The 57,671-nt window shown below is 69.6% G+C and carries 36 protein-coding genes and 2 tRNA genes (2 of these 38 running past the window's edge); 18 read left to right on the top strand and 20 right to left on the bottom strand.

From position 1 onward, the window contains the following. The 4 genes from OG917_RS17495 to OG917_RS17480 all read right to left on the bottom strand — a co-directional run. Positions 1-117 carry the start of a non-ribosomal peptide synthetase gene (locus OG917_RS17495; protein WP_328318527.1) on the bottom strand. Its footprint begins 2,418 nt before the window's first position, so the window shows 117 of its 2,535 coding nt (coding positions 1-117); it begins with the start codon at positions 115-117; the stop codon falls past the left edge of the window. A 214-nt stretch (positions 118-331) separates the two neighbouring features. Next, positions 332-5,956, bottom strand: a complete 5,625-nt coding sequence (locus tag OG917_RS17490) for a non-ribosomal peptide synthetase (protein WP_328318526.1) — start codon at positions 5,954-5,956, stop codon at positions 332-334. Continuing rightward, positions 5,953-13,677, bottom strand: a complete 7,725-nt coding sequence (locus OG917_RS17485) for a non-ribosomal peptide synthetase (RefSeq protein ID WP_328318525.1) — start codon at positions 13,675-13,677, stop codon at positions 5,953-5,955. The genes OG917_RS17490 and OG917_RS17485 overlap by 4 nt, the downstream gene beginning before the upstream one ends. Next, positions 13,674-21,887: a non-ribosomal peptide synthetase gene (locus OG917_RS17480; RefSeq protein WP_328318524.1), complete on the bottom strand. Its 8,214-nt coding sequence runs from the start codon at positions 21,885-21,887 to the stop codon at positions 13,674-13,676. The genes OG917_RS17485 and OG917_RS17480 overlap by 4 nt, the downstream gene beginning before the upstream one ends. 187 nt (positions 21,888-22,074) lie before the next feature. Between OG917_RS17480 and OG917_RS17475 the strand changes: the two genes are divergently transcribed. The 6 genes from OG917_RS17475 (at position 22,075) to OG917_RS17450 (ending at position 27,780) form a co-directional block, all read left to right on the top strand. Then, positions 22,075-23,148: an ATP-binding cassette domain-containing protein gene (locus OG917_RS17475; protein WP_328318523.1), complete on the top strand. Its 1,074-nt coding sequence runs from the start codon at positions 22,075-22,077 to the stop codon at positions 23,146-23,148. After that, complete coding sequence (locus OG917_RS17470; protein ID WP_328318522.1) at positions 23,145-23,975, top strand: ABC transporter permease; 831 nt, start codon at positions 23,145-23,147, stop codon at positions 23,973-23,975. The genes OG917_RS17475 and OG917_RS17470 overlap by 4 nt, the downstream gene beginning before the upstream one ends. Next, the gene (locus OG917_RS17465; protein ID WP_328318521.1) at positions 23,972-24,898 is read left to right on the top strand and encodes a thioesterase II family protein; all 927 of its coding nucleotides are present in this window, start codon (positions 23,972-23,974) and stop codon (positions 24,896-24,898) included. Before OG917_RS17470 ends, OG917_RS17465 begins: the two co-directional genes overlap by 4 nt. A 61-nt stretch (positions 24,899-24,959) precedes the next feature. Then, positions 24,960-25,904: an ABC transporter ATP-binding protein gene (locus OG917_RS17460; protein ID WP_328318520.1), complete on the top strand. Its 945-nt coding sequence runs from the start codon at positions 24,960-24,962 to the stop codon at positions 25,902-25,904. Next, a complete protein-coding gene (locus OG917_RS17455) occupies positions 25,901-26,752 on the top strand; it encodes an ABC transporter permease (protein ID WP_328318519.1) in 852 nt (283 codons plus the stop codon). Before OG917_RS17460 ends, OG917_RS17455 begins: the two co-directional genes overlap by 4 nt. A 284-nt stretch (positions 26,753-27,036) precedes the next feature. Then, complete coding sequence (locus tag OG917_RS17450) at positions 27,037-27,780, top strand: GNAT family N-acetyltransferase (protein WP_328318518.1); 744 nt, start codon at positions 27,037-27,039, stop codon at positions 27,778-27,780. 33 nt (positions 27,781-27,813) lie between these two features. Here the strand turns inward: OG917_RS17450 and OG917_RS17445 are convergent, their stop codons facing one another. Both OG917_RS17445 and OG917_RS17440 read right to left on the bottom strand, forming a co-directional pair. Further along, the gene (locus tag OG917_RS17445; RefSeq protein WP_328318517.1) at positions 27,814-28,035 is read right to left on the bottom strand and encodes a hypothetical protein; all 222 of its coding nucleotides are present in this window, start codon (positions 28,033-28,035) and stop codon (positions 27,814-27,816) included. A gap of 156 nt (positions 28,036-28,191) precedes the next feature. After that, complete coding sequence (locus tag OG917_RS17440; RefSeq protein ID WP_328318516.1) at positions 28,192-31,245, bottom strand: AfsR/SARP family transcriptional regulator; 3,054 nt, start codon at positions 31,243-31,245, stop codon at positions 28,192-28,194. 267 nt (positions 31,246-31,512) lie between these two features. On the opposite strand from OG917_RS17440, the gene OG917_RS17435 reads away from it, so the two are divergent. Continuing rightward, positions 31,513-31,767 (top strand): RipA family octameric membrane protein, encoded by a 255-nt coding sequence (locus OG917_RS17435; protein WP_443059085.1) that lies wholly within the window; start codon positions 31,513-31,515, stop codon positions 31,765-31,767. A 488-nt stretch (positions 31,768-32,255) separates the two neighbouring features. Here OG917_RS17435 and OG917_RS17430 read toward each other — a convergent pair. Then, a tRNA-Ala gene (locus OG917_RS17430) sits at positions 32,256-32,328 on the bottom strand. Positions 32,329-32,478: 150 nt separating this feature from the next. On the opposite strand from OG917_RS17430, the gene OG917_RS17425 reads away from it, so the two are divergent. Then, positions 32,479-33,027 carry a helix-turn-helix domain-containing protein gene (locus OG917_RS17425; protein WP_328318514.1) on the top strand — a complete coding sequence of 183 codons (549 nt, stop codon included), beginning with the start codon at positions 32,479-32,481 and terminating at the stop codon, positions 33,025-33,027. A gap of 39 nt (positions 33,028-33,066) precedes the next feature. Beyond that, positions 33,067-34,551, top strand: a complete 1,485-nt coding sequence (locus OG917_RS17420) for a protein kinase domain-containing protein (protein ID WP_328318513.1) — start codon at positions 33,067-33,069, stop codon at positions 34,549-34,551. A gap of 102 nt (positions 34,552-34,653) precedes the next feature. On the opposite strand, the gene OG917_RS17415 is transcribed toward OG917_RS17420, so the two are convergent. The 11 genes from OG917_RS17415 to dnaA form a co-directional block, all read right to left on the bottom strand. Next, the gene (locus OG917_RS17415; protein WP_328321973.1) at positions 34,654-35,922 is read right to left on the bottom strand and encodes a hypothetical protein; all 1,269 of its coding nucleotides are present in this window, start codon (positions 35,920-35,922) and stop codon (positions 34,654-34,656) included. 503 nt (positions 35,923-36,425) lie between these two features. Further along, on the bottom strand, positions 36,426-36,560 hold the full coding sequence (locus tag OG917_RS17410) for a DLW-39 family protein (RefSeq protein ID WP_003958712.1): 135 nt from the start codon (positions 36,558-36,560) through the stop codon (positions 36,426-36,428). A 149-nt stretch (positions 36,561-36,709) separates the two neighbouring features. After that, a tRNA-Ile gene (locus OG917_RS17405) sits at positions 36,710-36,783 on the bottom strand. A 59-nt stretch (positions 36,784-36,842) separates the two neighbouring features. Continuing rightward, complete coding sequence (locus OG917_RS17400; protein WP_328318512.1) at positions 36,843-37,373, bottom strand: DUF3566 domain-containing protein; 531 nt, start codon at positions 37,371-37,373, stop codon at positions 36,843-36,845. A gap of 93 nt (positions 37,374-37,466) precedes the next feature. Then, positions 37,467-40,097, bottom strand: coding sequence for a DNA gyrase subunit A (gene gyrA, locus OG917_RS17395; RefSeq protein ID WP_328318511.1), 2,631 nt, complete (start codon positions 40,095-40,097; stop codon positions 37,467-37,469). Between the two features lie 41 nt (positions 40,098-40,138). Continuing rightward, positions 40,139-42,202: a DNA topoisomerase (ATP-hydrolyzing) subunit B gene (gyrB, locus tag OG917_RS17390; protein ID WP_328318510.1), complete on the bottom strand. Its 2,064-nt coding sequence runs from the start codon at positions 42,200-42,202 to the stop codon at positions 40,139-40,141. A 366-nt stretch (positions 42,203-42,568) separates the two neighbouring features. Further along, entirely contained in the window at positions 42,569-43,174 is a 606-nt protein-coding gene (locus OG917_RS17385; protein ID WP_328318509.1) for a DUF721 domain-containing protein, read from the bottom strand. After that, complete coding sequence (gene recF / locus OG917_RS17380) at positions 43,171-44,301, bottom strand: DNA replication/repair protein RecF (RefSeq protein WP_328318508.1); 1,131 nt, start codon at positions 44,299-44,301, stop codon at positions 43,171-43,173. Before recF ends, OG917_RS17385 begins: the two co-directional genes overlap by 4 nt. A 30-nt stretch (positions 44,302-44,331) precedes the next feature. Then, entirely contained in the window at positions 44,332-45,210 is an 879-nt protein-coding gene (gene gnd / locus OG917_RS17375) for a phosphogluconate dehydrogenase (NAD(+)-dependent, decarboxylating) (protein ID WP_328318507.1), read from the bottom strand. 111 nt (positions 45,211-45,321) lie between these two features. Continuing rightward, a complete protein-coding gene (gene dnaN / locus OG917_RS17370; protein WP_328318506.1) occupies positions 45,322-46,452 on the bottom strand; it encodes a DNA polymerase III subunit beta in 1,131 nt (376 codons plus the stop codon). An 826-nt stretch (positions 46,453-47,278) separates the two neighbouring features. Beyond that, the gene (dnaA, locus tag OG917_RS17365; protein WP_328318505.1) at positions 47,279-49,033 is read right to left on the bottom strand and encodes a chromosomal replication initiator protein DnaA; all 1,755 of its coding nucleotides are present in this window, start codon (positions 49,031-49,033) and stop codon (positions 47,279-47,281) included. Between the two features lie 363 nt (positions 49,034-49,396). Here dnaA and rpmH point away from each other — a divergent pair, with 363 nt between their 5' ends. The 9 genes from rpmH (at position 49,397) to OG917_RS17320 (ending at position 56,274) form a co-directional block, all read left to right on the top strand. Next, positions 49,397-49,534, top strand: a complete 138-nt coding sequence (gene rpmH, locus OG917_RS17360) for a 50S ribosomal protein L34 (RefSeq protein WP_030990579.1) — start codon at positions 49,397-49,399, stop codon at positions 49,532-49,534. An 18-nt stretch (positions 49,535-49,552) separates the two neighbouring features. Beyond that, on the top strand, positions 49,553-49,924 hold the full coding sequence (gene rnpA / locus OG917_RS17355; protein ID WP_328318504.1) for a ribonuclease P protein component: 372 nt from the start codon (positions 49,553-49,555) through the stop codon (positions 49,922-49,924). Next, positions 49,921-50,250, top strand: coding sequence for a membrane protein insertion efficiency factor YidD (gene yidD, locus OG917_RS17350; protein WP_328318503.1), 330 nt, complete (start codon positions 49,921-49,923; stop codon positions 50,248-50,250). Before rnpA ends, yidD begins: the two co-directional genes overlap by 4 nt. A gap of 3 nt (positions 50,251-50,253) precedes the next feature. Continuing rightward, on the top strand, positions 50,254-51,582 hold the full coding sequence (yidC, locus tag OG917_RS17345) for a membrane protein insertase YidC (RefSeq protein WP_328318502.1): 1,329 nt from the start codon (positions 50,254-50,256) through the stop codon (positions 51,580-51,582). A 15-nt stretch (positions 51,583-51,597) separates the two neighbouring features. After that, positions 51,598-52,110, top strand: a complete 513-nt coding sequence (locus OG917_RS17340; protein ID WP_328318501.1) for a Jag family protein — start codon at positions 51,598-51,600, stop codon at positions 52,108-52,110. Positions 52,111-52,216: 106 nt separating this feature from the next. Beyond that, complete coding sequence (gene rsmG, locus OG917_RS17335; RefSeq protein ID WP_328318500.1) at positions 52,217-52,933, top strand: 16S rRNA (guanine(527)-N(7))-methyltransferase RsmG; 717 nt, start codon at positions 52,217-52,219, stop codon at positions 52,931-52,933. Positions 52,934-53,180: 247 nt separating this feature from the next. Further along, the gene (locus tag OG917_RS17330) at positions 53,181-54,257 is read left to right on the top strand and encodes an AAA family ATPase (protein ID WP_328321971.1); all 1,077 of its coding nucleotides are present in this window, start codon (positions 53,181-53,183) and stop codon (positions 54,255-54,257) included. After that, the gene (locus OG917_RS17325; protein WP_328318498.1) at positions 54,254-55,360 is read left to right on the top strand and encodes a ParB/RepB/Spo0J family partition protein; all 1,107 of its coding nucleotides are present in this window, start codon (positions 54,254-54,256) and stop codon (positions 55,358-55,360) included. Before OG917_RS17330 ends, OG917_RS17325 begins: the two co-directional genes overlap by 4 nt. A 296-nt stretch (positions 55,361-55,656) precedes the next feature. Then, positions 55,657-56,274 carry a GNAT family N-acetyltransferase gene (locus tag OG917_RS17320; RefSeq protein WP_328318497.1) on the top strand — a complete coding sequence of 206 codons (618 nt, stop codon included), beginning with the start codon at positions 55,657-55,659 and terminating at the stop codon, positions 56,272-56,274. Positions 56,275-56,359: 85 nt separating this feature from the next. Here OG917_RS17320 and trxA read toward each other — a convergent pair whose 3' ends face one another. Both trxA and trxB read right to left on the bottom strand, forming a co-directional pair. Further along, positions 56,360-56,707 carry a thioredoxin gene (gene trxA / locus OG917_RS17315; RefSeq protein ID WP_328318496.1) on the bottom strand — a complete coding sequence of 116 codons (348 nt, stop codon included), beginning with the start codon at positions 56,705-56,707 and terminating at the stop codon, positions 56,360-56,362. Between the two features lie 47 nt (positions 56,708-56,754). Next, positions 56,755-57,671: the 3' portion of a thioredoxin-disulfide reductase gene (gene trxB, locus OG917_RS17310; RefSeq protein WP_328318495.1), read on the bottom strand. 58 nt of this gene lie beyond the right edge of the window; the window shows 917 of its 975 coding nt (coding positions 59-975); the start codon falls outside the window, past its right edge — the gene reads right to left on this strand; its stop codon occupies positions 56,755-56,757.

Raw genomic sequence — 57,671 nt, 5'->3', positions numbered from 1 at the left:
GTGCGCGCCGGCGCCCGTCGGTGTCCAGCGCGGCAGCGGCGTACGGCCGCCCGCGCCCAGGACCTGGTCCCAGTAGCTCCGTCCGGCCACGGCGCCGTATTCCCCTGCGTCGTCCATCACGAGTGCCGCCTCCACGGAAGGTCAGTCAGTGCCGTGAGCCTCAGCCGACTTCACGTCTTCGCGGACGACAGTAAGCAGCCGTCTTATCGACGGAATATCGCTTTCCTTCTCGCACCGGAACAGCCGGAACAAGACAGCGGAACGCGGTGCGGGCGGCCCCCGAAAGGACCGCCCGCACCGCCTGTTTCCGCTGTTGGTCAGCGTATTTCCGTTACAGCTGCCGGGAAAGGATCCGGCCGATTTCCGCGGCGGGCCCGGGGGTCAGCATCGCCTCGTGCGTGGTGGCCAGTTCGTACCGTTCGAAGGCCCCCGCGAGATAGGGCTGCCAGTCCTGCGGCCTGGCCCATTCCCGGACGTTCTCGGTAGCCGCGACCAGCAGCACCCGGCCCTTGAACGGGGCGGGTTCCACCGGCGACACCAGCCGCACATTGCCGACGAGCACATCGAGGACCGCCCCGCGCTGCTCATCGCTCAGATACCGGGATTCGCTCTCGCCGCGCCCCATGTACGCCACGATGCGCTCGCGGGTCCCGGCACGGTCCAGGGCCTGCGGGGCGTCGTCGCCGTGCAGCCGGGCGTACGCCTGCACCATGTCGGTCATGATCTGCTCCTCCTTCGTCTCGACCCGGCGCTCCTCCTCCACCGGGTACGAGTCGAGCAGCACCAGCGACGCCACCTCGTCGCCCTGCTGCTGGAGTTCGGCGGCGAGGGCCTGGGCGAGCGAGCCGCCGAGCGACCAGCCGAGCAGGTGGTACGGGCCGGTGGGCTGGACGCTGCGGATGTGGGCGGCGTAGTCGGCGAGCATCGCTTCGAGCGATGCGGCCGGCGGCTCGGTGCCGTCGACGCCGCGCGACTGGAGGCCGTAGACGGGGCGTTCGGGGTCGAGGGTGCGCAGCAGCGCCGAGTAGCACCAGCTGAGACCGCCCACGGGGTGCACGCAGAACAGCGGCTCCTTGGCGCCGGTGGTGCGCAGCGGCAGCAGCACGTCGAAGCCGCCGGACGATCCGCCACCGTCGAGCCTGCGCAGCAGGGTGGCGGGGGTGGGCGCCTCGAAGACCGTGCGGACGGTCATCGTGGTGCCGAGCACCTGGCTGACGAGCCCGGCGAGCCGGGAGGCCAGCAGCGAATGCCCGCCCCGCTCGAAGAAGTTGTCGTCGACGCCGACCCGTTCGACGCCCAGCACCTCGGCGAAGAGCCCGCACAGCGCCGCCTCGCGGGCGGAGCGGGGCGGCCTGTGCGCGGTGGCCCCACCGTCGGCGGGGGCGGGCAGGGCGCGCTGGTCGAGTTTCCCGTTCGGGGTCAGGGGCAGCTCCTCCAGGGCCACGACCGCGGAAGGCACCATGTGATCCGGGAGCTCCCCGGCCAGCGATGCCCGCAGTTCGCCCAGGTCCACGCCGTCCTGGGCGGGCACCACGTAGGCGACGAGCCTGCGGTCGCCCGGCCGGTCCTCGCGTACGGTCACGGCGACCGCTGCGACCTCGGGCCGCTGTGCGAAGGCCGCCTCGATCTCGGCAGGCTCGATCCGGAAGCCGCGCAGTTTGACCTGGTCGTCGGTGCGGCCCGCGAAGTCGAGGCGGCCGTCCCTGCGCCGCTTCCCGAGGTCTCCCGTGCGGTACATCCGGGTGCCGGGGGCGCCGAAGGGGTCGGCGACGAACCGGGCGGCGGTCAGGCCCGGCCGGCGCAGATAGCCGCGCGCCACTCCCTCGCCCGCCAGGTAGATCTCCCCCGCCACACCCGGCGGCACCTGCTGGAGCGAAGCGTCCAGGACATAGACCCGGACGCCCGGCTTGGGGCGGCCGATGGACTGCGGACCGGTGGTGTGCGCCGGGTCGTTGACCCCGTGAGTCGCCTCGACGGTCGCCTCGGTGGGGCCGTAGCCGTTGATCATGCGCCGGCCCGGGGCCCAGCGCCCGACGAGCTGCGGTGTGCACGCCTCGCCGCCGGTGATGAGCGTACGGAGCCGGGGCAGCGGGGTCTCCGGCACACCGGCGAGTACGGCCGGGGGCAGCAGGGCGTGGGTGATCTCCTCGTCCGCGAGGAACGCGGCGAGTTCGGCGCCGACCGGCGGCCGCTCGGGCACGACCAGGGTGGCGCCGGTGAGCAGCGCCATGCACAGCTCGGACACCGAGACGTCGAAGCTGGGCGACATGAACTGGAGCACCCTGCTGCCCTCGCCCGCGCCGTGTTCGGCGCGGTGCGTCTCCACGAGCCCGGCGAGACCGCGGTGCGGGACGACGACACCCTTGGGGGTCCCGGTGGACCCTGAGGTGTAGATGACGTACGCCGGGTGGTCGGGCAGCAGCGGCACCCGCGGGGCGCCGGCGCTCCGGGCCCGCACCGCCGCGGCCGTTTCCGGGTCGTCGAGGACGATCAGCGGGGCGTCGGCCCCGGGCAGCCGGTCCGCGGTGGCCGTGTCCGTGAGGACACAGACGGGCCCGGCGTCGGCGAGCATCAGGGCCAGCCGCTGAGCGGGGTAGTCGGGGTCCAGCGGCAGATAGGCCGCGCCCGCCTTGAGCACCGCGAGTACGGCGGTGATCTGCTGCGCCGAGCGGGGCAGCGCGATGGCGACGAACCGCTCGGGTCCTGCCCCTGCGGCGACGAGGTGCTGCGCCAACCGGTTGGCACGGGCGTCGAGTTCGCGGTAGTCGAGCCGCTGCTCGCGGTACCTGACGGCCTCGGCGTGCGGGGTGCGGGCGGCCTGCCGCGCGAACATCGCGGGGAAGGTGGCTGCCTGCTCCCGCGGGGCGGCGCCCTGCCATCGTTCCCGCAGGCCCTGCTGCTCGTCGTCGGAGAGGAGGCCGAGTCCGCTCAGCGGCCTGGCCGGGTCGGCGGCGGCCGAGGCGAGCAGCCGGGCGAAGCGCTCGGCCATGGACGAAGCTGTCTCCGGGTCGAAGAGCGCGGTCGCGTACTCGACCACACCCCTGAGCCCGGCGGGCGCGCCTTCCGCGGTGTGCGTCTCGGCGATGCTGAAGGACAGGTCGAACTTGGCGACTCCGGCGCCGAGCCCCTCGAACCCGACCTCGATGCCGGGCAGCCGCAGCTGCGGCCGGTCGCTGTTCTGGAAGGCCAGCATCACCTGGAACAGCGGGTGCGCGGCAGCGGACCGTACCGGGTTGAGCGCCTCGACCAGCCGCTCGAACGGCACGTCCTGGTGCGAGTACGCGGCCAGGTCCGTGTCCCTGACGCGCTGGAGCAGCGCACGGAACGACGGGTCGCCCGAGGTGTCGGTCCGCAGCACCAGGGTGTTGACGAAGAATCCGGCCAGCTCGTCGAGTGCCGGGTCGCCGCGCCCGGCGACCGCGGTGCCGAGCGGGATGTCGTGGCCCGCTCCGAGTCTGCTCAGCAGCGCCGCGAGTCCGGCCTGCACCACCATGAACAGCGTGCAGTCGGCGGCCCTGGCCAGCGCGGTCAGCCGGGTGTGCGCCCCCGCGTCCAGCGCGAACCCGACGGTGGCGCCCCGGTGGTCGGCCACCGCGGGCCGGCTCCGGTCCACGGGCAGCTCCAGCTGCGCGGGTATCCCGTCGAGCGCCTCCCGCCAGTGCGCGAGCTGCCGGGAGAGCAGGCTCGACGCGTCGTCCTCTTCGCCCAGGAGCGCCCGCTGCCACAGCGTGTAGTCGGCGTACTGGACGGGGAGCGCGGCCCGGTCGGGTGCGTGCCCGCCGAGCCGGGCCGTGTACGCCTCGGCGAGATCACGCAGCATCGGTGCGAGAGAGCCCCCGTCGCCCGCGATGTGGTGCACCACGATCAGCAGGATGTGCTCCCGCTCGGACAGCCGCAGCACGGTGGCGCGCAGCGGGATCTGGGTGGCCAGGTCGAAGGGCTCCCTGGCCGCCTCCAGCAGCAGCCGGTCCACCGTCGCCTCGTCGGCCCCGACGACGGCCGGCACCGGCCGGGTCACCTCCAGCGCGGGATCGAGCACCTGCTGGTACGGGACGGCGCCGGCCTCGGGGAAGACGGTGCGCAGGCTCTCGTGGCGCGCGGTGAGATCACCCAGCGCGGCGGTGAGAGCGGCGATGTCCAGCGCACCGGTCAGGCGCAGCGGCATGGGGATGTTGTAGGTGGCGCCCGGCCCCTCCAGACGGTCCATGAACCAGAGCCGCTGCTGGGCGAAGGAGAGCGGCACCCGCTCCGGCCTGTCGACCGGGGCGAGCGCGGGGCGCTGCGGCTGGTCCGCCCGGCCGGCCGATGCCAGCACAGCGGCGAGCCCGGCCACCGTCGGCGACTCGAAGAGTGTCCGTACGGGGAGCGGCACGCCGAAGGCGGCGCGTACCCGTCCCAGCAGCTTGAGCGCGGACAGCGAATGGCCGCCGAGTTCGAAGAAGTTGTCGTCCACGCCGACCGACTGCCGGCCCAGCACCTCGGCGAAGAGTCCGCTCAGGATCTCCTCGCGCGGCCCGGACCCGGCGGCGCGCGGCGCCGGTTCGGCGGAGTGCGGCTCCGGCCCTGCGGACGTACGCTCCGCCCTCCCGAGTTGCTCGTCCGGCCGGGCCTGCGGGGCCGCGGGCAGCGCCGCGCGCTGTTCCGGGGAGAGCGCGGGCAGCCGGTCCACCCGGACCGACAGGTCCTGCCCGACCGCTTCGAGGAGCGCCGTCACATGGCCGAGCAGCAGATCGGCGGCGTCCTGCCGGTACAGGTCGGGCCGGTGCTCAAGGCGCAGCAGCAGCCGGTCCCCGGCCAGCCCGGCGATCAGCCGCAGCGGATAGTGCGCGGCGTCCTTGCCGGAGACGGCGGCGACCCTGAGCCCGCCGTACGAAGGCGGGCGAGTCCCCCCGCCCGGGTAGTTCTCCACGGTCAGCGCGGTGTCGAAGAGGTCGCCCGCGCCGACGAGCCGCTGGAGGTCGCCGAGGCGCGACTGCTGGTGGTCCAGGAGCAGCGCCTGCTCGTCCTGGAGCCTGGCCAGGTTGTCGGCGAACGACCGCTCCCCGTCGAGCCGTACCCGCACCGGAACGGTGTTGATGAAGAGGCCGACCATCGTCTCGATGCCGGGCAGCTCCGGCGGGCGCCCCGACACCACCGAGCCGAAGACGGTGTCGGCCGTCCCGGTCAGCTCGCCGAGGACCCGCCCCCACACCCCTTGCAGGACGGTGTTGACGGTCAGCCCGCGGGCTCTGGCCGCACCGGTCAGCGCGGCGGTCAGCCCGGCGGACAGCTCGGTGGAGCGGTACTCGGGCAGGACCGGGGCCCGCTCGGGATCGGGTGCCGCGACCAGGGTCGGCCCGGCCAGACCCGCCAGCGCGCGCTTCCACGCGGCGTCGGCGGCCCCGCCGTCCTGCTCTGCAAGCCAGGCCAGATAGGTGCGGTAGGGGGTGACCGGGGGGAGTGCGGCAGGGTCGCCGTGGTCCGCGTACAGGGTGAAGAGTTCGCGCTGGAGCACAGGGGCCGACCAGCCGTCGATCAGGATGTGGTGGTTGGTCAGTACGAGCGTGTGCTGCTCCGCACCGAGCCGTACGAGCGTGAACCGCAGCGCGGGGGCGGCTGCCAGGTCGAAGCGGCGCGCACGGTCCGCGTCGAGGAGCGCGTCCAGGGCCTGCTGCCGCTCGGGCCCGGCCTGCGCCGACAGGTCGGTGCGGGTCCACGGCAGTGGCACATCGCGGTGCACGACCTGGAGGGGGTGTCCGTTGGCGCGCTGGCGGAAGGCGGTACGCAGGTTCGCGTGCCGGCGCAGCAGCGCGGCGGCAGCGGTCCGCATCCGTTCCTCGTCAAGCGGTCCTTCGACGGTGAGGACCAGCTGGGTGTTGTAGACGTCGGTGTCGTCGTCGCCGGACAGCGCGTGGAAGAGCAGTCCCTCCTGCAGCGGCGAGAGCGGCAGGATGTCCTCTATGCCGGAAGTCTTCATGCGATGCTCCTCAGTTCTGCTTCGAGGTCGTCTATTTCGTCCTGGCTCAGCGAGACCAGGGAGAGATCCGACGGGGTGTAGCCGCCCGCGTCCGGCGTATCGGCGTGGGCGACCAGCTCCCGCAGCATCCGCGCCCACCCGTCGGCGAGCCGCTGGACGCCGTCCTCGGTGAACAGGGCCTGCGGCCAGGTCCAGGTGGCGGTCAGCTCGGGGCCCGTGGGCAGGTCCTGGGTGATGGCGTTGATCTCCAGTGCGTGTCCGACCGGCATCCCCGGGTCGCGCGGCAGCGGTCCGCGCACGCCGGGCACGGTGGCCCAGTCCGCGGTGCCCGCCGGTCCTCCCGAGGTGAAGCGGCCCAGGTAGTTGAAGCCGATCTGGGGTGCGGGGCGGCCGGCGAGGCCGCCGGCCGTAGCCGGGTCGAGGTGACGGAGCAGGCCATAGCCGATTCCGTGGTCGGGGAGGGTCCGCAGCTGTTCCTTGATCAGCTTCAGCGCCCGCCCGAAGACGGCGGGTCCGGCGTCCGGACCGTCACCGGGGTCCAGCCTGGCCGGGTACAGCGAGGTGAACCACCCGACGGTGCGCGAGAGTTCGGCGCCGGGGACGATCTCCTCCCGCCCGTGCCCCTCCAGGTCGATGAGGACCGCGGTCCCCTGCTCACCACGCGCACGGCGGTGCTCGACGACGGCGAGCGCGAGCCCTGTCAGGAGCACGTCGTTCACTCCGGCGTGGAAGGCCGCGGGGAGGCTGGTCAGCAGCGGCCCCGTCACCTCGGCGGGCAGCCGCACAGTGACGGAGCGCGTCGTGCCCGCCACATCGCGCGCGGGGTCCGGCGCACAATCCCCGAGCAGCGGGTCCGGGGTGTCCAGCACGTCCTGCCACACCGGGAGTTCAGCGGTGCGGGCGTCCTCCGACGCCGCCTCGGTGAGCCGCATGGACCAGCGGCGGAACGAGGTCGGTACGGGGTCGGGCGCACCGCCCGGCCAGACGGCGGCCAGATCGGCGAGCAGGATGCGCCAGGACACACCGTCCACCACGAGGTGGTGGGCGACGATCAACAGCACACCAGGGCGGGCCGGCCCGTGGTCGAACCAGACGAATTCCACCATCGCCCCGGTCTCGGGGTCGAGCCGCAGCCTGGCCTGCTCACCCTCGGCCGCGACGACCGCGTCCACGGTCTCCTGCGCCGCCCCGGTGAGCTCCACCCGGCGCAGGGCCACGGCGGTGTCGGCGGGTCCTGGCACGGTCAGCCGCCAGCCGGTGTCCGACGGCGACGCGCGCATCCGCAGCACGTCGTGCCGGGTGAGCAGGGACCGCAGGGCGGCCGTCAGCCGGTCCGGGTCGGCGTCCGCGGGCACCTGGACCGCCATGGACTGGTTGAACCCCTTCCAGGGGCCGCCGAGTTCACGCAGCCAGTGCATGATCGGGGTGGCCGTGACCTCTCCGCTCCCGTCGTCGGCGGCCGTGCGTGCCCCGGTGTCCTGGACGACCTCTTCGGCGACCAGGGCGAGGGCGGCGGGCGACTGGTGCCGGAAGACCTCGCGGGCACTGAACCGGAGCCCGGCCTTACGGGCCCGGCTCACCAGCTGGATGGCGAGGATGCTGTCGCCGCCGATCTCGAAGAAGTTGTCGTCGACACCGGCCGCTTCCAGGCCCAGGACATCGGTGAACAGCCCGCAGAGGACCGACTCCCGCTCGTTGGCGGGCATCCGGCCCGTGGTGCGCCTGGCGGTGTCCGGTGCGGGAAGAGCCTTGTGGTCGAGCTTCCCGTTCGGGGTCAGCGGCAGGGCGTCCAGCGCGACGAACGCCGAGGGGACCATGTACTCGGGCAGTCGCCCTGTCACATGAGCCCGCAGCACCGTCGCATCCGCGTCGCCGACCGTATAGGCGGTCAGACGCCGGTCACCCGGACGGTCCTCACGGACGACCACCGCAGCCTGCCGGACAGCGGGGTGGGACATGAGGCCGGCTTCGATCTCACCGAGCTCGATGCGGTATCCCCGCACCTTCACCTGGTGGTCCGTCCGCCCCAGGTACTCCAGCTGACCGTCCGCCCGCCACCGCACCAGGTCACCCGTCCGGTACATCCGGACACCGGCAGGACCGAACGGACACGCGACGAAACGACCCGCCGTCAGACCAGGACGCCCCAGATAACCCCGCGCCAGACCAGGACCACTCACATACAGCTCACCCGCGACACCCACCGGAACCGGTTCAAGACCCGCATCCAGCACAAACACCCGGGTATTCACCAGCGGAGAACCGATCGGCGGAACCACCGCACCCGACAACGGACCGCTCATCGTCGCGCACACCGTCGTCTCCGTCGGACCATACGCATTGATCATGCGCCGGCCCCGCGACCACTCCTCCACCACCGCCGGCGGACACGCCTCACCCGCCACCACCAACGTCATCCCCGCAGGCAGACCCCCCGCCGGCAACACCGCCAGCGCCGCAGGCGGCAACGTCGCATGCGTCACCCCATGACGCCGAACCGTCCGCACCAGACCCTCACCCGGCAACAACTCCTCCGCACCCGCCATCACCAACCGCGCCCCCGACAACAACGCCATACACACCTCGGAGGCGGCGGCGTCGAAACTCGGCGAGGCGAACTGGAGCACCCGGCTGTCAGGGGTGATGCCGAACGCCTCGATCTGGCCGGTGGCGAGACCGGCGATTCCGGCGTGCGTGACGACGACGCCCTTGGGGCGGCCGGTCGAACCGGACGTGTAGATCACATAGGCCGGCGTACGGGGATCCAGCAGGAGCCCCAGATCGTCGCGGGGGATCTCATCCAGCGGCAGGTCATTGAGGATCAGCGGCTCGGGGATCCCGTCCAGGCCGTCGAGGACCGACACCGTCCGGGCATCGGTCAGAACCTGCACCGGGCAGGCGTCACCGAGCATGTAAGCGATCCGCTCCGCCGGATACTCCGGATCAACCGGCAGATACGCACCCCCCGCCTTCATCACCGCAAGCACCGCAACCAGCCACTCCACCGAACGCGGCAGCACCACAGCCACCAACCGCTCAGCCCCCACACCCCGGCCCACCAGCACCCGCGCCAACCGGTTCGCCCACTCGTTCAGCTCCCGATACGACAGCGACACCACCCCGAACTCCACCGCCACCGCATCCGGAACCGCCCGCACCCGAGCCTCGAACAACTCAGGGAAAGCACCCCCCGGCACCACAGCCGCCGAATCGTTCCACTCCTCCAGCACCCGCACCCGCTCCCACGGCGCCAGCACCTCCAACCCACCCACCCGCACATCCGGATCAGCCACCGCACCCGCCAGCAACCGCACCAGACGCGACACCAACACCTCGACCGTCCCCCGGTCGAACACATCCGTCGCAAAGACGGCGCTTCCCGCGATCCCGGCAGGGCGCCCTTCGCTGTCGTGCTGTTCGCGCAGGCTGAAGGCGAGGTCGAACTTGGCAGCCGAGGTGTCCAGGCCGGTCGCCACCACATCGAGACCGGGCAGTCCGACCGTCCCGGCCTCCTGGTTCTGGAGGGTGAGCATGACCTGGAAGAGAGGGTGGTGGGCCAGTGACCTCACCGGGTTGACCGTCTCCACGACCTGCTCGAACGGCACATCCTGATGAGCGAAAGCAGCCAGATCCGACTCCCGCACCCGGCCCACGAGTTCACGGAAAGTCGGGTCACCCGAAGTATCCGTCCGCAGCACCAGCGTGTTCACGAAGAACCCGACCAGCTCCTCCAACGCCTCATCCGAACGCCCCGCCACCGCAGTACCCAAAGGAATGTCACTACCCGCACCCAGCCGCGACAACAACACGGCAACAGCCGCCTGCAACACCATGAACGGGGTGGCACCCGTCGTCCGCGCGAGCGTCGTCAGTGCGCGGTGCGCGTCGGCCGGTATCCGGATATCGACGTCGTCGCCCTGGTGGGTGGCGGTGGCCGGGCGGGGCCGGTCCAGCGGCAGCTCCACCAGCTCCGGCATCCCCGCCAGACGCTCACCCCAATAAGCAGACTGAGCCGACATCAGCGAACCAGGATCATCCACCTCACCCAGCAACTCCTGCTGCCACAACGCATAATCCGCGTACTGCACCGGCAACGGCTCCCACCCAGGAACCCCACCGGAAAGCCTCGCCCCATACGCCACCGACAGATCCCGCAACAACGGACCAGCCGACCACCCATCCGCCACCATGTGATGCATCAACACCAACAACACATGCCGCTCCACACCCACCCGGAACAACGTCGTCCGCACCGGCACCTCATCACCGAGCAGCAGCACCTCCGATGCGGCGGACCGCAGCGCCGACTCCAGCTCGTCCTCCCGGACCTCGCGGACCGTGAGCTCCGGAGCCCCTTCCCCGGGCGACCGCACCTGCTGCCGGGGCACGCCGTCCGTCTCGGGAAACACTGTGCGCAGACTCTCGTGCCGGCCGGTCACATCGGCCAGTGCGGCTTCGAGCGCAGCCACGTCGAGCGTGCCCGAGAGGTGCAGCGCCAGCGGCACGTTGTACGTCGCGTCCGCGCCCTGGACCTGCGACAGCACCCAGAGGCGACGCTGCGCGAAGGAGAGCGGCACGGCCTCGGGGCGGGTGCGCCGGGCCGGTGACGTACGCGCCCGGTCCGCACCAGCGAGCCGTCCGGCCAGGGCGGAGACGGACGGAGCCTCGAAGAGCGCCCGGATCGGCAGCTCCATCCCGAATGCCTTGCGGATGCCGCTGATCAGCCGGGTGGCCAGCAGCGAATGCCCGCCGATCTCGAAGAAGTTGTCGTCGACACCGACGGATTCCAGGCCCAGGACATCGGCGAACAGCCCGCAGAGAAGGATCTCCCGCTCACTGCCAGGAGCCCGCCCGCCGGCCTGCTTGGCGGTGTCCGGTGCGGGAAGTGCCTTGTGGTCGAGCTTCCCGTTCGGGGTCAGCGGCAGGGCGTCCAGCGCGACGAACGCCGAGGGGACCATGTACTCGGGCAGCCGCCCTGTCACATGAGCCCGCAGCACCGTCGTATCCGCGTCGCCGACCGTATAGGCGGTCAGACGCCGGTCACCCGGCCGGTCCTCACGGACGACCACAGCAGCCTGCCGGACACCCGGATGCGAGACCAGCACCGCCTCGATCTCACCGAGCTCGATACGGAAACCCCGCACCTTCACCTGGTGATCCGTCCGCCCCAGGTACTCCAGCTGACCGTCCGCCCGCCCCCGCACCAGGTCACCCGTCCGGTACATCCGGACACCGGCAGGACCGAACGGACACGCGACGAAACGACCCGCCGTCAGACCAGGACGCCCCAGATAACCCCGCGCCAGACCAGGACCACTCACATACAGCTCACCCGCGACACCCACCGGAACCGGCTCAAGACCCGCATCCAGCACAAACACCCGGGTATTCACCAGCGGAGAACCGATCGGCGGAACCACCGCACCCGACAACGGACCGCTCATCGTCGCGCACACCGTCGTCTCCGTCGGACCATACGCATTGATCATGCGCCGGCCCCGCGACCACTCCTCCACCACCACCGGCGGACACGCCTCACCCGCCACCACCAACGTCATCCCCGCAGGCAGACCCCCCGCCGGCAACACCGCCAGCGCCGCAGGCGGCAACGTCGCATGCGTCACCCCATGACGCCGAACCGTCCGCACCAGACCCTCACCCGGCAACAACTCCTCCGCACCCGCCATCACCAACCGCGCCCCCGACAACAACGCCATACACACCTCCCACGAGGCAGCGTCGAAGCTCGGGGACGCGAACTGGAGCACGCGGCTCCGCTCGGTCACCTGGAAGGAATCGATCTGCGAGCGGGACAGGCTCGCGATCCCGGCGTGCGTGACGACGACGCCCTTGGGGCGGCCGGTCGAACCGGACGTGTAGATCACATAGGCCGGCGAGCCGGGATCGAGATCCAGTTCCAGGTCGTCGGAGGGCGTCGCGTCGAGGGAGAGCTCGTTGAGGATCAGCGGCTCGGGGATCCCGTCCAGGCCGTCGAGGACCGACACCGTCCGGGCATCGGTCAGAACCTGCACCGGACGAGCATCGCCGAGCATGTAGGCGATCCGCTCCGCCGGATACTCCGGATCAACCGGCAGATACGCACCCCCCGCCTTCATCACCGCAAGCACCGCAACCAGCCACTCCACCGAACGCGGCAGCACCACAGCCACCAACCGCTCAGCCCCCACACCCCGGCCCACCAGCACCCGCGCCAACCGGTTCGCCCACTCGTTCAGCTCCCGATACGACAGCGACACCACCCCGAACTCCACCGCCACCGCATCCGGAACCGCCCGCACCCGAGCCTCGAACAACTCAGGGAAAGCACCCCCCGGCACCACAGCCGCCGAATCGTTCCACTCCTCCAGCACCCGCACCCGCTCCCACGGCGCCAGCACCTCCAACCCACCCACCCGCACATCCGGATCAGCCACCGCACCCGCCAGCAACCGCACCAGACGCGACACCAACACCTCGACCGTCCCCCGGTCGAACACATCCGTCGCAAAGGTCAGACCACCGCCGATGCCGTCGGGCGTGCCGTCGGGCGCGTGGCGCTCGTGGAGGCTGAAGGTCAGATCGAACTTGGCGGTGCCCGCGCTCAGGTCCTCGGTCTCGGTGGTGAGCCCGGGGAGTGTGAGCTTGCCCGCCGCGTTGTTCTGCAGGACGAGCATGACCTGGAAGAGAGGGTGGTGGGCGAGTGACCTCACCGGGTTGACCGTCTCCACGACCTGCTCGAACGGCACATCCTGATGAGCGAAAGCAGCCAGATCCGATTCCCGCACCCGGCCGACGAGTTCACGGAAAGTCGGGTCACCCGAAGTGTCCGTCCGCAGCACCAGCGTGTTCACGAAGAACCCGACCAGCTCCTCCAACGCCTCATCCGAACGCCCCGCCACCGCAGTACCCAAAGGAATGTCACTACCCGCACCCAGCCGCGACAACAACACGGCAACAGCCGCCTGCAACACCATGAAGAGGGTGGACCCGGTGGAGCGGGCCAGTGCGTCCAGCTTCCGGTGGGTCTCGGCACCGATCCGCACCTCGACCGACTGGCCCTGGTGGGTGGCGGTGGCCGGGCGGGGCCGGTCCAGCGGCAGCTCCACCAGCTCCGGCATCCCCGCCAGACGCTCACCCCAATAAGCAGACTGAGCCGACATCAGCGAACCAGGATCATCCACCTCACCCAGCAACTCCTGCTGCCACAACGCATAATCCGCGTACTGCACCGGCAACGGCTCCCACCCAGGAACCCCACCGGAAAGCCTCGCCCCATACGCCACCGACAGATCCCGCAACAACGGACCAGCCGACCACCCATCCGCCACCATGTGATGCATCAACACCAACAACACATGCCGCTCCACACCCACCCGGAACAACGTCGTCCGCACCGGCACCTCATCACCGAGCACGAAGCTGTGCGTGGCGGCAGCCCGCAGCGCCTCCGGCAGTGCGGCCTCGGTCACCTCCGTGACCACCAGGCCCGGCACCCCGTCCGCCGGGGACAGGACACGCTGCCGGGGCACACCGTCCGTCTCGGGGAACACCGTGCGCAGGCTCTCGTGCCGGCCGATGACGTCCGCCAGGGCGGCTTCCAGGGCGGCCTCGTCGAGCCGGCCGGCGAGGCGCAGCACGAGCGGCACGTTGTACGTCGCGCTGGGGCCCTCCAGCTGGTGCAGGAACCACAGGCGGCGCTGGGTGTAAGAGAGCGGGATCATGACGTCTCCTCGGACCTTCTCATCGGCCGCAGGGCGGGCCGGGCTCTGTCGGCGACCGCGAGGCGGCCGGCCAGGGTCTCCACCGTCGGGTTCTCGAACAGGGTGCGGATGGGCAGTTCGGCGCCGAGCGCCGTCCTGGTCCGGCTGATCAGCCGGGACGCGAGCAGGGAGTGGCCGCCCAGCTCGAAGAAGTTGTCGTCGACACCGACCGCTTCCAGGCCGAGCACCTCGGCGAACAGCCCGCAGAGGAGCTTTTCGCGCTCGGTGGCGGGAGCACGGCCCGCCGGGCGGTTGGTCGTGTCCGGTGCGGGAAGCGCCTTGTGGTCGAGCTTCCCGTTCGGGGTCAGCGGCAGGGCGTCCAGCGGGACGAACGCCGAGGGGACCATGAAGGCCGGCAGGGTCCGGGCCGCGGCGGCACGCGCCGCCGCCGCATCGAATCCGCCGTCGGCGGGCACCACGTGGGCGACGATCCGCCGGTCGCCCGGACGGTCCTCGCGGACCGTCACCACCACCTGCGCCACGGTGGGCTCGGCGGCCAGCACGGCCTCGATCTCCCCGAGTTCGATACGGAAGCCCCGCACCTTGACCTGGTGGTCGGCGCGGCCCACGAACTCGATGTGGCCGTCGCTGTTCCAGCGCACGAGGTCGCCCGTCCGGTAGATCCGGGCCCCGGCGGGACCGTAGGGATCCGCGACGAACCGGCCCGCCGTGAGGCCGGGGCGGCCCAGATAGCCGCGCGCCAGACCCGCGCCCCCGAGGTACAGCTCGCCGGTGACCCCGACGGGCACCGGCCGGAGCCGGCCGTCCAGGACATAGGCGGTGGTGTTCGCCAGCGGGGCCCCGATGGGCGGGGCGCCCTGGTAGTCGTACGGGGTACGGATCCGGTGGGCGGTGGCGAAGGTGGTCGCCTCGGTGGGCCCGTACACATGGGTGATGACGGTCTCCGGGAACCGCTCGGCCGCCCGGCGCATCGCGGCCGGCGAGCACGCCTCGCCGCCCGTCCATATCTCGCGCAGTCCCGCCTGCGGGCTGTCGTCCCCCTCGGTGAGCAGGTTGAACAGCGCGGTGGTGAAGAACGCGGCCGTGACACGGCCTGCCCTCAGCACGTCCCGCAGGACCGCCGCATCGGCCTCGCCCGGAGGGGCGATGACGACCTCACCGCCGGAGAGCAGCGGCACCCACAGCTCGTAGGTCGACGCGTCGAAGGCGAGCGGTGAGTGCAGCAGCACCCTTCGGTGCGGCGCACCCGCGAAGGCGGGATCGGCGGCGAGCGCGACGACGGCCCGGTGGCTGACGGCCACCCCCTTGGGCACCCCGGTCGAACCGGAGGTGAACATCGTGTACGCCAGCCGGTCGGGGTGGACGGGGAGCTGCGGATCGGTGTCCGGCAGGCCGGCCCCGTCCGCGACCCGGAGGACCGTCATGTCCTGCGGGAAGCCGACCGCGGCGAGTCCGGGCCGGTCGGTGATGACGCGCTGGGCGCGGGACTGCTCCAGGATCACCCGGATCCGGTCCGCCGGGTAGCGGGTGTCGAGCGGTACGTACACCGCCCCCGCCTTGAGGACGGCGAGGATGGCGACGACCGCGTCGAAGGACGGCTCCAGGTGGAGCACCACCCGGCTCTCGGGCCCGGCCCCGTCGGCGATGAGCCGGTGAGCGAGCCGGTTGGCCCGCTGGTTGAGCCCGCCGTACGTCAGGACCTCGGCGCCGCAGCGCAGGGCGACCTCGCCGGGGGTGCGGGCGGCCTGCTCCTCGAAGCGGGCCGGCAGTGAGCCCGCGGGCACCGGGGCCCGCGTGGCGTTCCAGTCGCGCAGGATCAGCTCGCGCTCGGCGTCCGGCAGCAGGGGCAGGTCCCCGATGGGCCGTGCGGGGTCGGCGACGGCGGCCTCGATGATCCGTACCAGCCGGCCGGCGAGGGTCCGGGCGGTGCCGGGGTCGAAGAGGTCGGCCGCGTACCCGAGTGTGCCGGTGATCGAGTCGGGGTGTTCCTCGACGCTGACGGTGAGGTCGAACTTGGCGGCTCCGGCGCTCAAGTCCTCCACCCGGGCGGAGAGTCCGGGGAAGCCGGCGGCGTCCGCCGCCGTGTCCTGGCCGACGAGCATTACCTGGAACAGCGGGTGGTGGGCGAGCGACCTGACCGGGTTGACGATCTCCACGACCCGGTCGAACGGAACGTCCTGGTGGCTGTGGGCGGCCAGGTCCGTCTCCCGTACCCGGGCGAGGAGTTCACGGAACGTCGGGTCGCCCGAGGTGTCCGTCCGCAGCACCAGCGTGTTCACGAAGAACCCGACCAGTCCCTCCAGTTCCTCGTCGGAGCGGCCCGCGACCGCCGTCCCCACGGGGATGTCGGTGCCCGCCCCCAGCCGGGTGAGGAGCGCCGCGACGGCGGCGTGCAGCGCCATGAAGACGGTGGTCCCGGTGGACCGGGCGAGCTCGGCGAGCGCGCCCCGGGTTTCCGGGCCGAGCCGGAAAGGGACACGTCCGCCGCGGTGCGAGGCGACGGCGGGACGGGGCCTGTCCAGCGGGAGTTCGAGCAGCTCGGGGCTTCCGGCGAGCCGCTCCGCCCAGTACGCGCCCTGGCGGGCGAGCGGGCTGTCCGGGTCGTCGGCGGAGCCGAGCTGTTCACGCTGCCACAGCGCGTAGTCCGCGTACGCCAGCGGCAGCGGCTCCCAGCCGGGGGTCCGGCCCTGGGTGCGGGCGGCGTAGGCGGCGGACAGGTCGCGCAGCAGGGGCCCGGTGGACGAGCCGTCCGCCGCGATGTGGTGGATCAGCACCACCAGGACATGGCTGCGGGGTCCGGTGCGGAGCAGGGTGACCCGCACCGGGAGCGCGGTGTCCAGCGCGAAGACGTGCCGGGCGGCGTCGGTGAGCGCACCCGGCAGCTCCGCGTCGGTGACGTCCAGGACAGCGAGCCCGGGGACACCGTCCGCCGCCGGAAGCACCCGCTGGTACGGCTCGCCCCGGAACTCCGGGTACACCGTGCGCAGCGTCTCGTGGCGGGCGCTGAGGTCGGCGAACGCGGCCTCCAGGGCGGGGACGTCGAGCGGGCCGCTGAGCCGCACGGCGAGCGGCACGTTGTAGGTGGTGGCGTCGGTGTGCAGACGGCTCAGGAACCACAGGCCGCGCTGGGCGTGCGAGAGCGGTGTCCGCTCCGGGCGCGGGCGTGGTCCCGGCCGGGAGGCGGCAGCGCCCGCGGTGCCGAGCCTGGCGGCCAGTTCGCGGACCGTGGGCGCCTCGAACAGGACACGTATCGAAAGGTCGGCGCCGAACACCGGGCGCATCCGCCCGATCAGCCGGGTCGCGAGGAGCGAGTGTCCGCCGAGGTCGAAGAAGTTGTCGTCGGGGCCCGCCTCCTCGATGCCCAGCACCTCGGCGAAGAGTCCGCAGAGGATCTCCTCGGCCGCTGTACGCGGGGCCCGTCCGCCCGCCGCGGCCCGGACCTCGGGCAGGGGCAGGGCAGCGCGGTCCAGCTTGCGGTTGGCGGTCAGCGGGAGCCGGTCGAGCAGCACCACTGCGGCGGGGACCATGTAATCGGGCAGCCGCCCCGCGGCATGGGCCTTCAGCTCGTCGGCGGTCACCGGGCCGGTGCCGGACGGTCCCTCCGTACCGGTCGCCGGGTCAGCGGGGGCCGGTACCGCGTAGGCGACGATCCGCTTGTCGCCCGGCCGGTCCTCGCGGACGATGACGGCCGCCTGGAGGACGCCGGGGTGGGAGCCGAGCACCGACTCGATCTCGCCGGGCTCGATACGGAAGCCGCGCACCTTCACCTGGTGGTCGACCCGGCTGATGAACTCCAGGCGGCCGGCGCGGTTCCAGCGGGCCAGGTCGCCCGAGCGGTACATCCGGGCGCCGGGCGGCCCGAACGGGTCGGCCACGAATCGCCCTGCGGTCAGGGCCGGGCGGGCCGCGTAGCCGCGGGTGACCAGGCCGCCCGCGATGTACAGCTCGCCGGGGACACCGGGCGGCGCCGGCCGGAGCCGCGCGTCGAGGACGTACATCCGGGTGTTCCAGATGGGCGTGCCGATGGTGATGACCCCGGTGGGCACCGTCTCACCTGGCGCGATGCGGTACTCGGTGCAGCCCACCGTCGTCTCGGTCGGGCCGTACTCGTTGATGACGGTGGCGCCCGGGTGCCTGTCGCGCCACTCCTGGAGCACCTCCCCCATCAGCGATTCGCCGCCCAGGACCAGTTGGCCGCTGGGCGAGAAGGTGTCGGGCAGTCCGGTCAGCAGCGGCAGATGGCTGGGGGTGGCCTTCACGAAGGACGGCTGCCGGGTGACGGCGCCCGCCGGGGCGGTGCCGTCCAGCTCCACCAGCTGGATGCTGCCGCCCGAGGTGAGCGGGGCGAACAGGCCGGTGACGGTGAGGTCGAAGGAGACCGGCGAGTGCACCAGGGCGCGGCCGGCGACCTGGTCGTACGCCTGCCGGGTCCAGGCCAGGTAGAGGTTGAGGGACCGGTGCTCGACCACCACTCCCTTGGGGCGGCCGGTGGAGCCTGAGGTGAAGATGGAGAAGACGGGGTGGGCCGTCAGCAGGGGTGCGAGGCGATCGGCGTCCGTGAGATCCGTATCCGCGCAGCCGCCGGATCCGGTGAGGGCTCCGGCCGTCTCCGGTGCGTCGAGCTCCAGGTGCGGTACGGAGTCCGGCAGCCGGCCGCTCAGTGCGGCCGTCGTGACGACGATGACCGGAGTGACGTCCTCCAGCATGAACGCGATGCGTTCGGCCGGGTACGACAGGTCCAGCGGCAGATAGGCGCCGCCCGCCTTGCCCACCGCCAGCAGCACGGCGACCAGATCGGCCGACCGGTCAAGCGCGACGGCCGCGTAGCGCTCGGGACCGACGCCCAGCGCGACCAGCCGGCGCGCGATCCGGTTGGCACGGGCGTTGAGCTGCCCGTACGTGAGCGTGCTGCCGTCGTGCTCGACGGCGATCGCGTCCGGGGTGCGGCGTACCTGCGCCTCGAACAGGGCGGGCAGCGTGGCATCGGGCACCGGGTGGCCGGTGTCGTTCCACGCGTGGAGCAGCCGCTCCCGGTCGTCCGCGGCGAGGATGTCCAGCTCGGCGATGGACCGGGCCGGATCGGCGACGGCCGACTCCAGCAGCCGTACCAGCATCGCCGCCAGCGCTCGCGCACCCTCCGCTTCGAACAGGTCGGTTGCGTACTCCAGGGTGCCCGCCAGCTCCCCGTCCGCCGTCTCCTGGAAGAGGAACGACAGGTCGGTCTTGGCCGCGCGGCGGTCCACCGTCCCCAGCTCGGCGTCCAGTCCTGGCAGGGCGAACTCGGCCCGCTCCCCGCCCTGGAAGGTGAGCATCGTCTGGAACAGCGGGTGGTAGGCGAGCGAACGTCCCGGGTTGAGGTGCTCGACGAGCCGGTCGAGCGGCAGGTCCTGGTGGGCGAAGTCCGCGAGGTCGGCGGCGCGCACCCGGCCGAGCAGCTCACGGAAGGACGGGGCGCCCGAGGTGTCGGTCCGCAGGCACAGGGTGTTCGCGAAGCAGCCGATGAGCGGGTCGAGTGCCTCGTCGGACCGTCCCGTCGTCGCCGTACCGAAGGGGATGTCCGTACCGGCGCCGAGCCGGGTGAACAGCGCGGCCATCCCGGCCTGCACCGTCATGAACAGGGTCGATCCGGTCCGCCGGGCCAGCGCGCCGAGCCCCTGGTGGAGGGCGGCGTCCAGGGTGAAGCCGACGCGTCCGCCCCGGTTGCTCGCGACGGCGGGCCTGGGCCGGTCGGTGGGCAGTTCCAGCACGTCCGGCAGGCCGGCCAGCCGCTCCGCCCAGTAGCCGAGCTGGGCCTCGGAACCGTCGGCGCCGTGCTGCCACAGCGTGTAGTCGGCGTACTGGACGGGCAGCGGCTCCCAGTCCGGCGCCGCGCCCCCGGCCCGGGCGGCGTAGGCGCGCGACAGGTCGTGGCCCAGAGGGACGAGCGAACCGCCGTCGGTCGCGATGTGGTGCAGGACCAGGAGGAGGACATGGGCCCCGTCGTCCAGGGCGAACAGCTCGGCGCGCAGCGGGGGTTCGGCTGCCAGGTCGAAGCGGCGGCGGGCCGCGGCGGAGAGCAGGTCCGCCACTCCGGGGCGGGTGGCCGCGGTCACCGGGAGGGCGGGCCTGGCCTCCTCCCGTATCTCCTGGAACGGCTCACCGCCGTCCTGCCGGTAGACGGTGCGCAGCACTTCGTGCCGGTCGGTGACATCGCCGAGTGCCTCCCGGAGCGCCTCCCGGTCGAGCGGCCCGGTCAGCCGCAGCGTGAGCGCGATGTTGTACGAGGTGTCGTCGGCGTCCAGCTGCTGCAGGAACCACAGGCGCCGCTGGGCGGCCGACAGGGGCAGCCGGGCGGGGCGGCCGGTGCGGGTGAGCGCCGGGCGGCCGGTGGCCGCGCCGTCCAGACGGGCGGCGAGCGCGGCGGGCGTGGGGGCGTCGAAGACCGCGTTCGCGGGGAGGGTGACGCCGAAGATCCGGCGGACCCGGTTGACCAGCCTGTTGGCCTTGAGGGAGTGGCCGCCCAGCGCGAAGAAGTCGTCGTCGGGGTGGGCCCGCGGGACGCCGAGCACCTCGGCGAACAGGCCGCACATCAGCTCCTCGCGGACCCCGCGGGGGGCGCGGGCGGCGGCGGGGCCACCGGTGCCGGGGGCGGGCGCCGGGAGCGCGGCCCGGTCGGTCTTGCCGCGGTCGGTCAGCGGCAGCGCGTCCAGGACCACGACACGGTCCGGCACGGCGTACCCGGCGAGCCGCGCGGCCACGAACTCTCTTACGGCGTCGGGCTCCAGGACGTCCGTACGGCCCGCAGCGGCCACCACGTAACCGGTCAGTGAACCGCCGTGGACGGCGACCGCGGCGCGGGCGACGCCTGGGGCCAGCAGCAGCGCGGACTCGCTCTCGGCGGGCTCCAGCCGGAAGCCGCGCACGGTGAGCTGGTCGTCCAGCCGTCCGTCGGGCACCAGGGCGCCGCCGGGCAGCGGCCGGACCCGGTCCCCGGTGCGGTACTCGCCTGCGCCGGGTCCGCCGAAGCCGCCGGCCCGGTTCCCCGGCCGGGCGGCGTCCGCGTACCGGGCCAGGTGGCGGGTGCGGACGACCAGTTCGCCCGGGGACCCGGCGAGCGCCGCCGGGACGAGGGTGCCGTCGTCGTACCGCACCAGCAGGTCGACGCCCTCGATGCCGGGCCCGAGGGGGACCCGCGGCCCGGACCGCTCTGCGGCGGGCGCGCCGGGCTCGTGCGCCACCGCGACCGAGACGGCCTGCGGGGTCTCGGTGGTGCCGTACAGGTTGAGCAGCCGGGCCCGCGGGGCGTGGGCGGCCCAGGCGTCGACGGTGTGCCAGCCGAGCGCCTCGCCGCCGAAGCCCACCAGCCGCAGCGCGGGCCAGGCACCCTCCGGGGTGCCACCGCCGGCCGCATCGGACAGCGCGTCGCCCAGACCGGGGGAGAGGTGGACGACGGTGACCGCCTCGTCGGCGAGCCACCGGGCCACCGCTGCGGCCTCACCGGTGGCCGTCTTGGGGAAGACGGCCGAGCCGCCCGCCCACAGCGGCACGAACACATCGCGCAGCAAGGGGTCGTGGCCGAGCCCGGAGAGCACGGCCACCCGGTCTTCGCCACCGAGCGCGAAGGTGTCGGTGTACCAGTCGAGGAAGTGTTCCACGGCCTCCCAGCCGCCCTCGACGGCGCGGGGCTCGCCGGTGGTGCCGGAGGTGAAACCGGTGTACGCCCTGCGGTCGGCGGGGTGGGGTCCCGCCCCTGCGAGGGACGCGAGGCCGGTGGCGTCCGCGGCGCCGGGCCCTTCCGGTACCGGCAGGACCGGCGCCGGACCGGTGAGTGCGGCGGACGGGCCGCCCGCACCGCAGGTCAGCCACGCGGCGGGCGCGGTCCGCGCCGCGTACTGGCGCAGCCGCTCCTCCGGGTGCGCCGCGTCGAGGACGGTGAACGCGGCACCCGACCTGGCGACCGCGACGAGCGCGAGAGCGAGTGCGGGGGTGCGGCGGGCGTACACAGCCACGGTGTCGCCCGCACCGATCCCCAGGGCCCGCAGCCGCGCCGCCAGCGCACCGCTCGCCGCGTCGAACTCCCGGTAGCTCCAGTGCTGTCCGCAGCCGGACACCGCGATGCGGTCCGGTGTGCTCGCGGCATGACCGGCGAGCCGGGCGGCCAGCCGTCCGCCGACCGGTGCCGGGTCCTGCGACAGCCCGGTTCCCCGGCCCCGTATCGCGACTCCTGCCATGGATACGACTCCCTCGTTCTCGCTTTCCGACTGGCCAGAACCGTAGGGAGCCGCTATTTCGCCGCGTTATTGAAGACCTTTTGCCGCCGCGCACCGGCCGGCCTTATGCGGGCGATAAGGCGCCGATAGACGGGCCTTCTAGCGTCCGGTCGCCGCTTTCTTTTCCCGCGGACACCGAGAGGACCTCATGACAACCACAACCCCTGCCATACGGACAGAAGATCTGGTCAAGAACTTCGGGGACACTCCCGCCGTGCGGGGCGTGAGCCTTGAGGTTCCGACCGGTGTGGTGCTCGGCCTGCTGGGCCCCAACGGAGCGGGCAAGACCACCACGGTCCGGATGCTGGCGACGCTGACCAGGCCGGACGGAGGCCGCGCCCTGGTGCACGGCTACGACACCGTGAAGCAGTCGCGCGAAGTGCGCTCCCTGATCGGGATGACCGGGCAGTACGCGGCCGTCGACGAGGACATCTCCGGCTGGGAGAACCTCTATCTGGTCGGCCGGCTGCTCAACATGGGCCGCAGGCAGGCCCGTACGCAGGCGGAGGCCATGCTGGAACGCTTCGGCCTCACCGAGGCGGGCGGCCGCCCGGTGCGCGGCTACTCCGGCGGAATGCGCCGCCGCCTCGACCTGGCGGCCAGTCTGCTCGGCGATCCGAAAGTGCTGTTCCTGGACGAGCCGACCACCGGACTCGACCCGCACAGTCGCAACGCGCTCTGGGCCGAGGTGCGCGCGCTGGCAGGCAACGGTACGACCGTCCTGCTGACCACCCAGTACATGGAGGAGGCCGAGGCCCTGGCCGACTCCGTCATGGTGATCGACCACGGCGAGGTCATCGCGTCCGGCACCAGCCAGGAGCTGCGCGAACGGATCGGCGGTCCCGTCCTGCGCATCGCCCCGGAACGCCCGGACGACCTCGCCGCGGTGCGCCGGGCGCTGCTCACCGCGGGCCTCGGCGCCGCCCGGGCGGACGAGGAGGAGTCGGTGGTCTCGCTCCCGCTGGGCGGCACCGGCGCCGAACTCACCGCTGCCGTAAGGGTGCTGGGCGACGCGGGCATACCGCTGGCCCGCGTCGACACCCGGGTGCCGAGCCTCGACGAGGTCTTCCTGACCCTGACCGGCACGGCGCCCGCCGTCCTCCCTGCCGACGCCGCGGACACCTCCGCGGACCCCGAAGGGACCGCAGTCCCTGCGGACTCCCTCGCGGAACGGTCCGCCCGGACCTCCGCCGACCACGAGATCACCAGGAGTGCGGCATGAGTACGGCAGTCCCCGTCCACGTGCAGGGCCCGGTCACCGTCCCGGTACGGGCGGCCGGCGTCCCCGGCCCCCGCGAGGCGGTGCGCCACTCGCTGGCGATCGCCCGGCGGAATCTCCGCAAGGTGCTCGCCAGCCCCGGCCAGGTGCTGGACGCCACGCTGATGCCGGTGATCTTCGCGCTGATCTTCGTGTACATCTTCGGCGGCGCGATATCGGGCAGCGCCGGCGCCTACCGGCAGTACGTGATGCCCGGCATCATGGCGCTGACCACCACCATCGCCTCCCGTACCTCCGGCACCAGTCTCAGCATCGACTTCTCCAACGGCGTGATGGACCGCTTCCGTTCGCTGCCGATGGCCCGGTCCGCCGTCCTGTCCGGCCGGATCCTCGCGGACACCGTGCGGATGCTGGCCAGCCTGCTCGTGGTGTTCGCCTTCGCCCTGGCGATCGGCTTCCGGGTGCACACCGGGATCCTCCAGGCAGCTGCCGCGATCGGGCTGATCCTGCTCTACGGCATCGCGCTGGCCTGGCTGCACGCCTTCATCGGGCTGACCGCGCGCACCATCGAGACCGTGCAGAGCGTGGGCATGCTCGCCATGGTGCCGCTCCAGTTCGGCAGCTCCATCTTCGTCGCCCCCGGCACCATGCCGCACTGGCTCGGTCTGGTGGTCGCCCACAACCCGATGTCGACGGTGGTCGACGCGGCGCGCGGGCTGCTGACCGGCGGGCCGGTGGCCGGCGATGTGGTGGGCGCCCTGGCCTGGAGCCTGGGCATGATCGCCGTCCTGGCCCCGCTGTCCGTACGCCAGTACCGCAACCGCAAGTGAGAACCACGACAGCGATGGCCGCCGCCCCTGCCCCCACCTCCACCTCTGAGTCCGGCTCCGCCAGTACCAGCGCCAGTGCCTCTGCCTCTACTCCTGCCCCTGCCCGTACCCCTGCCCACAGCACCGCCCGCACGGCGGCGCCCGCATCGCGCTGGCTGCGGGAGCTCGGCAGCGTTACCGACCCCCGGATCCGGCTGGTCTGCTTCCCGCACGCCGGGGGCGCGGCGAGTTTCTTCCGTGCCTGGCCGGACCGGCTCGACCGGGACACCCAGGTCGTCGCGGTGCGCTACCCCGGCCGTGAGGACCGGATCACCGACCCGCTCATCACCTCCATGGACCGGCTCGCCGAGCCGCTCACCGAGGCGCTCGCACCGCTGATGGACCGGCCCGTCGCCTTCTTCGGGCACAGCATGGGCGCGTCGGTGGCGTACGAAGTCGCCTGCCGGCTGGCCGCATCGGGGCGCCCGGCCCCTGTCCGGCTGCTGGTCTCGGGCCGGGCGGCGCCACACCGGCTGTCCCGGACGCCCCTCGTGGGTGAAGGGGACGACGCGCTGATCGCGGACGTCCGGCGGCGCGGTGGTCCGCTGACCGCCGCGCTCGACGACCCCGACCTGCTCGATCTGGTCCTGCCGGCGATCCGCTCGGACTACCGGCTGGTGGACGACTACGCGGCCCGGGCCCGGCTGCGCGTCCTCGACACCGACGTCACCGCCTACTACGGCGACGCCGACCCCGATGTACCGGCCGCCTCGATGCTGGCCTGGGGCGATGTGAGCCCCGGCAGGTTCGACGCCAGGTGCTTCGCGGGCGACCACTTCTATCTCGTCCCCCGGGCCGCCGAACTGGCCGGCGACATCGCGGAACGGCTGCGCACCGCCCGCTCCACGGGCACCCCGGCCGGTCCGGCGCCCCGCCGGCCATGACGCCACCTGCCCCCACGACTCCACCCTCACCACACCGACCCCCACAGGAAAGGCAGTTCCGATGACCCGTCCCGCTCCTCTCGTCGAGGCCCACGGCCTGACGAAACGCTACGGCGACCGCACCGCCGTCCAGGACCTCACCTTCACCGTCCAGCCGGGCAAGGTCACCGGCTTCCTCGGGCCCAACGGCGCGGGGAAGTCCACGACGATGCGGCTGCTGCTCGGCCTCGACCGCCCGGACAGCGGGAGCGCCACCATCGGCGGAGTCCCGTACGGCCGGCTGATCCACCCGCTGCGCACCATCGGGGCGCTGCTCGAAGCCAAGGCCATGCACAAGGGCCGCAGCGCCTACCACCACCTGCTCTTCCTCGCCCGCACCCAGGGGCTGCCCGCCTCACGGGTCGACGAGGTACTGGAGCGGGTCGGGCTGCGCGAGGTGGCCAGGTCCCGCTCCGGCGGCTTCTCACTGGGCATGGGCCAGCGGCTCGGCATCGCCGCGGCGCTGCTCGGCGATCCGCAGATCCTCCTCCTGGACGAGCCGGTGAACGGGCTCGACCCCGAGGGCGTGCTGTGGATCCGCAACCTCATGAAGTCCCTTGCCGCCGAAGGCAGGACGGTCCTGGTGTCCAGCCATCTGATGAACGAGATGGCCGTCACCGCCGACCACCTCATCGTCATCGGCCGGGGCAAGCTGCTCGCGGACTGCCCGGTCGCCGAATTCATCGACGCGAACTCCACCACGTCCGTGCTCGTCCGCACCCCGGACGCGGACCGGCTGAGCGAGATCGTCGCGGCCAGGGGAGCCACCGCCGAGCGCGGACCATCCGGCGCCCTCACCGTCACCGGTACCGAGGCCGAGGAAGTCGCACGGTGGGCGGCCGAACACCGCATCGTGATCCATGAACTCACCCCGCAACGAGCCTCCCTGGAAGAGGCGTTCATGCGGATGACCAGCGGCAGCGTCGAGTACGGCGATGTCACCCTCACCACCGGGAGCGCGGCATGACCACCGTGACCACACCTGCGGGCAGCGCCCTGCCCACCGTGCCCGTCCGGGCCGCGACAACGGGGCATGTGCCCTTCGTCGGGCTGCTGCGCGCCGAATGGATCAAGATCCGTTCGGTCCGCTCCACCCTGTGGACCCTGCTGCTGATGCTGGTGACAGCGATCGGCGTATCGGTCCTGCTGACCGCGCTCGCGGCCTCCAAGTGGGACTCGGCGTCCCCCGCCGACCACCGGAAGCTGCTGAACGACCCGGTCGGGGCGATCTTCGGCGGCCTCGGCCTCGCCGAACTGGTGATCTGCGTGCTCGGTGTGCTCGTCGTCACCAGCGAGTACTCCAGCGGCACCATCCGCGCCAGTGTGCTGGCCGTGCCCAAGCGGGCCCCGATGCTGGTCGCGAAGGCGCTGGTGTTCGCGGCGCTGACGCTGGTGGCGGGGGAGATCGCGTCGTTCGGCTCGTTCTTCGCCGGAGCGCGGCTGCTCCACTCGCACGCCCCGATCGCACTGTCCGACCCCGGGGTGGCGAAGGCCGTCGCGGGCACCGGGCTCTTCCTCGCGGCGATGGGCGTCTTCGCCCTGGCCATCGGCGCGCTCATCCGCCACACGGCGGGGGCCGTCGCCGGAGTGATCACGTTCGTGCTGGTCCTCTCACCGCTGGCATCGAGCCTGCCGGGGACGGCAGGGCGGGACATCGCCGCCTGGCTGCCCACCAACGCGGGCCAGCTGATCGCCTTCACCCACCCGGCGGCGGACCAGCTCCTCACCCCCTGGCAGGGGCTCGGAGTCTGCGTGGCCTGGGGAGCGGGGCTGCTGGTGCTGGCCTCGGTGCTGCTGCGCAGGCGCGACGTCTGAGCGGTGGCCGCCCTTCTTCCCGCCTCACCCCCGGGACGGACCCGTGCCCGCCGGACCCCGGCGGCGCGGGTCCCCCGCGTGGGAACCCTCCGTGTTTGTTGCTGCCGTCCCGTCCTTGCTGCCCCCGCTCCCGCCGATCCTGCTGTCCCGCTGTCCTTCTGTCCTTCTGTCCCTCTGTCCCTCTGTCCCTCTTAACTGTCGTTCCTGCTGTTCATGAGCGCGGCTGCCCTGCCCTGCGCTGCGCGCTGCCTGTCCGGCCCGTCATCCCCGAGGAGTTGTCGACCATGCCGACCGCCACCCGTCTGCGTACCGGCGAGGAGATCCTCGCTCTCACGGACGACCACTGGACCACCGCACTCATCACCCCTTCCTGGTCGGGGCCTGCCTGGACGCTCGCCGGAGCCGTCGCCTACGGCACCGGCGCCCCCGACGAGCCCGACAGCGCGATCACCGTGGTGGGAACGCCGGCGGCGGCGGCCGAGCTGGCCTGCTCCCTGCTGGCCGACCGTGCGGAGCCGCCGTATGTGATCACGGTTCCGCGCGGTACGGCGATCGACGGAGGCCCGGAGAGCGAGCCGGAGGAGTGGGAGCTGATGGTGGCGCGCGAAGCGCCGCCGGTCCAGCGGGGCGAGGACCGGGTCACCGTCGTGGACGACAGCCTCCGCGAGATCTCCGCCCTGCTCACAGCGGCCAGTCCCGGCCACTCCGTACGGCCGGGCCACCCGAGGACCGACCGCTGGATGGGCGTACGGGACGGATCGGGCCAACTGGTCTCCGTCGGAGCACTGTTGCGCCACGGCGCCGCGGGCGTCCCGTATCTCGCCTCGATCGCGACGCTGCCCGCCGCGCGCGGCCTGGGGCTGGGAAGCGCGGTGAGCGCCGCCCTCACCCGGTGGGCCCTGGGGCAGGGCGCCGAGCGCTGCCTCCTCGCCCACCACTCGGCCAACGCGGCGGCCCACCACGTCTACGAACGGCTCGGATTCCGTACGGTGCTGGAGTTCACCAGCGTGCAGCCCGACCCGTGGTGAGGACCCGGCCGGGCTGCCCCGGCCGGCCGCGGGTCACTCGACCGAGTCCACCAGCAGCCGCTGAATGGCGACGACCCGCGCCGACACCTCGGCCAGCTCGGCGCGCAGCTCGTCCTGCGCGGACTCGGACTCGTGGAAGGCCGTCCGGCGGTGGCGGGAGTGCACCGCCGTGAACCAGGCAAGCCCCGTGAGAACGATCGCCGTACAGCTGAACATCACTGAACTGGCGATGATGGCTGCCGCCGTGGTCTCCACCGTGCTACCTCCCAGTCCGCCTCACTGCCGACCGGCACGGGCATCCGACGATCGACGCTACGCGACCTGCGGGGCCCCCACCATGTGGGTCAACCTCCGTTCCGCGCGGAGGAAAACCCCCCTCGCGGACCACGCCCGACGGTCGCGACGCCCCCGTCACGGCGGACCCTCCGCCCCCACGGGTCTGCTCTCCTCGCAGGGCATGGGCGTGCCCTCCAGGAGAGCCAGCTGCTCCTGGGCCTGGGTGGCGCGCTCCTGCCACGGCCGCGCACCGACGACCTCGAAGATCTGCTGGGCGGCCTGCAGATGCTGCTGGGCGTCGGGCAGGCGCTTCGTCCGCCCGTAGGTGTCCGCGAGCGCCAGATGGATCTGCCCCTCGACCAGCGGGCTGTTGGTCCGGGTCACGATCTCCAGCGCGTCCGCGAGCGTGTGCTCCGCCTTCTGCCAGGCGCCCGCACCGAGCCGGGCCTCGCCCAGACCCAGCAGGGCATACGTGAGACCGACCATGTCGGACTTCTCCTTGACGATCCGGACCACGCGCAGAAACGCTTCCTCGGCGAGTTCGAACCGGCCCTGGGCCAGATAGGCGCGGGCCAGCCGGTGCGTCCCCTGGGCGATGCCCCGCGCTCCACCGGCCCCGATGCTCTCCGAGATGCTGACCGACTCCAGACCGTGCCGTATGGCGGCGTCCGGGCAGCCGCGGTCGAGCTCGATCTGCGCCATGTTGTTCAAGCAGTGGGCCTCCGATGACCGGTCCCCGACCAGACGGAATACCGCCTGGGCATGCTGGAGCCGGCTCATCGCCGCGTCCAGATCGCCCCGCATCCGGTCGATGATCGCCATATTGCGCAAGGTCAGCGCCGCGCCGTGCTCCTCGTTCGTGGCCCGGTGGAGCTCCAGCGCCGCCGCGAAGTGCGCGTCCGCCTCCTCCAGCTTGCGCAGCCGCAGCGCGACCGCGCCCAGGTCGTGCAGCATCGCTGCCTGACCACGTGCGTTGCCCGCCGCCCGCGCCGCGTTCAGAGCGTGCTCGCAGCACACCCGCCAGTCCTCGACGTAGTTGCGGGTCTCGAAGAGCGCCACCATCGACATGGTCAGGTCCCAGGCAAGCTCGTCCATGCCGAGCCCGGCGGCCTGCTCGATCACACTGAGCAGCGCCGGGCGCTCGGCCTCGAACCACTCCAGCGGCACCGCGAGCAGCTCGGACGTCACCACCGGGTCGAGATGGCGGCGCACCACCTCCCCGTGGAGCACCGTGAAGTCACCGCCGTACTCCTGCCGGTGCGCCTGCTCCGCGAGAGCCAGGCAGGTACGGAAGACCCGGTCGCGGGCCGCCCACTGATCGGCGACGCCCTCCTCGTCCTGGGCGCGCTCCCGTGCGTACAGCCGCAGCAGGTTCTGGAAGCGGAACCGCAGCCGGCCCGTCGCGTCCAGCCCGACGACCTCCAGGAACTGGGCGTCGACGAGCAGCTCGATGAGACGCTCGGCCTCCAGCACGTCGACGTCCAGCAGGGCCGCCGCCACCCACACCGCGAAATCGGGCACTTCGAGCAGCCCGAGGCGTCGGTAGAGGCAGGCGGCCTCGGGGGGCAGATAGCGGTAGCTCAGCCCGAAACTGGCCCGGACCTGGGACTCGCCCTGGCTCAGCTCGTCCAGCCTGCGCCGCTCGTCACTCAGCCGGTTGGCGAGATGCTGCACCGACCAGTGCGGCTTGGACGCCAGCCGGGCCGCAGCGATCCGCAGGGCCAGCGGCAGGCGGTCGCACAGCTCCACCAGCCGCATGGCGTCCGCGCGCGCCGAACCGATCCGGCCCTCGCTGACGATCCGGCCCAGCAGCTGCATCGCCTCCTCACCCGGCAGCAGCCCGAGATGCACCCTGGCCTGCGGCGGCCAGGTGACCAGCTCCTCCAGCTGCTCCCTGCTGGTGATCAGCACGCAGCACGCCCCGCTGCCCGGCAGCAATGGCTTGACCTGCGCATACGTCCGTACGTTGTCGAGGACGAGCAGCACCTTCCGGTCGGCGAGCACCGTCCGGTAGAGCATCGTCCGCTCCTCCAGCTCCGCCGGGATCTGCTCACTGGGCACACCCAGCGAACGCAGCAGTCTGCTGAGGACATCACTGGCCGAGGTGGGTTCGTGGTGTTCGTCGTATCCGCGCAGATCCGCGAAGAGCCGCCCGCCGGGGAACCGTTCGGCTACCTGGTGCGCCCAGCGGAGCGCCAGGCCGGTCTTGCCGACACCGGCGACTCCGGTGATCAGCCCGACGGCCGGCGTCCGCCGGTCCGCCGACACGGTCTCCAGGCGGTCGAGAGCCTCCAGCTCACGGCTCCGACCGGTGAAACCCCCGACCTCCGGTGGAAGTTCGGACGGCACGAGGCCACTGCCCGGCCAGGCGAGTACGGCCGCCACGGCTGCGTGCTCGGGCGCTGTGGGCGCCAGCGAGGGGTCGTCGCGCAGGATCGCGTCGTGCAACTCCTGCAGATCCGGGCCGGGTTCGAGGCCCAGCTCGTCGATGAACAGCCGGCGGGCGTGCCGGAACGACTCCATGGCGTCTGCCCGCCGGCCCGACTGGTACTGGGCCAGCATCAGATGATGCAGGGTCCGTTCCCGCAGCGGGTTCTCCCGCACCACCAGGGAGAGTTCGGGGATGATCTCCTGGTGCTGGCCGAGGTCCAGCCGCACGGCCGTCGAGTCGTCGAAGGCGTTGAGCCGCAACTCCTCAAGACGCGCGGCCTCCTCCTCCACCGACTGACCGCCGACTCCGGCCAGCGTCGGGCCGCGCCAGAGCCCGAGCGCACGCGCGTAGCTCTGCGCAGCGTCCTCCGGGCGGCGCTGCCGCACGGCGATCTCCGCCTCCGACACCAGCGCGGCGAACTCCGCCGCGTCCACGGAGTGCCCCTCGACGTTGAGCAGGTAGCCGGGGTGCGCGGTCACGATGATGTCCTCGGTGCACCCCTCGGCCTTGAACGTCTTGCGCAGCGCGGCGATGACGATGGCGACCTGCGTCCGCGCGGTGGCCGGAGGCCGGCCGTCCCAGACGACATCCACCAGCGTGTCCACCGGCACGATGCGTCCAGGGCTCAAGAGTAAAAGCGCCAGGATCGTACGCTGACGAGCCCCTCCCACAGATATTCTTCTGTTTCCCGCTGTCACGGACAGCGGCCCGAGAATCTGAAAATTGAGCCGTTCCCCCACTGGACCTCCCAGCCCCATACCCCGACCCCGGGACATGCGTGATCCAACATAGCCCGCAAGCCAGTGGGTCGGCGGTTTTGGCCTGAATCCATCCAACCGCCACAAGAACGCCGCTGGTGGACCGGGTACCCGGGCGCACCACAGGCGACGGGCGCCCGCGCACGGGGCTGCAAGGCGACGGTGGCTCTGTGGCGGGAGAGAGCGGTACATCCGGTGACAGGGACACCGGCCATTCGTCATGCTGACGGAATGGGTGACATCGGGGAAGCACTGTGAAACACCGACATCGAAGCCGCCGACTACACCAAAGAAGACGACCTCTATCGGCAGGCGATACTCGAACAGTACAAACTCTGTGTCGAGATGGCCGACCGGGTCAGCGGCCGGCGCAACCTGACCAACACCTTCTTCCTCTCGCTCAACAGCGCCGTGGTCGCCGTCGTGGCCGCGCTCGCGGGCCACACCCTGACCGGCACGTCCGTCTGGATGCTGACGTCCGGGTTACTGATCCTCTTCTCGGACCATCGACGTCGGCACTAGCGCCACGCGGTCGGCATCATCCTGCTGAGCGGGCTCGCCACCGCAGCCCCTGAGGTCTTCCCGATCCCCAGGCCCTCGATATCTCCCACGATGCCCGTCCCCGCCCGGCCCTCGGTCGGCCGGCCCCCCGCACTACGCCGGCCGGCTGCCGTCCAGTACGGAGCTCCAGGCCGCCCACCCCACGCGCTTCTGCCGAGCCCCGCCCCGTGTGGGGACCGTCCCTGTAGCGGAGATCCCCTCCAGAAACGACGCCGTCATCCACCGCTTCCACCGCTTCCACGGCATCCACGGCATCCACGAACTGTCCGTCGCCTGGTGGCAGGCTTCGGAAGTGACCAGGAGAACGCCGTGCTTATGGCGTCGTTGCGGATCGAGTCGCGCGGGCGGCCTCGGCACGCGTGCCCCCTGAGCCCGCCCAGTACTGGCACTCCCTGCACAAAGAGGCCCTCCGACCTGCGTTTCCGCAGGTCGGAGGGCCTCTTTTACTGTGGAGCCTAGGGGAGTCGAACCCCTGACATCTGCCATGCAAAGACAGCGCTCTACCAACTGAGCTAAGGCCCCGAAACGGGTTGTGCGAGAACAAGAGTAGCGGGTCACAGGCGTGATCTCACAAAAGGATTGGGACTCCCGGTCGGTGACCACTCTCCGTAGGATGCACGAGGAGGTTCGCGGCAGCGAAGCCGCTGCCTGGGGAAGCGATGGGGAGACGCAATGGACGCAGCACAACAAGAGGCCACCGCGAGAGCGAGAGACCTTCAGCGCAGTTGGTACGGAGAGCCGCTGGGGGCGCTCTTCCGTCGCCTCATCGATGATCTGGGCCTCAACCAGGCCCGTCTCGCCGCAGTGCTGGGGCTGTCCGCGCCCATGCTCTCCCAGCTCATGAGCGGTCAGCGCGCCAAGATCGGAAACCCGGCAGTGGTCCAGCGGGTTCAGGCGCTGCAGGAGCTGTCCAGTCTGGTCGCCGACGGGAGCGTCAGCGCGGGCGAGGCCACGGATCGGATGGAAGAGATCAAAAAGTCCCAGGGCGGCTCCGTTCTCTCGACCACCGGTCAGAACTCAGCCGGGTCGGGCGCACCGACTGTGCGCCGGGTAGTGCGCGAGATCCAGTCGCTGCTGCGGTCCGTATCCGCTGCCGGAGACATCATCGACGCGGCGAACGCCCTCGCCCCGACCCACCCCGAACTGGCAGAGTTCCTCAGGGTGTACGGCGCCGGACGCACCGCAGAAGCGGTCTCGCACTACGAGGCGCACCAGAGCTGAAACCGGGGCTCAGCTGACAGGGGGGGGCGGGCACAGGGCATGGGTGAGGTCTTCGCCGGACGGTACGAACTGGTCGATCCGATCGGACGCGGGGGCGTCGGAGCCGTCTGGCGGGCGTGGGACCACCGAAGGCGCCGCTATGTGGCAGCCAAGGTCCTCCAGCAGAGCGATGCTCACACTCTGCTCCGCTTCGTGCGCGAGCAAGCACTGCGCATCGACCATCCCCACGTGCTCGCCCCCGCCAGCTGGGCTGCGGACGACGACCAAGTGCTGTTCACGATGGAACTGGTCAGCGGCGGTTCGCTCGTCCAGGTCGTCGGTGATTACGGCCCGCTGCCGGTCGGATTCGTCTGCACGCTGCTCGACCAACTGCTGGCCGGGCTGGCCGCCGTCCACGCGGAGGGCGTCGTACATCGCGACATCAAACCGGCGAACATCCTGATGGAAGCCACCGGCGCCGGGCGGCCGCATCTGCGGCTGTCCGACTTCGGCATCTCGATGCGCAAGGGCGAACCCCGACTCACCGAGAGCAACTATGTAGTGGGAACGCCTGGCTACTTCGCTCCGGAGCAAATGCTGGGCGCTGAACCTGAGTTCACCGCTGACCTCTTCGCGGTCGGTCTCGTCGCCCTCTATCTGCTCCAAGGCGCCCGGCCCGATTCCAGAGCCCTGGTGGAGCACTTTGCGGCCCATGGCACCCCCGGCGCACCGCGCGGGATCCCGGAAGCCTTGTGGCAGGTCCTCGCCGGACTGCTCCAGCCGGACCCCCAGGCACGGTTCCGCACGGCGACCGGAGCCCGCAAGGCGCTGAGCGGGGCCGCGGAACTGCTGGCCGGACCAGGCCCTGGCGAGGAACCCGTCGAGGTCTTCGATCAGATCGGTCCGTTGCCCAGCGGGTTCGGCCCCGACGGGCCTCTCCATGGGCAGAACGTCCCCAGGCAGAACGTCCCCTTCCACTCGACCGGACCGAAGCGAGGTTCCGGGGCACATCAGGGAGCCGGTCCTGAGCAGGGAGCCGGGCCCGAGCAGGCCGCCGGTCCTGATCAGAAGCCCCAGCCTCAGCAGGGCCCCGGGAGCACACTGGAAACCGCATCGCAGCACCCGGCGGAGCATTCGACGGGGCTTTCGACAGGGCTCTCGACGGGACAGCAGGCGACACCGACCCGTTCCGGAGCCGACCAGCAGCCCAGACCCCCTCAGCAGCAGCCACCGCACCCCGCGATGTCGGAGACGGGCAGCTTCCACCTCGCCCCGCCTCCCCAGCCGACCACCGCCACCGCTGTCCCAGCGCCGCAGCCCTCCAGCACTTCCATCGTGTCGCATCCGGCCTCCCCCCTCCTTGGTCAGACCCCGCACGAACAGCCCCACACTCGTAGGTACACCGCTCAGCCCTCGCAGGTTCCCAATCCGTCAGTGCCGGCCCCGCGCACACGTCCGGGACCGCACCCGAAGGTGGTGGTCCCGGTCCTGGTGGTCGCGTTGATCTGCTTCGCGGTGGGCATCTGGGCGCTGTCCCAGAGCTGACGCCGAGCAGGCCGGCATCGCCCCGGCCGAGCTCCGCAGAGCCACACCGGTCCACCGTGCGGCGGTCCTGGGGGGCGGCGCGGGCGGAACTACGGGCAGGGCCTACCAGGCGGGAGGCGGACCGTACTGCGGCGGCGTCTGGCGCGCTGTCTGGGCCGGCGCCGTTCCCGCGCGCCGCCTCGCGACGAGCGTCCACACGCCGAGCCCCAGCACCAGCACCGTGCCCGCACTGATTCCAGCGAACCCCACCAGCCTCATGGAATCGTGGTTCGCATCCTCAGCGGTCGACGTTCCGTACCGGGGCACCGTGCCCGCGTACGCAGGCGGAGCCCCCTCCGTGCCCTTCACGCTTGTCCGGAGGGTCAGGCCGTACCCCTTCTCCCCGAAGCTCTTCGCGACGTCCGGGCTGAGTGTGACCGCGAGATAGTAGTCACCCGCCATCCGCGCCCCGCTGACCTCCTCGCGCACGCTGTACCGGTTGCGATAGGCCACAGGTGGTACCGGATCCATCGCAGCCGATTTCGGCTTGCCGTCGTACATCGTGTACGTGTTGGCGACCGCGGACCTGACCGGGTTGTACAGCTGCACGTCGAGGGCGGTGGCGACGAAGCCTGTCCCCGCGGAGCTGCCCAGGTCGGCGCTGGCGAAGAGCTGCTGCCCCCAGCCGACGGGCACCCGGTAGAAACGCGTCTGCCCGGGCCTGATCCGGTCGTTCCACACACCGGGCTTCAATGCGGCGGCATCATTGAATCCTGTACCACCGTCGGTTCGCTGTGCCGTGCCGACCGGTGGAACGGGCGAGGCGGACGGCCAGCTGGTCGGCGCCTCCGTGGGCCCCGCTGACCCGGACTTCACACCCGGCTCGGCGTCGACCCGGATCTCCAGCCCCCACTCCTCCTGGGCAGATGTCGCCTTGGTCGTCCTCTCGATCAGCACGTAGTAAGGACCCGCCGACTGACAGGAAATGCCCCCCACCTTGACTGCGCGGGTGGCATGAGCGGCGATCGGCCGGGGGTAGGTGGCCGAACCGAACACGGCGTCGCCGTCATCCCCACAGGAATCACCCTTGAGATCCTGGAGGGACACCTTGATGCCGTCGGCGTAGTCGACCTTCGCCTGCGATCCGAGCCCGGGCACAGCAACGGCGGAGACATAGGTGTCAGAGGTGGCATCGAGGTCAACCTGGTAATACAGCTGGCCCCCCGGCTTGATCGAGGAGCGGTAGACGGAACCGGCCTTCAGCTGTTTCGCATCCGTACTGGCCGCAGCCCCCGCAACGGCCGCCGCGTGCCGGTCGAAGGCGTACGCACCTGAGTCGTCGCTCGCCGCTGCCTGGACGGGCGACGCCCCTACCGAGCACACCGCTGCCACTGTGGCCAACGCGATACGGCTCCTGCTGCGCTGCCCTTCCATCGGATTCCCCCCGTTGTCCGCCCGGTAGCCAGGCGCTGCGCCGCCCATGGATCAACCCCACGCTCACCCGCAGTACGGCCACCCCGACCCGCCGCGGCAACGTTCATGGCCCGGCCTATCCTGCCCCGTCCGTCATCGCATTGTCTGCGTGCACAGCCGAACGCCTCCTCTGTCTACCGCAGCCGCGCCCCGCTCACCGCCGATGTTCCACGTGAAACATCACCGCATGGATCTCTGCCACCCAGAGGGCTGACCCAATAGGAGCCGAGAGGCGGGGGCTGACGGCCTTCTCCGGCACGAAGGGGAGGGCGGAGCCGGGAGAAGGCCTCCCGCGCCCTCTGCGGCCCGCACAAGGGCCTGATTCCCGGGGATGCATGCGAAGGTCCGGCATCACCGCCCGAACATGACAGGGCCCCGACCGCAAAAGCGATCGGGGCCCTGCATTTCAACGACGCTGTGTCTCACACACCCGAACCTGCGGGCACGGAGTCAGTCGCCTCCGTCCACAGATCCTGCTCGGCGCGATCCGCCTGGATCTGGCGGTACACGAGGAGCCCGCCGATGGCAGCCAGTGCGACCAGGAGAAGCTTCTTCACCGCGCGACCTCGTCTTTCCTTGACGTAAGGGACTTCTGGCGCCCGACTATACACACCGGCCGATACCGATCGGTGACCTAGTTCCCCTCCAACTACCCGGCCCGGAAATGCAGTCGGCCCGGACGGAAAACCGTCCGGGCCGTTCGCGGTGGGGCTAACAGGATTTGAACCTGTGGCCTCATCCTTATCAGGGATGCGCTCTAACCAACTGAGCTATAGCCCCGCGCTGCCCCTGAAGATTAGCGCACTTCAGGGCCAGTCCCAAAATCGATACCCGAGCCGCTACTCGTCCTCGGCGAGAGTGAGCTCGACGCCGCCCACGAACCCGGCCGACAGGTTGTAGATGAAGGCGCCCAGCGTCGCCAGCGCTGTGGCGAGCACCACATCGATCACCGCGATGACCGATGTGAACAGCAGCACCCGCGGGAGGGAGAGGAACGACTGAAGATCGAATCCGCTGCCGTCACTTGAGCCGGTGGCCTCGCTGATCGTCCCGCCCACGGTCGAGAAGACGCCCATGGCGTCCATGACCATCCACAGCACGGCAGCCGCCACGACAGTGCAGACCCCCAGCGCGATGGAGAGCAGGAAGCTGACCTTCATGACCGACCACGGGTCGGCTTTGGCCACCCGCAGCCGGGCCTTCCGCGTGCGGGGAGTCGTACGCGCGCCCGTGCGAGCTCGACGCACCCCTGCCTGCGTACCGCCGCCGGGACGCTGACCGCCCTGCTTACCCGCCGAGGGCGGGTAAGCCTGCGGAGGCTGGTACGACTGCGACTCGTACTGCGGCTGCGCCCCACGCGTGTCCGTCACCGTTCCCCCTTGAGAATCCGCGGCAGGGCCACGGGCACTGCGTGCTCCAGCTCCGGAAGCGGACGCTCCGTCGCCCGTGGCTCCACTCACGTTCTACTCCTCGTGCTCCCCTGCCGAAGGCTCGGTGCCCTCGACTACCGCTTCGACCGCGTCACCGTCGACCGAACCGCCGTCGACCGCATCCGCATCGCCATCGACTGCGTCAATCTCTTCGGCCTCTCGGCCGGCCTCGGCGTTGCGAGCGATGCCAACCACAGCATCGCGCTTGCCCAGGTTGATCAGTTGGACGCCCATGGTGTCACGGCCCGTCTCCCTGACTTCATTGACTCGCGTACGAATCACACCACCGCCGAGCGTGATGGCGAGGATTTCATCCGTGCTCTCGACCACCAGCGCGCCGACCAGAGAGCCTCGGTCCTCCACAATCTTGGCGGCCTTGATACCCAGACCGCCCCGACCCTGGACGCGGTACTCATCGACCGGGGTCCGCTTGGCGTATCCGCCGTCCGTGGCAGTGAACACGAAAGTACCGGGCCTGACGACATTCATCGAGAGCAGTTCGTCGCCCTCGCGGAAACTCATGCCCTTCACACCGGATGTCGCGCGTCCCATGGGGCGCAGCGCGTCATCCGTCGCGGTGAACCGGATCGACTGAGCCTTCCTGCTGACGAGCAGCAGGTCGTCCTCGGCCGACACCAGCTCCGCGCCGATCAGTTCGTCGTCGCTGCCGTCCGCGGTCTCCCGCAGGTTGATCGCGATGACACCACCTGAACGAGGTGAGTCGTAGTCCTTGAGCGGGGTCTTCTTCACCAGGCCGCCCTTGGTGGCGAGGATCAGATACGGCGTCGCGTCGTAGTCCCGGATCGCCAGGATCTGTGCGATCTGTTCGTCCGGCTGGAATGCCAGCAGGTTGGCGACGTGCTGACCGCGCGCATCGCGGCCCGCGTCCGGAAGCTCGTAGGCCTTCGCCCGGTACACCCGGCCCTTGTTCGTGAAGAACAGGAGCCAGTGGTGGGTCGTCGACACGAAGAAGTGGGCAACGATGTCGTCCTGCTTCAGCTTGGTGCCGCGCACGCCCTTGCCACCGCGCTTCTGCGAGCGGTAGTCCTCCGTCTTGGTGCGCTTGACGTAACCACCGTTCGTGATGGTGACGACAATGTCCTCTTCGGCGATCAGGTCCTCGATGGACATGTCTCCGTCGAAGGGCACCAGCTTGGAACGCCGGTCGTCGCCGAACTTCTCGACGATGACGGCCAGTTCCTCACTGACGATCTGCCGCTGACGCTCGGGCGAGACCAGGATCGCCTTGTACTCGTTGATCTTCGCCTGAAGCTCGTTGAACTCTGCCGTGATCTTCTGGTGTTCCAGTGCGGCCAGCCGGCGCAGCTGCATCTCCAGGATGGCGTTCGCCTGGATCTCGTCGATCTCCAGCAGGCTCATCAAGCCCTCGCGCGCCACATCGACCGTCTGGCTGCGCCGGATCAGCGCGATGACCTCATCGATCGCGTCGAGCGCCTTCAGCAGACCGCGCAGGATATGCGCGCGCTCCTCGGCCTTGCGCAGCCGGAACTTGGTGCGCCGGACGATGACCTCGATCTGGTGGGTCACCCAGTGCCGGATGAACGCGTCGATCGAGAGGGTGCGCGGCACTCCGTCGACGAGCGCCAGCATGTTGGCGCTGAAGTTCGACTGGAGATCTGTGTGCTTGTAGAGGTTGTTCAGCACGACCTTGGCGACCGCGTCACGCTTCAGCACGACGACCAGGCGCTGGCCGGTACGTGAGGACGTCTCGTCGCGGACGTCGGCAATCCCGCCGACCTTGCCGTCCTTCACCAGGTCGGCGATCTTCTGGGCGAGGTTGTCCGGGTTGGTCTGGTAGGGCAGTTCCGTGACCACCAGGCACTGGCGGTTCTGGATCTCCTCGACCGCGACCACCGCGCGCATCGTGATGGAGCCGCGGCCGGTGCGGTACGCCTCCTCGATGCCCTTGCGTCCCACGACCAGTGCGCCGGTCGGGAAGTCCGGGCCCTTGATGCGTTCCAGCAGGGCGTCCAGAAGGTCCTCGTGCGAGGCCTCCGGGTTCTCCAGGTACCACTGGGCGCCGGCCGCCACCTCACGCAGGTTGTGCGGGGGGATGTTGGTGGCCATACCGACCGCGATACCTGCGGAGCCGTTGACCAGCAGGTTCGGGAACCTGGCGGGGAGGACCACCGGTTCCTGGTTACGGCCGTCGTAGTTGTCCTGGAGGTCGACGGTCTCCTCGTCGATGTCCCTGACCATCTCCATGGACAGGGGCATCATCTTGCACTCGGTGTACCGCATCGCGGCTGCCGGGTCGTTGCCGGGAGAGCCGAAGTTCCCGTTCGAGTCGACCAGCGGCATACGCATCGACCAGTGCTGGGCCAGCCGGACCAGGGCGTCGTAGATCGATGAGTCACCGTGCGGGTGGTAGGTACCCATGACGTCGCCGACGACACGCGCGCACTTGTAGAAGCCCTTTTCGGGCCGGTAGCCGCCGTCGTACATCGCGTACAGCACCCGGCGGTGGACGGGCTTCAGACCGTCCCGCACATCCGGCAGCGCACGCGACACGATGACGGACATCGCGTAGTCGAGGTACGAACGCTGCATCTCCGTCTCGAGCCCGACCGGCTCTACACGCATACCGATGCCGGGGACAGCGGGCGGCTGTTCGGGCATCACAGGGGAATTCTCGTCGGCCATTGCTGGTCAAAGTCCTTTCAGTGCGGTCAGCCGAGACCGACTCAGATGTCGAGGAACCGAACGTCCTTGGCATTGCGCTGAATGAACGAGCGCCGTGCCTCGACGTCCTCACCCATCAGCACCGAGAACAGATCGTCGGCCTGTGCCGCGTCGTCCAGAGTCACCTGGCCGAGCACCCGGTGGTCCACGTCCATCGTGGTGATGCGCAGTTCCTCGGCGTTCATCTCACCGAGACCCTTGAAGCGCTGGATCGAGTCGTCCCTGACCCGCTTGCCGCTCTGCTTGCCGAGCGCCACCAGGGCGTCCCGCTCCGTGTCCGAGTACGCGTACTCGAAGTCGTCCCGACCCCACTTGATCTTGAACAGTGGCGGACGCGACAGATACACATGCCCGGCTTCGACCAGGGGCCGCATGAACCGGAAGAGGAACGTCAGGAGCAGCGTGTTGATGTGCTGACCGTCGACGTCGGCGTCCGCCATGAGAATGATCTTGTGGTACCGAAGCTTCTCGATGTCGAAGTCCTCGTGGACCCCGGTCCCGAACGCGGAGATCAGAGCCTGGACCTCGGTGTTCTGGAGGATCTTGTCGATCCGCGCCTTCTCGACGTTCAGGATCTTGCCTCGGATCGGCAGGATCGCCTGGTACATCGGGTTACGGCCGGACTTCGCCGAACCACCGGCGGAGTCACCCTCGACGATGAAGATCTCGCACTTCGTCGGGTCGTTCGACTGGCAGTCGCTCAGCTTGCCCGGCAGCGAGGCGCTCTCCAGGAGCCCCTTTCGCCGGGTCAGGTCACGCGCCTTGCGCGCTGCGACCCGAGCCGTCTGTGCCTGGATGGCCTTGCGGATGATATCGACGGCCTCGTTCGGGTTCCGGTCGAACCAGTCCGTGAGGTGCTCGTAGACGACCTTCTGCACGAAGGTCTTCGCCTCCGTGTTGCCCAGCTTGGTCTTCGTCTGGCCCTCGAACTGCGGCTCGCCCAGCTTCACCGAGATGATCGCCGTCAGACCCTCGCGGATGTCCTCGCCCGAGAGGTTGTCGTCCTTCTCGCGCAGCAGCTTCTTCTCGCGCGCGTACCGGTTGACCAGGCCCGTCAGAGCGGCCCGGAAGCCCTCCTCGTGCGTTCCGCCCTCATGCGTGTGGATCGTGTTCGCGAAGGAGTACACACCCTCGCTGTACTGCGAGTTCCACTGCATCGCGATCTCGGCCGAGAGGAGACGCTCCTTGTCCTCGGCCTCGACGTCGATCACAGTCGGGTGGATGAGCTCACCCTTGCGCGAGTTGAGGTACTTCACGAAGTCGACGATGCCGCCCTCGTAGTGGTACGAGACAGTACGTACCTGCTCCTCCTCGGCGACCTCCCCCACCGTGTCGGCGCCCGCAGTGGCCTTCGCCGACTCACGCTCGTCGGTCAGCGTCAGGGTGAGGCCCTTGTTGAGGAACGCCATCTCCTGGAAACGCCGCGACAGCGTCTCGAAGGAGTACTCGGTCGTCTCGAAGATGTCCCCGTCGGCCCAGAAGGTAACGGTGGTGCCGCTCTCGTCCGTGGCATCGTTACGGGCCAGCGGAGCCGTCGGGACACCGAGCTTGTAGTCCTGGGTCCAGCGGTAGCCGTCGCGCTTGACGTCCACCGCGACCTTGGCGGAGAGAGCGTTGACGACGGAGACGCCCACACCGTGCAGACCACCGGAGACGGCGTAACCGCCCCCGCCGAACTTGCCGCCGGCGTGCAGCACCGTCAGGACGACCTCGACGGCCGGCTTGTTCTCCGAGGGCACGATGTCGACCGGGATGCCACGGCCGTTGTCGACCACGCGTACCCCGCCGTCGGCGAGGATCGTGACATCGATGGTGTCGGCATGCCCGGCCAGGGCCTCGTCGACCGAGTTGTCGACGACCTCGTACACCAGATGATGAAGACCGCGCTCGCCGGTCGAGCCGATGTACATGCCGGGCCGCTTACGGACCGCGTCCAGTCCCTCAAGGACAGTGATCGCGCTGGCGTCGTACGAGGCGGTTACCTCGCCGTGCTCACCGACAGTGGACGGGGGGATCTGCTTGGGGTTGCCGGAATCGGCCACGAAGCGCCCTTTCTGGCACAGCACAGGCCTCTCCAGGGGCAGGCAGGAGTGGCTGCGTCGTTCGACAAGTTCCGCGAGTGGCGGGATTGCCTCTCAGTCTACCGGTAGCGCAGACATCAATGGGGGTTTGCCGGTACCTGAGTCCACATGTGCCGCCCTGAACCGGCGGCGAACGACTCCCCATATCAAGGAAGGGGCCCCAGGAGGCTCACACGGGCTTTCAGCGCCTCGGGCTGTCAACCTCCCACTACGGTGAGGGACACCCTCCGGGGAGCGTTCCCTCCAGCCCGGTCCCACTGTGTGCTGTTTCACGTGAAACAGCACACATTACGGTCGAAAGCGCAGGGGATGGTGGGGGCAGAACGTCTCTGATGACGGCTCTCGCCGGAATCAGCCGTACGTGTCTCCGGGCCCCTTGCTCCCGGGTGCCCGCAGCGGCCCGAACCGCCGTGGCGGCCCACCCGGACCAAGGACCTTCAGCAGCTTCACCGTGCCATGACCCAGATCCGCGTTCAGCCGGGCCACCAGCTGCGGCGCCAGCAGCCTCAGCTGCGTCGCCCACGCCGTCGAATCGCACTGCACCGTCAGCACCCGGGCGTCCTCGTCGTAGCGCTGGGGGACACAGTGATTCGCCAGGTCCTCGCCCACGATCTGCGGCCAGCGGCCCATCACTCCACCCACCGCGGCCGGCGTCTCCCAGCCGCGTTCAGTGATCAGCCGGTTGATAGCCGCGCCCAGGGGCAGGGGGTCACGTCCGTCCGCGCGCGCTCCCGACCGCAGCCCGCCCCGTTTGGCCTGCTTCTTCTGCTGCGCGGCCGCCCCTCGGGCCTTCGCCTGTTCCTTGGCCGCCCGCAAGGCGACCCGCGCCAGATCGATCCCCGATGACTCCGGGATCTTGGCTGCCTCGGGCCCCTGGGCTGGACCGGATTCGGGAGTCGCCCGGGGGCCCTGCGCATCACCGGCGCCACCCCCGTCCGAAAGGGAAGATCCGGTCATACCCGGTTCACCACCCCGTCCGATACGGCGAACCGGGTCCCCGCCAGGACACCCGGCACATCGTCATCCACTGCCGCTGTCACCAGTACCTGTTCCCCCGGAGCCACCAGTTCGGCAAGGCGTTCCCTGCGCCGCACGTCCAGCTCGGCGAAAACATCGTCGAGGATCAGCACGGGCTCATTGCCCTCGGCACGCAACAAGTCGTACGAGGCGAGCCGAAGCGCCAGCGCATACGACCAGGACTCACCATGGCTCGCGTATCCCTTGGCCGGCAGCCGGCCAAGCTTCAGCACCAGATCGTCACGGTGCGGGCCGACCAGAGTCACGCCCCGCTCGATCTCCTGCTTACGGACCCCCACCAGCGCGGCGAGCAGTTGCTCGTAGAGCTTGTCCTTCGACTCTGCGGCCTCGCCCCCCTCGCCCAGCGAACTCCGGTACTCCAGCACCACCGGGCCGCCGCCAGGCGCTACCTGCTCATACGCCTTGTCCGCCAGCGGTTGCAGCGTCGCGATCAGATCCAGACGCTGCGCCAGCAACTCGGCGCCCACACGCCCCAGATGCTGGTCCCAGACATCGAGAGTGGACATGTCCATGGACCTGCCACCGTGCTTGCGGGCCATCGCTGCGGACTTCAGCAAGGTGTTGCGCTGCTTCAGCACCCGCTCGTAGTCGGAACGGACTCCGGCCATCCGGGGGGAACGCGCAGTGATCAGCTCGTCCAGGAACCGCCGGCGCTCGCCCGGATCGCCCTTGATCAGCGCCAGATCCTCCGGGGCGAAGAGCACGGTCCGGACGATTCCGAGTACATCGCGAGGCCTGACCTGCGATGACCGGTTGATCCGGGCTCTGTTGGCCCGTCCCGGGTTGAGTTCGAGCTCAACGAGCTGGGATCGCTCGCCCTGGGTGACCGCAGCCCGGATCACAGCCCGGTCGGCGCCCATCCGCACCAGCGGAGCATCCGATGAGACCCGGTGGCTGCCGAGCGTCGACAGATAGCCGACCGCCTCGACGAGGTTGGTCTTGCCCTGTCCATTGGCGCCCACGAACGCAGTGACGCCCGGATCGAGAGGAACCTCGACCCGGGCGTACGAGCGGAAGTCGGCCAGCGACAGATGCGTGACGTGCATGACCGTGCGCCGACCTTCCCCGCTGCTGACTTACTTCTTGTTCTCGACCGCGTGGCCACCGAACTGGTTACGCAGGGCCGCGATCATCTTCATCTGCGGAGAGTCGTCCTGGCGCGAGGCGAAGCGGGCGAAGAGCGACGCGGTGATCGCGGGCAGCGGCACCGCGTTGTCGATGGCAGCCTCGACCGTCCAGCGCCCTTCGCCAGAGTCAGCGGCGAAGCCACGGAGCTGGTCGAGGTGCTCGTCGTCGTCCAGCGCGTTGACCGCGAGGTCGAGCAGCCAGGAACGGATGACCGTGCCCTCCTGCCAGGAGCGGAAGACCTCGCGCACGTCGGTGACGGAGTCGACCTTCTCCAGCAGCTCCCAGCCCTCGGCATAGGCCTGCATCATGGCGTACTCGATGCCGTTGTGAACCATCTTCGCGAAGTGGCCGGCGCCGACCTTGCCCGCGTGGACCGAACCGAACTCTCCGTCGGGCTTGAGCGCGTCGAAGACCGGCTGCACCTTCGCGACGTTCTCGGCGTCGCCGCCGTACATCAGCGCGTAGCCGTTCTCCAGGCCCCAGACGCCACCGGAGACGCCGCAGTCCACGAACCCGATGCCCTTGATGCCCAGCTCGACCGCGTGCTTCTCGTCATCGGTCCAGCGCGAGTTGCCGCCGTCCACGACGACGTCGCCCGGGGAGAGCAGGCCGGCCAGCTCGTCGACGGTGGACTGGGTCGCGGCGCCTGCCGGGACCATGACCCAGATGACGCGGGGGCCCTTGAGCTTGCCCACAAGCTCTTCCAGGCTGTGGACATCGGCTACGTCCGGGTTCCGGTCGTAACCAATGACGGTGTGACCAGCGCGGCGGATGCGCTCGCGCATGTTCCCGCCCATCTTGCCGAGGCCGACGAGACCGAGCTCCATCAGAAGATCCTTAGTGACGTGGTGGCGTTTCGTACCCGCGTCCGAGCGTACGCCGGGACACGGGTACACACCTGCGGGGTAAGCCGCTCAGACGTACGGCCGCGGACCGGCTCAGCCCGACAGCCGCACGGGCATGATCAGGTACTTGTAGGCGTCGTCCGCCTCGGCGTCGACAGCAGGCCGGCCGCTGAGCAGCGCAGGCTTGGTCGAGGTCGTGAAGGAGAGCTGGGCGACTGGCGAGTCGATCGCGCTGAGGCCGTCGAGCAGGAAGGTCGGATTGAAGGCGATCGAGATGTCATCGCCGTCAAGCTTGGCGTCGACCCGCTCCACAGCCTGTGCATCGTCGCTGGACCCGGCCTCCAGGATCAGCACGCCCTGCTCGAAGCTGAGCCGCACCGGGGTGTTCCGCTCGGCGACGAGGGAGACACGCTTGACCGCCTCGACGAACGCGGGCGTCTCGATGACGGCGATCGAGTTGAACTCGGTCGGGAAAAGCGTCCGGTACTTCGGCAGGTCGCCTTCGAGGAGGCGCGTGGTCGTACGCCGACCAGCACCCTCGAAACCGATCAGGCCCTCACCGGCGCCCGACCCGGAGAGTGCGAGCGTCACCGTGTCACCGCTGGTCAGCGACTTGGCGGTGTCCAGGAGGGTCTTGGCCGGCACCAGCGCGACGGCGGAGGCCTCCGGGTCCTCCGGCTTCCACAGGAACTCACGGACGGCGAAGCGGTAGCGGTCGGTGGACGCCAGGGTGACCCGGTCGCCCTCGATCTCGATCCGCACGCCGGTCAGGACGGGCAGCGTGTCGTCACGGCCTGCGGCAATGGCCACCTGAGCTGCGGCGGAGGCGAAGACCTCACCGGGGACAGTGCCTGTCGCCGTCGGCATCTGCGGCAGCGCCGGGTACTCCTCCACCGGCAGGGTGTGGAGGGTGAAGCGGGACGAACCGCAGACCACGGTCGCCCGGACCCCGTCGGTGGAGATCTCCACCGGGCGGTTCGGAAGTGCGCGACAGATGTCGGCGAGCAGACGCCCCGAGACGAGGACGGTGCCGTGCTCCTCGATCTCGGCGTCGACCGAGACCCGGGCCGAGACCTCGTAGTCGAAGCCGGAGAGGCTCAGCGTGCCCTCCTCGGCCTTGAGCAGCAGGCCCGCAAGAACCGGCACCGGCGGACGGGCCGGAAGGCTGCGGGCCGCCCAGGCCACCGCCTCCGCGAGTACATCGCGCTCCACCCGGATCTTCACCGGAACCGCCTCCTGCTGTTGCTCGCTCGCCCTGCTGGCCTTCGTCGTCGGCTTCTTGCCGGGGACCAGTCTGACGTACGCCGCCGACAGTCGGTGCGCGTCGGGGTCAAGTCGTGGCGAGGGCCACCGGAGGCCTCGGCGACGAGTTGTGCACAGCACCCACTTCGAAGCCAATTCCCCGGTAACTCTAGGGGGCAGTAGTAGTAGGGGCTGTGGAAACCGTGGATAACCCCGTTTCCCCAGCTCAGGGCAGCTTTTTTGTCCACCGTGCCTGTGGGCGGAGCCGGTGGAAAAGTACGCGTCTCTGTGGACGGCGAAAAGTTCTGCACACTCGATGCACAGGGGAGGGGGACTTCTCCCCAGCTCCATCCCCAGCTTTACCCCGCTTGCCCACAGCCCAACCGACCACCTTGGTGTGACGGCTTTCACTCGACCCGGTGAGCGCGGGTGTTTCGTTGCCGAACAGTGGACAAGGGTGTGGAGAAGCTGGGGACAACAGAGCCCTGCCTGTGGGCCGACGGTGGACAACGAATCCCCAGGCCTGTGGACGAGAAAACTGTCCACACCCTGTGGACAGTAGTTGGCCACAAATCCACAACTGCCTGACCTGGCCTGATGGAGTCTCAGGCACCGCGCCTGTGGACACGATCTGGACAACGAATCAGTCCCCAGGGTGTGGACGGCACTTCCCCCTCAATGCTGTGGAGAACATACGCGTGCAGCCCCGTATTCGAACACCGGCGGCGTGGGAAAGCGCGCGGAACAGCGAAGGGCGCCCCGGGACTTGCGTCCCGGGGCGCCCTTCGGAGGCTCTGAAGCGGCTCGGTCAGCCGTTCTTGATGCGGTTGGTGAGCTCGGTGACCTGGTTGTAGATGGACCGCCGCTCGGCCATCAGCGCGCGGATCTTCCGGTCGGCGTGCATGACGGTCGTGTGGTCGCGGCCGCCGAACTGCGCCCCGATCTTGGGCAGTGAGAGGTCCGTGAGCTCCCGGCAGAGGTACATCGCGATCTGCCGGGCCGTCACCAGGACGCGGCTGCGCGAGGATCCGCAGAGGTCTTCGATCGTCAGCCCGAAGTAGTCCGCCGTCGCCGCCATGATGGCGCTCGCCGTGATCTCCGGGGCTGCGTCCTCGCCGCCGGGGATCAGATCCTTCAGGACGATCTCGGTGAGGCCGAGATCCACCGGCTGCCGGTTGAGTGAGGCGAAGGCGGTTACCCGGATCAGCGCCCCCTCCAGCTCGCGGATGTTGCGCGAGATGCGGGAGGCGATGAACTCGAGGACCTCCGGCGGAGCGTTGAGCTGCTCCTGGACCGCCTTCTTGCGGAGGATCGCGATCCGCGTCTCCAGCTCCGGCGGCTGCACGTCGGTGGTCAGACCCCACTCGAACCGGTTGCGCAGCCGGTCCTCCAGAGTCACCAGCTGCTTGGGCGGCCGGTCGGACGAGAGGACGATCTGCTTGTTGGCGTTGTGCAGCGTGTTGAACGTGTGGAAGAACTCCTCCTGCGTCGACTCCTTGCTCGCCAGGAACTGGATGTCGTCGACGAGGAGGATGTCGACATCGCGATAGCGCTTGCGGAAGGTGTCGCCCTTGCCGTCACGGATCGAGTTGATGAACTCGTTGGTGAACTCCTCGGAGCTGACGTAACGCACCCGGGTCCCCGGATAGAGACTGCGTGCGTAGTGGCCGATCGCGTGCAGCAGGTGCGTCTTGCCGAGCCCTGACTCCCCGTAGATGAACAGCGGGTTGTACGCCTTCGCCGGTGCCTCGGCGACAGCGACGGCGGCCGCGTGCGCGAAGCGGTTGGATGCGCCGATGACGAAGGTGTCGAAGAGGTACTTGGGGTTCAGCCGTGCCTGTGGTTCCCCAGGGCCGGGCGCCGGAGCCGGCTGTGCGGCCAGCGGCCCCGGAGCCCCGCTCGGAGCGGGCAGATGCCGCTGCGAGGACTGCGGGTCGCGGAGGTCGTGGCGCTCGGGCCGCTGCTCGTACTGCTGGCGGTCCTGCTGCTGCCTGTAGTCGTGCTGCGACGAGGAGCGCGGGCCCGTGTAGGGGTCGCGCTCCTGGAAGCCGCCGAGCCGGGGCTGCTGCCAGGAGAGGTCCTCCTGGGTGCGCGGCCAGGCGCCGGAGTCGGGCCGCTGCTGCTGGTAGTCCGGATACGCGGGCCTGGCGGTCGGCATGCCGTCGTCCGACGGCCGGTGGCCGTATCCGTCATATGTGTCGCCGTGCCGGGGCTCGTCGTGCTGCGGGTGCTGGTAGCGGGGCTGCTGCTGTGACTGCTGCATCGGCGGGGCCGGCGGGGAAGGATCACCGATCGTGTCGTCCACTGTGATGGCGATACGGATCGGACGACCGCACTCGTGACTCAGTGTCTCGCTGATGAGGGGGGCGAGCCGGCCTTCGAGGACCCTCTTGCCCCATTCATTGGGGACGGCGAGGAGAGCGGTGTCGGCCACGAGCGCCAGCGGCTGGCAGCGCTCGATCCACTGCTTGTCCTTCGGCTCGATATTTTGCTGTCCCTCGCCGAGGAGACGTTCGAGGACTCGTGGCCACACTGCGGCAAGATCGGCAGGTACGTCAGCCACAGGGCACGCTCTCTCGCAGGTCCCACGAATGTGTGGTTCTCGGGACGGGGGGTGAAGACAGGCAGGAAAAAGACTTGGGAGTTCCGCCAAGGTAGTCAGGGCAACCCGCGCGGTTCAAGTTGTTGTCCACAGCCTGTGCACAGTGGGAGCCGTTGCAGGGGCCGGTTTGACCGGATGGCGTAGTCGCGCGTACCGTGACCAGGTCGAGTTGTCGATGGCTGCTGCCGCCTGCCTCCGATGGGCAAAGATCACGAACTGTGGTTCTAAGCGGTGCACACGGGCGTATTCGCGAGCTACTCGTGGGCGCACGGTGACAGCCAGGCGATGTCCCGCCATCACCCGATTCATTTCTGGAGCCCCCGAGTGAGCAAGCGCACCTTCCAGCCGAACAACCGTCGTCGCGCGAAGACCCACGGTTTCCGTCTCCGTATGCGCACGCGCGCCGGTCGCGCCATCCTGGCGACCCGCCGTGGCAAGGGTCGCTCCCGCCTGTCCGCCTGATCTCGTAGAGGTCATGACGTGCTGCCTACCGAGAATCGGCTGAGGCGGCGCGAGGACTTCGCAGCCGCAGTACGACGAGGGCGCCGAGCCGGTCGCCCGTTGCTCGTCGTCCATCTACGCAGCGGTACAACGGACCCGCATGTGCCTGGGGAGAGCACTCCCCCGACACGTGCGGGTTTCGTCGTAAGCAAGGCAGTGGGCGGAGCGGTCGTCCGCACCGCAGTGAAGCGCAAGCTTCGCCATCTGGTGCGTGATCGGCTCTCCCAGCTGCCCCCCGGTAGCCTGGTTGTCGTACGGGCGCTGCCCGGCGCGGGCACCGCCGACCATGCACAGCTGGCCCGAGACCTGGACGCCGCCTTGGCGCGGCTACTGGGAGGGGGCGCGCGATGAAGTACCCGCTGCTGGCTCTCATCAAGTTGTACCAGTGGACGATCAGCCCTCTTCTGGGGCCTGTCTGCAGGTACTACCCGTCGTGTTCCCACTATGGATATACGGCTATCGACCGGCACGGTGCGGTGAAGGGAACGGCACTGACGGCCTGGCGCATCCTGCGATGCAACCCATGGTCGCCGGGTGGCGTGGACCACGTTCCGCCGCGCAAGCGTCCGCGTTGGCACGAACTGCTGCGCAATGCGTGGCGGACAAGCAAGGGCGGGCACTCCGGTCCGGAGACCGGCCCGGCCGCAGAGACCTCGCCCAATGCTCAAGGAGCCTGATTAGTGGACACGATTGCCAGTCTGTTCAGTTTTATCACCACCCCAGTTTCCTGGGTCATCGTCCAGTTCCATTCGCTGTACGGAGCCATCTTCGGCCCCGACACAGGCTGGGCCTGGGGTCTGTCGATCGTGTCCCTGGTGGTCCTGATCCGGATCTGCCTGATCCCGCTCTTCGTGAAGCAGATCAAGTCGACCCGTGGCATGCAGGCGCTCCAGCCGAAGATGAAGGCGATCCAGGAGCGCTACAAGAGCGACAAGCAGCGTCAGTCCGAAGAGATGATGAAGCTGTACAAGGAGACGGGCACCAACCCGCTCTCCTCGTGCCTGCCGATCATCGCGCAGTCGCCGTTCTTCTTCGCGCTGTACCACGTGCTCTCTGCCATCGCGAACGGGCAGACGAAGGGGTACATCGACAAGCCGCTGCTTGAGAGTGCGCAGAAGGCCCACATCTTCGGTGCTCCGCTGGCGGCGAAGTTCCTGGACAGCTCGGACAAGGTCGCGGCGCTCGGAGCCACACTGACCGACGTCCGGATCGTCACGGCGGTCATGATCATCATGATGTCCGCGTCGCAGTTCTACACGCAGCGTCAGCTGATGACGAAGAACGTCGACATGTCCGTCAAGACGCCGTTCATGCAGCAGCAGAAGATGCTGATGTACGTCTTCCCGGTGATGTTCGCTGTGATGGGTGTCAACTTCCCCGTCGGTGTCCTCGTGTACTGGCTCACCACCAACGTGTGGACCATGGGACAGCAGATGTTCGTGATCCACCGGAACCCGACGCCTGGCAGCCAGGCGCAGTCCGGCCTGCTGGAGCGGATGCAGAAGCACCTCATTGCCCACGGCTCGACGCGGACCCGTCACCAGCGCAGCATCATCAAGGGCGTTGCGTCCAAGGAGACGAAGGACCGCAATGAGGCGGAGCGCAAGTTCATCACCACCCTGAGTAAGGCCGGTCTCGTGGCCCAGGCCGACGGCACCGTTGAGAAGAGCGATGCGGCCGTAGCCGCCGAGGCCGAGGGCGTCAGCCTGGCTGACGCCGCGCCGAAGCGTCAGCAGCCCAAGCGCCAGACCAAGGCGAAGCGCCAGACGGGTGCTGCTCAGACAGGTGCTCCTCAGGCAGGCCAGGCGCAGGCCGGCGCGTCGAAGGCCGCGGAGACCCCCGCCGAGACCGAGGTGGCCGGCGCGGATGAGAAGACCTCGCTGGAGAAGAGCGAGCCGCAGGAAGGCGACTCCAAGCCGGACGGCAAGCCCGCTTCCCGTAATGCACGCCAAGCCAAGCCCGGGCAGCGCAAGGGCCAGCAGCGCCCCAAGCACCCGTCCAAGAAGTAAGAAGGAGTCCATCCCGTGACGGAAGGCACCACCACCTCCGCCGCCGCTGAGGGCGACACTCTGAGTCGGCTGGAGCAGGAAGGCGAGATCGCGGCTGACTACCTTGAGGGCCTGCTCGATATTGCGGACCTCGACGGTGACATCGACATGGACGTCGAGGCCGACCGTGCCGCGGTCTCGATCATCAGTGATGCGAACAGCCGCGATCTTCAGAAGCTTGTGGGACGTGACGGCGAGGTGCTGGAGGCTCTGCAGGAGCTCACCAGGCTCGCGGTGCACCGGGAGACCGGGGACCGCAGCCGGCTGATGCTGGACATCGCGGGTTTCCGGGCCAAGAAGCGCGAGGAGCTCGCTGCGCTGGGGGCCAAGGCCGCCGACGAGGTGAGGAGCTCAGGCGAGCCCATGAAGCTCGACCCGATGACGCCGTTCGAGCGCAAGGTCGTACACGACGCGATCGCCGCCGCCGGGCTGCGCAGTGAGTCCGAGGGCGAGGAGCCGCAGCGCTTCGTCGTCGTGCTCCCGGCCTGACCGGTACGTTGTTCTCTCGGCCCCGTCTGTTTCGCAGGCGGGGCCGATGTTTGTGAGCCTGTTGTCAGCCATCCATGCGATATCGCGGTAAGGAAGGACGGTCCCCGTGACCGACTCAGCGGAGCTTCCCCAGGCGCCGGAAGTGGCGCATACGGTTTTCGGTGAGTTCTTCCCGGAAGTTGTGCGGTACGCGGAGCTGCTGGCGGACGCGGGGGTCAAGCGAGGGCTGATCGGCCCGCGGGAGGTGCCCAGGCTCTGGGAGCGGCACCTGTTGAACTGCGCAGTGCTTTCTGAGGTGGTTCCGCAGGGAGTGACCGTCTGCGATGTCGGATCCGGTGCCGGTCTGCCGGGTATCCCGTTGGCTCTGGTGCGGAGGGATCTGAAGATCACCTTGCTGGAGCCTCTGTTGCGTCGGACGAATTTCCTGCAGGAGGTCGTGGAGCTGCTGGGGCTCGATCACGTGACGGTTGTGCGTGGGCGGGCGGAGGAGGTTCTGGGCAAGCTGCCACCGGTCCATGTGGTGACGGCTCGCGCAGTGGCTCCGCTTGACCGGCTTGCCGGGTGGGGTGTGCCGCTGCTGCGCCCGTACGGGGAGATGCTGGCTCTCAAGGGCGACACGGCCGAAGACGAGATCCAGGGCGCGAGGGCGGCTCTGAGCAAACTGGGCGTGGTCGAGACTTCGGTGCTCCAGGTCGGAGAGGGGATCGTCGATCCGTTGTCCACGGTGGTGCGCGTAGAGGTGGGGGAGAGCCCCGGGGGCGTACGGTTCGCAGCTAAGCGCGCCAAGGCGGCTCGGGTGAGTCGGACCAGGCGGCGACGGTAGAAGCCAGATCCTCGAATGCCGCTAAAGCTGCTAAATCGACCGAATTCGGAGTGTCGTGACGCCGTGACGCGGTGGCGAGGGCATCTTGTTTCACGTGAAACGACGCTCTCTGCTGCATGGGATCATCAGTCGCAGTCGCGCGGCATCCACGCCGCGCGGCAGAAGGCCCTTTGGGGCCACAGAGTTGTCCACAAAGGTGGATTCATCCACAGAAGAACATGCCTCGCTGGTTCACAACCCCGAAAGCATGGCAGGCTCTGTTCATTGCGAGCCTGAAGTCGAGGAGAGTGAATCCTTGCGGTCCGACGCCAACATCGCGGGACCGATGACCGATCCGGTCCCCGGTCCCCGTACCGAGTCGGCGGCAGAAGATGTTTCACGTGAAACACCGCCGCCGATGGACGACACCCCTATTGGTCGTGCTGCCCAACTGGCTGTAGAGGCCCTCGGCCGTGCTGGCGAAGGCCTGCCGCGGCCGGAGCAGACGCGCGTCATGGTGGTCGCCAACCAGAAGGGCGGCGTGGGTAAGACGACAACAACAGTCAACCTCGCCGCCTCGCTCGCGCTGCACGGTGCGCGGGTTCTGGTGATTGACCTGGACCCTCAGGGAAACGCCTCCACGGCGCTGGGGATCGACCATCATTCCGAAGTGCCGTCGATCTACGACGTTCTGGTGGAGAGCCGGCCGCTCTCCGAGGTCGTGCAGCCGGTGCCCGACGTTGAGGGACTCTTCTGTGCGCCGGCCACCATCGATCTCGCGGGAGCTGAGATCGAGTTGGTGTCCCTCGTAGCTCGGGAGAGCCGGCTGCAGCGAGCACTCCAGGCGTATGAGCAGCCCCTCGACTACATCCTCATCGACTGCCCGCCGTCTCTTGGCCTGCTGACCGTCAATGCCATGGTCGCGGGGGCTGAGGTACTGATCCCGATTCAGTGCGAGTACTACGCACTTGAGGGGCTGGGGCAGCTGCTGCGGAATGTCGACCTGGTCCGCGGGCATCTCAACCCCGAGCTTCATGTGTCGACGATCCTGCTCACCATGTACGACGGCAGGACCCGTCTCGCTTCGCAGGTGGCAGATGAGGTGCGTAGCCACTTCGCTCGCGAGGTTCTCAAGACGAGCATTCCACGCTCGGTTCGTATCTCGGAGGCCCCGAGCTATGGGCAGACAGTCCTGACCTATGACCCGGGCTCCAGCGGTTCGCTTTCGTACCTGGAAGCGGCACGAGAGATCGCGTTGCGCGGCGTTGATGTCAACTACGACGGCCGCCACGCGCATACGGGCAGCCACACCAGTCAGCAGAGCATGTCGGAGGGGATCCAGTGAGTGAGCGACGCAGGGGGTTGGGACGCGGACTGGGGGCGCTGATCCCCGCCGCACCGCAGGAGAAGGCGGGGCTCGCAGGAGCCGAGGCATCGTCCTCGGCCGGGGGTTCACCTGTGATGACAGCGGAGCGGGGCGTGGCGGCTGCGAAGCTGGCGTCCTTGCCCACGGGCGCTGTCGCGCAGGAGCCGATCATTCCTGCGCAGGAGGCGGCACCTGCGCCTGTGTCAGAGCCCATGGGGCCCGCAGGGGCATACTTCGCCGAGCTGCCGCTGGACGCGATCACCCCCAACCCGCGTCAGCCGCGTGAGGTGTTCGACGACGATGCTCTCGCTGAACTTGTCTCCTCCATCCAGGAGGTGGGCCTCCTGCAGCCTGTCGTCGTACGCCAGGCAGGCCCTGAACGCTTCGAGCTCATCATGGGTGAGCGACGCTGGCGGGCCTGCCGTGAGGCAGGTCTGGAGCGCATCCCGGCCATCGTCCGGGCCACGGATGACGAGAAGCTCCTCCTGGACGCACTGCTGGAGAACCTCCACCGTTCTCAGCTCAACCCGCTCGAAGAGGCAGCTGCCTACGATCAGTTGCTGAAGGATTTCAGCTGCACGCACGATCAGCTCGCTGACCGGATCGGTCGCTCACGGCCGCAGGTGTCCAACACCTTGCGGCTCTTGAGGCTCTCGCCCCCCGTGCAGCGCAGGGTCGCTGCCGGAGTTCTGTCCGCAGGCCATGCCCGGGCGTTGTTGTCGGTGGATGACTCCGAAGAGCAGGACCGGTTGGCGCACCGCATCGTTGCGGAGGGGCTCTCGGTACGCGCTGTCGAAGAGATCGTCACGCTGATGCAGTCGCGTCCGCAGAGCACGGCGAAGGCCAAGGGGCCCCGGGCCGGTGGGCGTGTGTCGCCGGCGCTCTCCGACCTCGCCTCGCGACTCTCGGATCGTTTCGAGACGCGGGTGAAGGTTGATCTGGGCCAGAAGAAGGGGAAGATCGTCGTCGAATTTGCGTCGATGGACGACCTCGATCGAATTCTCGGCTCGCTCGCTCCGGGCGAGGGACGGGTCCTGGAGAAGCGTCTGGAGGACGAAGCCGTCGAGGAGGACGAGAGCTGAGTCCGCAGCTTGAGTGTGCAAAGGGCGGGGCGTGTCCGGTAAGCCGGAACACGCCCCGCCCTTTGCTCTCTTACGGTATCCGTCCGATCACCGGGATGGATACGATGCGTTCTGGTATGGCGTGTCCACCCTGATCCATCGCGGAGGGAGGGCCTGGCCGTGAACCGCAGCCGACTGGTGACTGCAGGACTGGGGCTGGGGGTGGTCGGCGGCTTTGTCGGCAGCCTGCTCAGGGAGTGGAGCGTGCTCGGGGACGCTCGCGAAGTGGTGGGTACGAGAAGTGAGGAACAGCGTTCATGGGGCGTCGGCTTGTACCGCTTACGCTGGACAACCTTCCCGATCTCCCCGCGCCTTGTCGCTCGTGTGTCTTCTGGGAGCTCGACCCAGTCAGCGGGGAAGCCGCGGTAAAGGCTGGTACGCCGGAGCTGGAGAAGGAATCATGGATCTCGGCCGTGCTGCTGGAGTGGGGCTCCTGCGGCCGTGTCGTCTACGTAGATGATGTGCCGGTGGGCTTCGTGCTCTATGCGCCGCCTGCCTATGTGCCCCGTTCGCTGGCGTTTCCGACGAGCCCCGTTTCTCCCGATGCTGTGCAGCTCATAACCGCGTGGATCGCGCCTGCTTATCAAGGGCAGGGGCTGGGGCGGGTGCTGGTACAGACGGTGGCCAAGGATCTGCTGCGACGGAACTTCAAGGCGATCGAGGCGTTCGGTGATGCCCGGTGGAAGGAGCCCGCGTGCATGCTGCCCGCGGAGCATCTGCTGGCGGTTGGGTTCAAGACAGTACGTCCGCACCCGAAATATCCCAGGCTGCGGCTTGAGTTGCGTACGACTCTGTCCTGGAAGGAAGACGTCGAGCTTGCCCTGGACCGGCTCCTAGGCGCAGTCAAGAAGGATCCTGTACTGCGTCCGTCGTGAGGATCGTTCTCTCAGAAGGCACCAGACAGCGAAAACAGGGGCTGCCTCCACGGGCAACCCCTGTTTCACGTGAAACATACTGACGTCAGGCCTTGGTGGCCTCGTCGCCGATGAACGCGTCAAGGTCGCGAACGATCGCAGCCTTGGGCTTGGCGCCGACGATGGTCTTGGCCACCTCGCCGCCCTGGTAGACGTTGAGCGTCGGAATGGACATCACGCCGTACTTCGCGGCAGTGCCCGGGTTCTCGTCGATGTTGAGCTTGACGACCTCGATCTGGTCTCCGTACTCGGCTGCGATCGCCTCAAGGGACGGAGCGATCTGGCGGCACGGACCGCACCAGGCGGCCCAGAAGTCGACCAGTACGGGCTTGTCGCTCTTGAGGACATCCTTCTCGAAGGAGTCGTCAGTCACGTTCTTCAGGGTGCCGGCCACGGCGGGCTCCTCTTTCTTTACGGTGTTCGGGATGGGGAATGCGGTGATCAGATGCTGGCGATCTTCTCCGGCTCTGCGGCCTTCTCGCTGGCGGCCAGCGCCGAGAGGAAACGCTCGGCGTCGAGGGCGGCAGAGCAACCCGTTCCAGCAGCGGTGATGGCCTGCCGGTAAGTGTGGTCGACGACGTCACCAGCGCCGAAGACTCCGGCGGCGTTCGTACGAGTCGAGGGTGCCTCGACCTTCAGGTAGCCCTCGTCGTCCAGGTCCAGCTGGTCCGTGAACAGCTCGGTGCGCGGGTCGTGGCCGACAGCGATGAACAGACCCGTCACCGGCAGCTCGGAGGTCGCCCCGGTCTTGGTGTTGCGCAGCGTCAGGCTGGAGAGCTTCTGCTCGCCGTGGATCACCGCTACCTCGCTGTCCCAGGCGAAACTGATCTTCGGGTCGGCGACTGCCCGCTCCTGCATGGCCTTGGAGGCGCGCAGTGTGTCCCGGCGATGGACGATGGTGACGGACTTGGCGAACCGGGAGAGGAAGGTTGCCTCCTCCATCGCGGTGTCGCCACCGCCCACTACGGCGATGTCCTGGTCCTTGAAGAAGAAGCCGTCACAGGTGGCACACCAGGAGACGCCGCGCCCGGAGAGGGCGTCTTCGTTCGGCAGGCCCAGCTTGCGGTGCTGCGAGCCGGTCGTGACGATGACGGCCTTTGCCTGGTGCACAGTGCCGGCGGTGTCGGTGACGGTCTTGATCTCGCCGGTCAGGTCAACGGCGACGATGTCGTCAGGAACCAGCTCGGCACCGAAGCGCTCTGCCTGGGCACGCATGCTGTCCATGAGGTCGGGTCCCATGATGCCGTCCTGGAATCCGGGGAAGTTCTCCACCTCGGTGGTGTTCATGAGCGCACCACCCGCGGTGACTGCACCTTCGAAGACCAGCGGCTGCAGTGACGCGCGCGCTGTATAGAGCG

The organism is Streptomyces sp. NBC_00388, from assembly GCF_036061255.1.
Taxonomy (GTDB): Bacteria; Actinomycetota; Actinomycetes; order Streptomycetales; family Streptomycetaceae; genus Streptomyces.
The sequence above is the reverse complement of the archived record's forward strand: the minus strand, read 5'-3'. Positions and strand labels throughout refer to the sequence as shown.

Bases quoted from the DNA above. Each gene is read 5' to 3' on its own strand.
- OG917_RS17490 (WP_328318526.1), bottom strand. From the start codon at position 5,956: ATGAAGACTTCCGGCATAGAGGACATCCTGCCGCTCTCGCCGCTGCAG.
- OG917_RS17485 (WP_328318525.1), bottom strand. From the start codon at position 13,677: ATGATCCCGCTCTCTTACACCCAGCGCCGCCTGTGGTTCCTGCACCAG.
- OG917_RS17480 (WP_328318524.1), bottom strand. From the start codon at position 21,887: ATGGCAGGAGTCGCGATACGGGGCCGGGGAACCGGGCTGTCGCAGGAC.
- OG917_RS17475 (WP_328318523.1), top strand. From the start codon at position 22,075: ATGACAACCACAACCCCTGCCATACGGACAGAAGATCTGGTCAAGAAC.
- OG917_RS17470 (WP_328318522.1), top strand. From the start codon at position 23,145: ATGAGTACGGCAGTCCCCGTCCACGTGCAGGGCCCGGTCACCGTCCCG.
- OG917_RS17460 (WP_328318520.1), top strand. From the start codon at position 24,960: ATGACCCGTCCCGCTCCTCTCGTCGAGGCCCACGGCCTGACGAAACGC.
- OG917_RS17455 (WP_328318519.1), top strand. From the start codon at position 25,901: ATGACCACCGTGACCACACCTGCGGGCAGCGCCCTGCCCACCGTGCCC.
- OG917_RS17450 (WP_328318518.1), top strand. From the start codon at position 27,037: ATGCCGACCGCCACCCGTCTGCGTACCGGCGAGGAGATCCTCGCTCTC.
- OG917_RS17440 (WP_328318516.1), bottom strand. From the start codon at position 31,245: ATGGGGCTGGGAGGTCCAGTGGGGGAACGGCTCAATTTTCAGATTCTC.
- OG917_RS17425 (WP_328318514.1), top strand. From the start codon at position 32,479: ATGGACGCAGCACAACAAGAGGCCACCGCGAGAGCGAGAGACCTTCAG.
- OG917_RS17420 (WP_328318513.1), top strand. From the start codon at position 33,067: ATGGGTGAGGTCTTCGCCGGACGGTACGAACTGGTCGATCCGATCGGA.
- gyrA (WP_328318511.1), bottom strand. From the start codon at position 40,097: ATGGCCGACGAGAATTCCCCTGTGATGCCCGAACAGCCGCCCGCTGTC.
- OG917_RS17385 (WP_328318509.1), bottom strand. From the start codon at position 43,174: ATGACCGGATCTTCCCTTTCGGACGGGGGTGGCGCCGGTGATGCGCAG.
- recF (WP_328318508.1), bottom strand. From the start codon at position 44,301: ATGCACGTCACGCATCTGTCGCTGGCCGACTTCCGCTCGTACGCCCGG.
- gnd (WP_328318507.1), bottom strand. From the start codon at position 45,210: ATGGAGCTCGGTCTCGTCGGCCTCGGCAAGATGGGCGGGAACATGCGC.
- yidD (WP_328318503.1), top strand. From the start codon at position 49,921: ATGAAGTACCCGCTGCTGGCTCTCATCAAGTTGTACCAGTGGACGATC.
- OG917_RS17330 (WP_328321971.1), top strand. From the start codon at position 53,181: ATGGCAGGCTCTGTTCATTGCGAGCCTGAAGTCGAGGAGAGTGAATCC.
- OG917_RS17320 (WP_328318497.1), top strand. From the start codon at position 55,657: ATGGGGCGTCGGCTTGTACCGCTTACGCTGGACAACCTTCCCGATCTC.